At 49.7% G+C, this 57,671-nt stretch carries 34 protein-coding genes (2 of these 34 running past the window's edge); 14 read left to right on the top strand and 20 right to left on the bottom strand.

Annotation, left to right across the window (positions count from 1 at the left end; all coding sequences use genetic code 11):
- The 7 genes from leuA to DU002_RS04165 all read left to right on the top strand — a co-directional run.
- Positions 1 to 643 carry the 3' end of a 2-isopropylmalate synthase gene (gene leuA / locus DU002_RS04195; protein ID WP_114337109.1) on the top strand. The gene continues 926 nt to the left of window position 1, outside the view, so the window shows 643 of its 1,569 coding nt (coding positions 927-1,569); its start codon lies beyond the left edge, outside the window; its stop codon occupies positions 641 to 643.
- Positions 640 to 1,740 carry a 3-isopropylmalate dehydrogenase gene (gene leuB, locus DU002_RS04190; protein ID WP_114337108.1) on the top strand — a complete coding sequence of 367 codons (1,101 nt, stop codon included), beginning with the start codon at positions 640 to 642 and terminating at the stop codon, positions 1,738 to 1,740. The genes leuA and leuB overlap by 4 nt, the downstream gene beginning before the upstream one ends.
- A 2-nt stretch (positions 1,741 to 1,742) precedes the next feature.
- Positions 1,743 to 3,143: a 3-isopropylmalate dehydratase large subunit gene (gene leuC, locus DU002_RS04185; protein ID WP_114337107.1), complete on the top strand. Its 1,401-nt coding sequence runs from the start codon at positions 1,743 to 1,745 to the stop codon at positions 3,141 to 3,143.
- Positions 3,144 to 3,152: 9 nt separating this feature from the next.
- Positions 3,153 to 3,758 (top strand): 3-isopropylmalate dehydratase small subunit, encoded by a 606-nt coding sequence (gene leuD / locus DU002_RS04180; RefSeq protein ID WP_114337106.1) that lies wholly within the window; start codon positions 3,153 to 3,155, stop codon positions 3,756 to 3,758.
- A gap of 384 nt (positions 3,759 to 4,142) precedes the next feature.
- Positions 4,143 to 11,162 (top strand): pullulanase-type alpha-1,6-glucosidase, encoded by a 7,020-nt coding sequence (pulA, locus tag DU002_RS04175; RefSeq protein WP_114337105.1) that lies wholly within the window; start codon positions 4,143 to 4,145, stop codon positions 11,160 to 11,162.
- A gap of 159 nt (positions 11,163 to 11,321) precedes the next feature.
- Entirely contained in the window at positions 11,322 to 14,477 is a 3,156-nt protein-coding gene (locus DU002_RS04170; RefSeq protein WP_114337104.1) for an Ig-like domain-containing protein, read from the top strand.
- Between the two features lie 396 nt (positions 14,478 to 14,873).
- The gene (locus DU002_RS04165; protein WP_114337103.1) at positions 14,874 to 17,483 is read left to right on the top strand and encodes a M64 family metallopeptidase; all 2,610 of its coding nucleotides are present in this window, start codon (positions 14,874 to 14,876) and stop codon (positions 17,481 to 17,483) included.
- Positions 17,484 to 17,679: 196 nt separating this feature from the next.
- On the opposite strand, the gene DU002_RS04160 is transcribed toward DU002_RS04165, so the two are convergent.
- From DU002_RS04160 to DU002_RS04120, 9 genes are all read right to left on the bottom strand, one after another.
- Entirely contained in the window at positions 17,680 to 18,627 is a 948-nt protein-coding gene (locus DU002_RS04160; RefSeq protein ID WP_114337102.1) for a DUF4097 family beta strand repeat-containing protein, read from the bottom strand.
- 38 nt (positions 18,628 to 18,665) lie between these two features.
- On the bottom strand, positions 18,666 to 19,151 hold the full coding sequence (locus DU002_RS04155; protein WP_114337101.1) for a hypothetical protein: 486 nt from the start codon (positions 19,149 to 19,151) through the stop codon (positions 18,666 to 18,668).
- The gene (locus tag DU002_RS04150) at positions 19,144 to 19,656 is read right to left on the bottom strand and encodes an RNA polymerase sigma factor (RefSeq protein WP_114337100.1); all 513 of its coding nucleotides are present in this window, start codon (positions 19,654 to 19,656) and stop codon (positions 19,144 to 19,146) included. Before DU002_RS04150 ends, DU002_RS04155 begins: the two co-directional genes overlap by 8 nt.
- A gap of 378 nt (positions 19,657 to 20,034) precedes the next feature.
- Positions 20,035 to 21,933 (bottom strand): acyltransferase family protein, encoded by a 1,899-nt coding sequence (locus tag DU002_RS04145; protein WP_114337099.1) that lies wholly within the window; start codon positions 21,931 to 21,933, stop codon positions 20,035 to 20,037.
- 814 nt (positions 21,934 to 22,747) lie between these two features.
- Complete coding sequence (locus DU002_RS04140) at positions 22,748 to 22,990, bottom strand: hypothetical protein (protein WP_147271764.1); 243 nt, start codon at positions 22,988 to 22,990, stop codon at positions 22,748 to 22,750.
- A 49-nt stretch (positions 22,991 to 23,039) separates the two neighbouring features.
- Positions 23,040 to 23,948 carry an ABC transporter ATP-binding protein gene (locus tag DU002_RS04135; protein ID WP_114337097.1) on the bottom strand — a complete coding sequence of 303 codons (909 nt, stop codon included), beginning with the start codon at positions 23,946 to 23,948 and terminating at the stop codon, positions 23,040 to 23,042.
- Between the two features lie 98 nt (positions 23,949 to 24,046).
- Entirely contained in the window at positions 24,047 to 25,063 is a 1,017-nt protein-coding gene (locus DU002_RS04130; RefSeq protein ID WP_114337380.1) for an ABC transporter permease, read from the bottom strand.
- An 82-nt stretch (positions 25,064 to 25,145) separates the two neighbouring features.
- Complete coding sequence (locus DU002_RS04125) at positions 25,146 to 26,507, bottom strand: CmpA/NrtA family ABC transporter substrate-binding protein (protein WP_114337096.1); 1,362 nt, start codon at positions 26,505 to 26,507, stop codon at positions 25,146 to 25,148.
- A gap of 394 nt (positions 26,508 to 26,901) precedes the next feature.
- Positions 26,902 to 28,143, bottom strand: a complete 1,242-nt coding sequence (locus DU002_RS04120) for a DUF945 family protein (protein WP_158537956.1) — start codon at positions 28,141 to 28,143, stop codon at positions 26,902 to 26,904.
- Between the two features lie 168 nt (positions 28,144 to 28,311).
- Between DU002_RS04120 and DU002_RS04115 the strand changes: the two genes are divergently transcribed.
- Positions 28,312 to 29,256 (top strand): hypothetical protein, encoded by a 945-nt coding sequence (locus DU002_RS04115; protein WP_114337094.1) that lies wholly within the window; start codon positions 28,312 to 28,314, stop codon positions 29,254 to 29,256.
- A 41-nt stretch (positions 29,257 to 29,297) separates the two neighbouring features.
- Here the strand turns inward: DU002_RS04115 and DU002_RS04110 are convergent, their stop codons facing one another.
- The 5 genes from DU002_RS04110 to DU002_RS04090 all read right to left on the bottom strand — a co-directional run bounded on the left by DU002_RS04110 (position 29,298) and on the right by DU002_RS04090 (position 41,412).
- Complete coding sequence (locus tag DU002_RS04110) at positions 29,298 to 30,215, bottom strand: diguanylate cyclase domain-containing protein (protein ID WP_114337093.1); 918 nt, start codon at positions 30,213 to 30,215, stop codon at positions 29,298 to 29,300.
- Positions 30,212 to 34,495: an ATP-binding protein gene (locus tag DU002_RS04105; protein WP_114337092.1), complete on the bottom strand. Its 4,284-nt coding sequence runs from the start codon at positions 34,493 to 34,495 to the stop codon at positions 30,212 to 30,214. The genes DU002_RS04110 and DU002_RS04105 overlap by 4 nt, the downstream gene beginning before the upstream one ends.
- Positions 34,492 to 36,195 carry a putative bifunctional diguanylate cyclase/phosphodiesterase gene (locus DU002_RS04100; RefSeq protein ID WP_158537955.1) on the bottom strand — a complete coding sequence of 568 codons (1,704 nt, stop codon included), beginning with the start codon at positions 36,193 to 36,195 and terminating at the stop codon, positions 34,492 to 34,494. The genes DU002_RS04105 and DU002_RS04100 overlap by 4 nt, the downstream gene beginning before the upstream one ends.
- A gap of 11 nt (positions 36,196 to 36,206) precedes the next feature.
- Positions 36,207 to 39,881 (bottom strand): response regulator, encoded by a 3,675-nt coding sequence (locus tag DU002_RS04095; protein WP_114337090.1) that lies wholly within the window; start codon positions 39,879 to 39,881, stop codon positions 36,207 to 36,209.
- 142 nt (positions 39,882 to 40,023) lie between these two features.
- Positions 40,024 to 41,412: a PhoH family protein gene (locus DU002_RS04090; RefSeq protein ID WP_114337089.1), complete on the bottom strand. Its 1,389-nt coding sequence runs from the start codon at positions 41,410 to 41,412 to the stop codon at positions 40,024 to 40,026.
- Between the two features lie 179 nt (positions 41,413 to 41,591).
- On the opposite strand from DU002_RS04090, the gene rapA reads away from it, so the two are divergent.
- From rapA to DU002_RS04070, 4 genes are all read left to right on the top strand, one after another.
- The gene (gene rapA, locus DU002_RS04085) at positions 41,592 to 44,495 is read left to right on the top strand and encodes an RNA polymerase-associated protein RapA (protein WP_114337088.1); all 2,904 of its coding nucleotides are present in this window, start codon (positions 41,592 to 41,594) and stop codon (positions 44,493 to 44,495) included.
- Between the two features lie 94 nt (positions 44,496 to 44,589).
- Positions 44,590 to 45,363, top strand: a complete 774-nt coding sequence (locus DU002_RS04080; protein WP_114337087.1) for a type 2 periplasmic-binding domain-containing protein — start codon at positions 44,590 to 44,592, stop codon at positions 45,361 to 45,363.
- A gap of 13 nt (positions 45,364 to 45,376) precedes the next feature.
- Positions 45,377 to 48,244 carry a response regulator gene (locus DU002_RS04075; RefSeq protein WP_114337086.1) on the top strand — a complete coding sequence of 956 codons (2,868 nt, stop codon included), beginning with the start codon at positions 45,377 to 45,379 and terminating at the stop codon, positions 48,242 to 48,244.
- Positions 48,237 to 48,983, top strand: a complete 747-nt coding sequence (locus DU002_RS04070; RefSeq protein WP_114337085.1) for an SDR family oxidoreductase — start codon at positions 48,237 to 48,239, stop codon at positions 48,981 to 48,983. The genes DU002_RS04075 and DU002_RS04070 overlap by 8 nt, the downstream gene beginning before the upstream one ends.
- On the opposite strand, the gene DU002_RS04065 is transcribed toward DU002_RS04070, so the two are convergent.
- The 4 genes from DU002_RS04065 to DU002_RS04050 are packed head-to-tail and all read right to left on the bottom strand — an operon-like array spanning position 48,912 to position 53,419.
- A complete protein-coding gene (locus DU002_RS04065; RefSeq protein WP_114337084.1) occupies positions 48,912 to 49,409 on the bottom strand; it encodes a 2-amino-4-hydroxy-6-hydroxymethyldihydropteridine diphosphokinase in 498 nt (165 codons plus the stop codon). The genes DU002_RS04070 and DU002_RS04065 overlap by 72 nt on opposite strands.
- 3 nt (positions 49,410 to 49,412) lie before the next feature.
- Positions 49,413 to 52,145, bottom strand: coding sequence for an MlaD family protein (locus DU002_RS04060; RefSeq protein ID WP_114337083.1), 2,733 nt, complete (start codon positions 52,143 to 52,145; stop codon positions 49,413 to 49,415).
- Positions 52,138 to 52,800 (bottom strand): paraquat-inducible protein A, encoded by a 663-nt coding sequence (locus DU002_RS04055; RefSeq protein ID WP_114337082.1) that lies wholly within the window; start codon positions 52,798 to 52,800, stop codon positions 52,138 to 52,140. The genes DU002_RS04060 and DU002_RS04055 overlap by 8 nt, the downstream gene beginning before the upstream one ends.
- A complete protein-coding gene (locus tag DU002_RS04050) occupies positions 52,784 to 53,419 on the bottom strand; it encodes a paraquat-inducible protein A (protein WP_114337081.1) in 636 nt (211 codons plus the stop codon). Before DU002_RS04050 ends, DU002_RS04055 begins: the two co-directional genes overlap by 17 nt.
- A gap of 198 nt (positions 53,420 to 53,617) precedes the next feature.
- Here DU002_RS04050 and DU002_RS04045 point away from each other — a divergent pair, with 198 nt between their 5' ends.
- Positions 53,618 to 54,214, top strand: coding sequence for a superinfection exclusion B family protein (locus tag DU002_RS04045; RefSeq protein WP_114337080.1), 597 nt, complete (start codon positions 53,618 to 53,620; stop codon positions 54,212 to 54,214).
- 61 nt (positions 54,215 to 54,275) lie between these two features.
- On the top strand, positions 54,276 to 55,079 hold the full coding sequence (locus DU002_RS04040) for a hypothetical protein (protein WP_114337079.1): 804 nt from the start codon (positions 54,276 to 54,278) through the stop codon (positions 55,077 to 55,079).
- An 18-nt stretch (positions 55,080 to 55,097) separates the two neighbouring features.
- Here DU002_RS04040 and DU002_RS04035 read toward each other — a convergent pair whose 3' ends face one another.
- Together DU002_RS04035 and DU002_RS04030 are read right to left on the bottom strand one after the other, a co-directional pair.
- Positions 55,098 to 57,560, bottom strand: coding sequence for a putative bifunctional diguanylate cyclase/phosphodiesterase (locus tag DU002_RS04035; RefSeq protein WP_114337078.1), 2,463 nt, complete (start codon positions 57,558 to 57,560; stop codon positions 55,098 to 55,100).
- A 20-nt stretch (positions 57,561 to 57,580) separates the two neighbouring features.
- A protein-coding gene (locus DU002_RS04030) for a porin family protein (protein ID WP_114337077.1) crosses the window boundary here: on the bottom strand, positions 57,581 to 57,671 show its 3' end. 1,097 nt of this gene lie beyond the right edge of the window; the window shows 91 of its 1,188 coding nt (coding positions 1,098-1,188); its start codon lies off the right edge, out of view; it ends in the stop codon at positions 57,581 to 57,583.

The following is a 57,671-nucleotide window of genomic DNA, read 5'->3' as shown; positions in this document are numbered from 1 at the left end:
AAACACCTATGAGATCATTACGCCAGAAAGCATCGGTTTAAGCCAAAATGTCCTGAACCTGACAAGCCGCTCTGGCCGCCATGTCATCAAGCATCGCATGGCGGAAATGGGTTATGGCGTAGATGACTACAACATGGATGAGTTATACGCAGCCTTTTTGAAGCTGGCCGATAAGAAGGGTCAGGTGTTTGATTACGATCTGGAAGCCTTAGTATTCTTCACCAATATGCATGACGCAGATGATTACTATCATCTCGACTATCTGTCTGCACAATCTGGTACTGGGATCATGAGCACTTCCAGCGTGAAGCTGCGCGCGGGTGACAAAACTATATGTGAAGCGGCGACAGGTAACGGCCCGGTTGATGCCGTATACCAAGCGATTAGCCGTGCCACTAATATCGAATTTGAAATGAAGGATTATCACATCGGAGCCAAAGGCGCTGGTGAAGATGCATTAGGTCAGGTCGACATAGTCGCCCTGCATAACGGCCGCCGTTTTCACGGCATGGGCCTTGCAACAGACGTTATCGAAGCTTCAGCGCAAGCCATGGTGCATGTGTTAAATCACATTCACCGAGCAAAGGCCGTTGAAGCCAAAAAACAAGAGATTCAAGACATTAAAGTAGCGGGTGAAAAATGAGTAAGCAAAACTACCGCATTGCGGTATTGCCAGGGGATGGTATCGGCCCAGAGGTAATGGCGGAAGCGATCAAGGTGCTGGACGCCGTACAACAGAAGTTTGGATTCACCCTCGATTATCAACAATATGATGTCGGCGGCATCGCCATCGACAACCACGGTGAACCTTTACCTCCAGCCACATTAGCAGGCTGCGAAGCTTCTGATGCTATCCTATTTGGCTCCGTGGGTGGTCCCAAGTGGGAAGGCCTGCCACCAGAAAAGCAGCCCGAACGTGGTGCATTGCTGCCCCTTCGTGGCCACTTTGATCTATTTTGCAACCTTCGCCCTGCCAAGATCCATCCTGGTTTAGAGTCATTGGCGCCGTTACGTGCCGATATCGCCGCCGCAGGTTTTGACGTGTTGTGCGTACGCGAACTCACTGGTGGTATCTACTTCGGTAAGCCCAAAGGCCGCGAAGGTGAAGGCGAAGATGAAACCGGCTTCGACACCATGAAGTACGCTCGCAAAGAGGTGCGTCGCATCGCACACATTGCGTTTCAGGCAGCTCGCGGTCGTGGCGGCGTGGTCACCTCAGTCGACAAAGCCAACGTATTAGCGACATCGATTTTATGGCGTGAAGTGGTTGAAGAAGTCGCTAAAGACTACCCAGACGTCACCCTGAATCATCTATACATCGACAATGCGACCATGCAGATGTTGCGCTATCCAGCACAATTTGACGTACTGCTGTGCGGCAACCTGTTTGGCGATATTTTGTCGGATGAAGCCGCCATGATCACCGGCTCTATGGGCTTATTGCCTTCCGCCAGCTTAAACGCCGATGACTTCGGTTTGTATGAGCCAGCAGGCGGCAGCGCCCCGGATATCGCAGGCCAAGGTATCGCCAACCCGGTGGCACAGATCTTATCCGCCGCCATGCTGCTGCGTTTCAGTCTGAAGCAGGAAGCAGCCGCCAACGCCATCGATGTTGCCGTGTCTAAGGCATTGAGCGAAGGCTATTTAACCGGTGAGCTGTTACCCGCTGAAAAGCGTGACCAAGCCAAATCAACCAGTCAGATGGGTGACTTTATCGCCCAAGCCGTGTTGGAGAGTTAATCATGGCACAGACCTTATACGAGAAAATCTACAATGATCATGTGGTACGTGAGGAAGCTGGCGAGACGCCCGTGATCTATATCGACCGCCACTTGGTACACGAAGTGACCTCACCGCAGGCATTTGCCGGTTTAGAGTTGATGGATCGTCCTCTTCGTCAACCGGGCAAAACCTTTGCCACCATGGATCACAACGTGTCAACACGCTCATTGGCGATAGACGCCTGTGGCCCGCAGTCTGAAACTCAGATGCGCACCTTGGCCAATAACTGTGAAAAGTTTGATGTGACCCTATATGAGATTGGTCATATCAATCAGGGCATCGTTCATGTCATGGGGCCAGAGCAAGGCCTCACCCTGCCTGGCACCACCATTGTGTGTGGCGATTCACACACCGCCACCCACGGCGCTTTCGGCGCTATCGCATTCGGCATCGGAACCTCTGAAGTTGAACATGTGATGGCAACGCAAACTTTGAAGCAGCCGCGTTATAAAACCATGCAGATTAAGGTCACAGGTAAAGCTGGGCCGGGTATTACCGCAAAAGACATCATCCTGGCCGTGATTGGCAAGGTGGGCACAGCAGGCGGTAATGGCCATGTCATTGAATATTGCGGCGAAGCCATTGAAGCCTTGTCAATGGAAGGCCGTATGACCTTGTGTAATATGAGCATCGAGTTTGGCGGCAAAGCTGGTCTGGTGGCACCCGATCAAACTACCGCCGATTACCTCCAGGGGCGTCCATTTGCGCCGAAAGGCAAAGATTGGGAAGAGGCCGTGGCTTACTGGCAAACGCTGAAATCTGACGTAGATGCCAAGTTTGATACGGTCGTTGAACTAGACGCCGCCGAGATTGAACCTCAGGTCACTTGGGGCACTAATCCTGGCCAAGTCACCGGTATCAACTCTCCGATCCCACAACCAAACGACTTCGCAGATCCTGTGGAAGCAGACTCTTGCCGCAAGGCACTGGCCTATATGGGCATAGAAGAGGGGCAGAAACTAACGGATCTGACCGTCGACAAGGTGTTTATTGGTTCATGTACCAACAGCCGTATTGAAGATTTGCGTGCGGCCGCTGACGTGGCCAAAGGCAAGAAAGTTGTTGCCGGTATCGAAGCCATCGTCGTACCGGGCTCAGGCCAGGTGAAGAAGCAGGCGGAAGCGGAAGGCTTAGATAAGATCTTCACCGAAGCCGGTTTTGAATGGCGCTTGCCAGGTTGCTCTATGTGTTTGGCAATGAATGATGATCGCCTAGGTTCAGGAGAGCGTTGCGCTTCCACCTCGAACCGTAATTTTGAAGGTCGTCAGGGCCGTGGCGGACGCACCCACTTGGTCAGCCCAGCAATGGCAGCGGCAGCCGCCGTCGCAGGTCACTTCGTTGACATCCGCAAGTTGAAATAGGAGCAGATCATGTCAGGTATAACTACATTCACCGGCTTGGCAGCGCCATTGGATCACTCCCATGTCGATACCGATCAGATCATTCCAAAGCAGTTTCTGACTAAAGTCGAACGCGTTGGCTTTGGCCAGCACTGTTTTCATGACTGGCGCTATTTGGATGAAGAGGGCGAGCAGGAGAATCCCGATTTTATTTTGAACGCGCCACGTTACAAGGGTGGTGAAGTTCTGTTAGCGAGAGAGAATTTCGGTTGTGGCTCTTCCCGTGAGCACGCGCCCTGGGCACTGAAAGAGATGGGCTTCCAAGTCGTGATAGCCCCGACCTTTGCCGACATCTTTTATGGCAATGCCATCAATAACGGCATGCTGCCGATTCGCTTAACAGAAGCGCAGGTGCAGCAGCTGTTCGAAGAGGTCGTCGCAGAGGAAGGCAGTAAGATCACTGTTGATCTGGAAAACCAAAAGGTGATCGCACCAAGTGGTGCCAGCTTTAGTTTTGATATTGATCCTTTCCATCGCGAATGCATCATGAAAGGGTTGGACAGCATCGGTTGGACGTTGCAGTTTGCAGAGCAGATCCAAAGCTACGAAGATAACATCCCTGCCTGGCGTCGTTAATTCTTAACAGCAGGTCAACAAAAAAGGCTTCCCTCGGGAAGCCTTTTTTATTATTTGCAGTATCACCACGGGTAACTTAGACAGATAGCGTCATCTCACTCAGGCGCAAATTCATTTGCTAATCGCCGACCCAACATTCAAACAGTCAGATCCTCCACCACCAATGTCTATTGCGCCATCAATGACAATTTCAAACGCCTGTTTTATGACGCTCTAGGTTTACGTCAGGCTTTTTTACAGAATTCTAATGCTGTGTGATGCCGTTAGCAAAACGTCGGAATGTTGACGGACAGTTCACTTTTTAGTCGGTACCATCGCTAAATTGTTTAAATTTTGTAAAACCGTAAACGCTAACTTTCTGTGACTTACCGAGGAACCATAAGGATGATTTGGTCTAAATTCGGCAAAGCGCTACTCATGCTGCTCATTGCAGCGGGACTAAGCGCCTGTAACGATCGCAAGATAGAAGATGAAGTGTTCTACTTTGTGCTACCTGATCGCTTTCACAACGGCGATACCAGCAATGATACCGGCGGTATCGACGGCGAAAAGCAAGATCATGGCTATGATCCGGCTGATAAACGTTACTACCACGGTGGTGACCTCAACGGCTTGATTAAAAAGTTACCCTATCTGGATCAGATGGGCATCACTGCGATCTGGATGACGCCAGTATTCAAAAATATGCCCACCGTAGATAACTCTGCGGGCTACCATGGCTACTGGACCATCGATTACACCCAAATCGATCCGCATTGGGGCAGTAACGACGAACTACAAACCTTGATAGACAAAGCGCATAAGCGTGATATCAAGGTGTTTTTCGATATTGTCATCAACCATACTGCTGATGTGATCCGTTTTCAGGAATGCCATAACGCCGACGGCTCACTGATCGATCCGGAAACCGGCTGTCCTTATCGCTCTCTGGATGAAATAGCGACCAATCCTTACACCCCGTTTGCCCTGCCCGGCATGGAAGAGGTGAAGGTTCCTGCTTGGTTAAATGATTTTGAGTACTACCACAATCAGGGTGATAGCACTTTCAGTGGTGAGAACTCATTCAATGGTGACTTCTTCGGTCTGGATGATCTGAAAACAGAACATCCAGATGTCGTTAACGGCATGGTTGATCTGTTTAAATATTGGATCAGCGAATACCGCATGGACGGCTTTCGTGTCGATACCGTAAAGCATGTAAATATTGAGTTCTGGCAACAGTGGACCCCGGCCATTATGGCTCACGCTGAAGATGAAGGGCTGGACGACTTCTTCGTATTTGGCGAAGTATTTGAAGGTCACCCTAAAGATTTGAGCGTTTACTCCACCAAGGGACAGCTCCCTTCAGTCCTCGACTTCGGTCTCTATTACGCCATTCGTGACGTAGTCGCCGATTCCCAAGGCACAGATCGCCTGCAGTGGATCTTTGATCGCGATGACTACTACACCGATGCTGACAGTAATGCGTCGCAACTGCTGACCTTCTCCGGCAACCACGACGTTGGCCGTATTGGCCAGCAGATCGACATCTTTAATCCAGAAGCCTCTGAAGAGGAGCGTCTGGCGCGCGCCGAACTCGCCAACAGCATTCTATTCCTGGCTCGTGGTGTTCCCGTGGTTTACTACGGTGACGAGCAGGGTTTTACCGGTGATGGCAACGATGCTGACGCCCGTGAAGATATGATGCCCAGCTTGGTTGAAGAGTTTAACGACAATGATCTGATCGGCACGGATGACACAACCGCCGACGACAACTTTAATAAACGCCACCCGCTGTATAAAAATGTTAAGGCGCTTTCCAAGTTGCTCGACAAGTACAATGGTTTGCGTCGCGGTGACCAATACGCACGTTACAGCAGTGCAACCCCTGGCATTTTCGCATTCTCAAGAATGGACAGCGATGAGCGCCGCGAATACCTGGTTGCATTTAATACCTCCACCGAAGAGCAGAGCTTCTCCACTGATGTCGACGGCAGCCGCTATGCCCGTATTTGGCCCAAACCAGGTGAAAAGCTAACACCGGATGCTGACGGCCAACTAACGCTCACGGTGCCAGCTCTGTCTGCTGTGGTTTACCTATCCATGGACAAGATAGCCAAGCCTGACGACACCCCTGCCCTCTTATTCAGCACACTCACTGACGGGGCGATGGTAATGGACCGCGTGGAAGTCGCGGTCACCATGGCTCACGAAGTGCCAGCCGCCTATCCAGGCTTATATGGTGTTGATTTTGAAGCCAGTGTTGATGGCGGTGACTGGATCTTTATCGGCCACGATGCTGCGCCTCCTTATCGCGTCTACTTTGACGCCACCGAACTCGCCGATGGCACGCCGGTCAGCTTCCGTGCCACTGCAACCAATGTTCTCGATGAAAGCGTGATTGAAGTAACCACCGAAATTGGTGCGGTCGAAGGGATGACCATCCTGTTTGAAAAGCCAGAGGAGTGGGAAGCACCCAACCTCTACTGGTGGGCTGCTGCGCCCCAAGCCGACACCAGCTGGCCAGGCGTCACCATGGAACATGTCATTGAAAACTGGTACCAGTTCAAGTTCGACGATGGCGTCACCAGCGCCAATATGATCTTCAACGATGGTGCAGGTCAGCAAACCACAGATCTCTACCGTGAAGGCGATGGCTGTTACACCATTGATGCCGGCTGGCAAGACAGCTGCGATCTACCTGAGCCGGGGATCACCCTTTACTTCAAGCAGCCTGATGGCTGGGCCGATACCATAAACCTCTATTATTGGAACGCTGCTCCTGCGGATGACGCCAGCTGGCCTGGCGTTGCCATGGAGCTCATCGGCGAAGGTTGGTACAAATACCAACTGCCTACCGATGTCGCCATGGCCAACATGATCTTTAACGATGGCAGTGGTAATCAGACCGGCGATCTCTATCACGAAGGAGACGGCTGTTACGAAAATGACGCCTGGATCGTCGACTGCGAGCCACCCCAAGCAGGCATCAAACTCTACTTTAAAAAGCCTATCGACTGGACCGATGGCATTAATCTCTACTACTGGGATGCAGCCCCTGCGCCAGCGGTTGACTGGCCTGGCGTTGCGATGACTGATGAGGGCAACGACTGGTACAGCTACCAGATGCCGCTAAACGTGACCATGGCTAACATGATCTTCAACGATGGCAGCGGCAATCAAACCAGCGATCTATACCGAGACGCTGACGGCTGCTACGAAAACAGTGAGTGGATAGACAGCTGCGATATCACAGGATCAGAGCCTGGTTTCACTGTCTATGTTCGCCGCCCATTAAGCTGGAACGTACCCAACATCTATTTCTGGGGCACAGCCAACGATCCTGCATGGCCCGGCGCCGAGATGACAGCCATTGGTGATGATTGGTATAGCTACCAGTTTGCCGACGGTGTGTCAGCTGCCAATGTGATCTTCAATGACCTCACCGGCAATCAAACCACCGACCTCTACCGTGATGCCGATGGTTGTTACGACATAGAAACCAACGAGTGGAGCGACAGCTGTGCTATTCCAGGTTTTACTGCCTACCTAGAGAAGCCAGATGCCTGGGCAGCACCCAACCTCTATTTCTGGAGTCCTGGGCCAACAAATGCACCGAATGTTGGCTGGCCAGGTGACGCCATGACCGATCTAGGCAGCAACTGGTTTAGTTACCAGTTTCCTGCGGGCGTGCAATACGCCAACCTGATCTTCAATGACGGCACAGGTCAACAAACATCGGATCTTTTCCGCGAAGGAGACGGCTGCTACAGCGTTGCAGAAGGCGATTGGACTGATAGCTGTGACTATCCAAAGCCGGGGCTAAAGCTCTACTTCAAAAAGCCCGGCGATTGGGGTGGCGACGTCAACCTCTACTATTGGGAAGCGGATCCGGCTCCTGCAGTTGACTGGCCAGGAGCGGCCATGACCAGCCTTGGCGATGACTGGTACCTGTTTGAGTTCCCACAAGGTGTGGACAGCGCTAATCTGATTTTCAATGATGGCGCAGGTAATCAAACAACCGATCTGTTCCGCGACGGTGATGGCTGTTTTGGTGAGTTCAGCGAAGATTGGCGCAACAGCTGTATCACGCCAGACTCAAGTACAGACGTTGAGATCCAGAATGCTTCGGCCCACTGGGTGGCGCTGAACAGTCTTCTCTGGACTCCATCGGACAGCCGCTGGGCTCGAGTCGAGCTGGTTTCCGCGCAATCTCAATCCATTGTTGTGGTTGATAACCAACTGCAAAACGTAGAGACCTCTGTCACTCTGAGTGCAGGCGCATCCATTCCTGCAGATATTGCAGAAAAAGCACCGCACCTGACCGGACTAGATGCTTGGTCAATCGACGCTATCGATGCGACAGTCGCAGACCAGTTGCTTAAAGGTCACCTGCTGTTGGCGGCGTATGACAGCAATGACTTCCTACTGGAAGTCACCCGCGTACAAACACCTTGGGTATTGGATCAGCTCTACGCATACGACGGCCAATTAGGTCTCTACTTTGAGCAAGGACAACCCCATATTTCAGTATGGGCGCCGACGGCGCAAAATGTTCAGCTGATCCCCTCTAGCGATGCTGTTTCTGATGGCACAGCGATTACCGCATCATCAGTCGCTAACGGGGTCTGGCACTTTGTAGGCGACGCCAGTTGGGATCTGATGTACTACCAGTTTGAAGTCAGTGTGTTCCATCACCTGAGTGATCAACTGGAGACCTTCCGCGTCACCGACCCTTACTCCGTCAGCCTGAGCACAGACAGTCGTTACAGCCAGGTGGTCAACCTCAGCGATGCCAGCCTCAAGCCTGCCGGCTGGGATGGTATTCAAAAAGCGCTGCCACCCCACAGTGATATCACAGTGTATGAAGGCCATGTTCGCGATTTCAGTGCGTTTGACACGGCAGTACCCGCAGCACATCGCGGTAAATACTTGGCGTTCACCTACAATGGCGTTGACAGCGCACCACTGTCAGCGGGTATGGCCCATCTGCAAGCGCTGCAAGCTGCAGGCCTGAGCCACTTCCATCTGTTGCCGGTGAATGATCTAGGCTCGATCAGAGAAGACGGCACCATGCGTGCAGATCTCGATGACCCCTACAGCAAGCTATGTGCGCTGGTAACCACACCTGCGGTACAAGCACGCTGTGGCGATTTCGACGGACTGACACTTGGCGAAGCACTAACGCAGTTAAAAGACGCAGATCCACTCAATGCTGAGATCCAGGCGATCTTGTACGAGCCTCGTAGCGATGCAGCGGTATCAGTAGATGGCTTCAACTGGGGTTACGATCCCTATCACTTCAACGCGCTGGAAGGCAGTTACGCCACTGATCCGCAAGGCACGGCACGTATTGTCGAGTTCCGCGAGCTAGTGAAGGCTCTGGACGAAGTCGACCTGAATGTGGTCGTTGATGTGGTCTACAACCACACCTTCGCTTCGGGTCTGTCTAACCAGTCAGTTCTGGATAAAGTGGTTCCGGGCTATTACCACCGTCGTAACCCATTCAGTGGCGATGTCGAAATGAGCACCTGCTGCGACAACACCGCCACCGAGCATGAAATGATGGGTAAATTGCTCACCGACACCTTGGTTCACTGGGCTAAGCACTACAAGATTGATGCGTTCCGCTTCGATCTGATGGGCCACATCCCTAAAGCGGTGATGGTCGAAGCGCAAGCCACACTGCAAACCCTCACCCTAGCCACTGACGGTGTCGATGGTGCCAATATCTACCTGTATGGCGAAGGCTGGGACTTCGGCGAAGTCTCTGGCGACCAACGCTTTGAACAAGCCACCCAGTTCAACATGGCAGGCACGGGCATTGGTACTTTCAACGACCGTTTGCGTGATGCGGTACGTGGTGGCAACTTCACTGACCGCGGCGCTGCACAAGGGTTTGCCAACGGCAATGAGCTGTTCTGGAATGGCCGTGCCCCCGGCGCTTCCAGCTTAGTTGACCAAGCTGACCGCATCCGTATCGGCATGGCTGGTAACCTGCAAACCTACCCGTTTGTTGACAACACAGGCACCACCACCGATGGCCTGAGCTACAGCGGTGTCGGCTACAACCTGGATCCACAGGAAGCGGTCAACTACGTCGACAAACATGACAACGAGACCCTTTGGGATAACACCCAGGCGAAACTGCCAGACGATATCAGCATCGCTGAACGTGTCCGCGTTCAGGCGCTGAGCCAGTCATTTGTCAATCTGGGCCAAGGTATTCCTTTCCATCAAATGGCGTCCGACTTAGCGCGCTCTAAATCGATGGATCGTAACTCGTTTGATTCCGGCGACTGGTTCAACAAAATCGACTTCACCAAACAAAGCAATAACTGGGCTGTCGGTCTGCCACCTGCAGAAGCCAACGAAGCACGTTGGACGCGTATGGCTGAGATCATGAGCAACAGCAACACCGTCGCTCAGGCTTCTCACATCGAGATGGCCACCAGTCTGTTCCAACAACAGCTGCAACTGCGCTACGACAGTAAACTGTTCCGCTTAGACACAGCAGAACAGGTCGAACAGCGCCTTGCTTACTGGAACACCGGTCCAGATCAGGCCGCTGGTATCATAGCCATGAGCGTCAGCGACGGTGTCTGTTCAGGTAACGACCTCGACCCAAGCTATGACGGCATTCTGGTGCTGTTTAATGCCGACCGCGTGAACCGCGACATCACACTGAATGAACTGCCAGGACTGACCCTGCATAGCATCCAGCAAAATGGCGCAGACGCGGTAGTAAAAACAGCCTCAGTAGACGGCGCGACATACAGCCTACCGGCGTTAACTGCCGCCGTTTTTGTTCAAGAGCAAGGCGCGGCGCAAGGCGAATTCCCTTGTAACCCCAGCTATGGCGCAGTCACCGAGCCAGGCTTCACGGTTTACTTTAAAAAGCCTGCGACCTGGGCGGATCCCAACATTTACTACTGGGATACGGCACCTGAGTCATACAGTGTCGACTGGCCTGGCGCGGCGATGCTGCCACTGGGTGATGACTGGTTTAGCTTCGAGATGCCTGCCGGTGTCGAAAGCGCCAATATGATCTTTAATGACGGCGCGGGTAACCAAACGGGTGATCTCTACCGCGAAGGAGAAGGCTGCTACGAAGCTGACACCTGGAGCGACAGCTGCACCCTACCCGGTCTCAGCTTCTGGTTCGAGAAGCCAACAGACTGGACGGATGAAGTGTACCTCTACTTCTGGGGCGCATCTGTCGATGGGCCAGGCTGGCCTGGTATTCAGATGACAGATTTGGGCAACGGCTGGTTCTTCTTCCAACTGCCTGAAGGTGCCCGCTCAACCAACCTGATCTTTAATGATGCTAACGGTTCGGGCAACCAGACCAGTGATCTGTTCCGCACCGCCAATGGCTGTTACAGCACAGTGAGTGGCTGGAGCGATAGCTGCGATTTGCCTTAACCAACAGGCAATTATTCAGTTAAAAAAGGCCGCATCTGCGGCCTTTTTTTAGTTTGATGAACATCAAATAACCACCAATTCACCATTGGCCAGCAGTGTTAATAGAAAGTTAAAACCGCTAAACTGCTGCTTTTTAAGGCAACCTTTAATAAGGGATTTATGAAGTACTTAAAGCAAGGACTGCTCTTATCTGCAGTATTATCTACGTCACTCGTCACCACACATATCGCCAACGCCCTTTCTCCCGCCGAGGAAGAGCCTAGACCACTGACTCTAATAGAAAAATCTGTTTGGGGATCGGCTAGCTACTCGCGAGTTCAAGCCATCGAAGGCAATATTTATACCGGCTCACAGTCTACTATTGATGTATTAGCTTATTCCGATACAAATGAATTTACGCTAGTAGATCAGCTAACAACAGCCGCACACGGTGTAGATTGGTTGTTAAACGAGGCCAACTCTGAATATGTTTTCCGCCTTCAAAGTAATGATAGCGCGGGTATTACACTCGCCACATATACACAAAGTGATCTGGCCGATGGAGATGACGAGCAGTTAGCACTCGATACCTATGCCATCACCCAAACACTGAGTAAATCGGGTGCCATCATCAAAGATGGTTATATCTATTTCAATGCCGGTGACAATGGACTTTATATCTTTGACGTCCGCGATCCCCTCAATATTGAACAGGTCAATCTGGCCGCTATCGTCGAGTTCAACGACCAGATGGTCGTATCGGGAAACACGCTGTATATCTTTCCAGAGTATACGGATGGCAACTCTACGCTGGTTACCACATACGATATAAGTGATAAGCAAAGGTTAGTAAAAACAGATGAAATCACGGTGGAGGGCATTAGCTTTGCACGGGAGTACACGACCGATGAAAACAACCTATATCTGTCGACCTATAACAAGCTCTTTGCAATTCATTTTGATGATCATGATGTAGACCTCATCGCCACAGATTATAGCGAGGTTTACTATTTAACCGCTGCAAATGGATATCTCTATCGCGGCACTAATCATTACACCGGCCTTATTGAAGTGTATGACACCCAAAGCGGCACCCCCGTGCATGTCACGACCATACCTGGCACTCAGAGCTTTGCCAGCGATGCAGTGATCGCGGATAACAACCTCTACATAGCGACAGAGACGGGCGTTTATACCTATGACTTGACCGATCCAGAACAACCATCAGCCATCGGTTCATTCAGCCAATCCGGTAGAGTGGGTAAAGTGATCAAACAGGATGACTCACTTCTCCTTGCACACGACCGAGGAGGGTTGAAATCTCTGCCACTGACCGAGGATATGAAGATAGATGATACCGCGGTCGATTTTATTAACACAGAAGCTGCTTATACTGTCGTGACTGAGGGTAACCTCGTATACACGGCCAATGAAAATGGCAAAATGGAAAGTTGGGACGCAACAAATCCTACAAGCCTCGTATTAATCAGTGACGTTCAAACCATAGGTAGCGGCGTTCTACAAAGCCTGATTGATGGTGACGACCTGATCCTAGGGACAAATGGTGGTATTACCCTAATAGACAAATCTGCGTCAGGACTAATGCAAAATGTACGCAGTATTCAACTGCAAATAATCGATAATTCAAATGCGTATATTTACGACATGCTACTGCACGAAGAAATACTATATCTGGCAACCACGGTTGGCCTGCAGCTCGTTGATTTAAACGACAAACAAGCACCAACGCTCATAGGAATTGTTAATCCAACAGGTGAAATCACACAGGATCGAGACAATACCTATTCTGATGCAGTCCGAGGGCTAACGATACAAAATGGCAAACTCTATAGCGCCGGCAGCGGTGTATATGAAGGGGTCCTAGAGTGGGATATCAGCATTCCTGGCAGCCCCAAGTCTACCCTGGCCTATCCTGATCACTTTGGCGTTTACTCGTTAGCCAGCTTTGAAGATAGCTTTCTGCTAACGCTGAATGGGAACGGTGAAATTGAGGTATTTGAATTGGATAACCTCGCTGGCGATCCTGTCACAACGCTACAAACCACTGCATATGAATACGATGCAGGGCTGACATTGTTTGACAATATGTTAGTTGCCGACAGCGCTGGCGGCGGACAAGTCACCACCATCGAAATTAACAAAGCACCAACCATTGTTGAATCAACCCTTCAAGCAACGGAAGACACCGTACTCAATGGCTCTTTCAGCGTAGAAAATGAAGTAGACGAAGAGGTCTCTTTTGAACTCTATGGTAGTGCCGTTGAAGGTGTATTTAGCGTCGATGAATCAGGAGATTATCAATTCACTCCTGCAGCCAACTCAACAACAGCAGGTCTGGTTACCGTCCAAGTGGTTGATGTTCATGGTGGAAGTAGCCTTAAACAAATCGCTATTGAAGTGGCCGCGGTGAATGACGCACCAATCGTTGAAGACGAGTCTGCCAGCACCATTCAGGGACGACCGGTATCGGGACAATTCGTCGCCAGCGATATCGAAGGATCTGTTCTAAGCTACGACGTCACCTTGCAGCCAGCGCAAGGCGTATTAACCGTCAATGCACAGGGGAGTTATACCTACACGCCAAACACCACTGCCGTTATCGGTGTCGACAGCGCTGAAGTAACGGTTACAGATGCAGAAGGCGCAGCATCAATCATTACCTTAGCGATACAAGTAAACCTCAACACGCCACCGACGGTTGAAAATGCTGCAACAAATACAATTCAAGGGCGTTCTGTTTCTGGGACTTTAACTGCCAGCGATGTTGAGGGATCGACATTAAGCTATGAAGTCACAACGCAGCCATTACAAGGCACATTAACAGTCAATACCCAAGGCAGTTACGATTACACACCAAACGATGCGACGTTTGTCGGAAGCGATACCGCTGAAGTCACGGTCACGGACACAGAAGGTGCATCCTCGGTGGTAGAAGTGACCATCCAGGTTGTAGAAAACACACCGCCAAGCATCGCTCCGGTGAGTGCCAGCGGCACACAAGACAAGCCCCTCACCTATACCATTACAGCCAGTGACGCAGATACCGATACTCTCACCTACTCTGTCTCTCGCCCACCAGCCAATGGCACAGTGGTACTTAATCAGGACGGTAGCTTTACCTACCAACCAAATGAGGACTATGTCGGGACGGATAGCTTTGAAGTAACAGTAACCGACCCCAACGGAGCTGAAGCCAAAGCCGACGTCAGCGTAGATTTGGCGGAAGCATCTAGCGGCGGTGGGGGGGGTTCATTCGGGCTAATTACTCTGATTGCACTTGCACTGCTTGGGTGGCGCCGACGGCTTGCAGCGTAACTAATGTAGATAAACGAAGGCTTCCAAAAGGAAGCCTTTTTAATATGGACACGCTTTACTCATAAGCGCTCCTCCCCAGACAACTCTTCCGTCATTGTACTCCGTGTTGCCAACGTCAATAGTACCTTCTCGAAATAGACCAAACGAAAACGGGCTGAGCACGTATAACGCGATTCATGTTTTAGCCTCAGATTAATTTGCGCCGTGACTGTAGAACTTTGTAGATGAGCTGATTTCTCACGCCAATTGTAGACTCACCAAGACCAGTTAGCGTACTCGCTAATTTATTAATAAAACCAAAGCAAATTTAGACAAAGCTTTATATAAAACAATAACTTAACCTCTCAACGAGAATGCATTAACATCGCGATTACAACACCAAAACCAAGATCCATCATGTCGATAAAAAGAATACTGTTATCTCTTACTCTTTGTTTTATGAGTCTCACCACCTCTCTCTCCGCTTCTGCTCAAAGCCGCCACATCACCCTTGAGCTTTTTAATAAGCAGGCAGGTGTACAGCAACGAACCAATGCGCCAATCAGCAGCCGAACCATTGACAATAAGGTGAGTGACGCGACGCCACGAACCAGCAGTCAATTGACCAATGAGGAATCTCAGTTGCTCGTTGTCGCGGTAAATAAAAGTGGCGACGCACTGTCTGAAACCGTCATTCAAAATCCATTGCGCAAAAACGTGGAATCATTCAATCCAGACACGGGGGAAATAGAACACGCCCAAGTCGTTGAACTCCCCAAAGGCGTTGTTGATATCACCTTGCCTGAATCTGCAGATATCGAGCAGTTGATCATCTATCAACAAAGCGAAGGTAAGCTGGTTGAGATCGACCGGATCACCGTGGGAAAGTCCACCATTAAGGCACAGAGCCGTGTGGCAGCGATGAGCGATGATGTATTTCCGGTGCTGTATAACGGCGATTCAGACAACCGTTCTGATCTTGTCATTGTCGCCGACGGCTATACCGCCAGCGAGCAAGGTAAATTTGAACAGGACGTTCAGCGGGTTGTTGAAGGCTACTTTAAAGAAGTGCCCTATAACGAATACAAGAAGTTTTATAACGTCTGGGGCGTAAAAGCGGTGAGCGCCGTGTCCGGTGCAGGCGTCAATGGCCAGCAGATCAATAACGCTTTTGGTGGCCATTTTGGCTGCTACGGTATTGATCGACTGCTGTGTGTCGATGAATCTAAGGTTCAGAGCTACGTGCGCGCGCGTATGGATACCAATGCACGTGACCAGATTTTGGTGGTCGTCAATACCACCAAGTATGGCGGTGCTGGCGGCACCGTGGCCACCATGTCTCTGGCCAGTGCCGCGATTGATCTGGCCTTGCACGAAATTGGTCACTCATACGGTGGTCTGGCTGACGAATACGACTACGGCACTTGTTACGGCGGCGAGCCTAGCGAGCCAAACTCAACTTCCCGTCGTGGTCAGAAATGGGATTATTGGAGCGATATCAGCAGAGTCGATTGGTTTGAAGGCTCAAGCTACTGTGCCACCGGGAAATATCGCCCCACCAACAACTCGATGATGCGCTCGCTTGGTCAGCCATTTGAAGAGATTAACAACGAAGTTTTGGTTCTAAAGACTTATCAATACGCCGATGCCATTGATAGCTTCAGCCCCACAAAAACCTCTTTGTCTGCGCATGGCAGTCAACAGTTCGAGCTTGAAACCATTGACCCCGCGCTGAGTACACAACAGATAACCTGGTACGTGGATGGCAGTGAGGTGGCAAACGGTAGCCAGTTTACGTTATCAAAAAATAACTATAGCGATGGCAGCTATCTAGTCAAAGCGGTTGTGCAAGACAGCACCAACCGCGTACGCCGCGACCCAAGTAACCTGTTGAGTGACTCGATCAGCTGGACGGTCACACTCAGTGGTGACGACACACAGTGCCCAGAGCTTACCGATGCCCCTAGCGGTTTAACCGCAACGCAAATAACGACAAACGCTTTCACTGCATCATGGGAGCCATTGGCAGATGCCAAGCAATATCAAATTGACCTGTTCAGCAACGATGTATGGGAAAGTTTCAGTACCGCAGCAACCAGCTATCAATTCACCGGCCTCACTGAAGGCAGCGACGCTCAGGTGCGTATCAAAGCCAGCAACGACTGCAGTAGCACAGGTTTCAGTGCCGCTGTCGCGGTTAAACTGGACGACAGTCAAGGTTGCGACGTTCCCCAAGTGGTTGGCCAATTGGCGATCAGAGCCGTCACTGAAACCTCTTTCAATGTCAGCTGGGACGCAACGCAGAGCAGCAGTTCATACCTGATTCAGTTATGGGATGAAGGCGCGAAGAAGTGGGTTGATCACGGCACCACCCAAGCCACCGAGCTGACAATCACCAATCTGCCTTCAGGCACCACCCAGTATGTTCAAGTCATTGCGCTCAATGCCTGTGGCGATCAAGCGAGTCCGTCTGCTTGGGTAACCATCGAGCTGTTAACCGATACTCAACCCTGTGAGGCGCTAGCCGCCCCAGAAAAACCTTGGGCAACCGATATCACAGCCACAGGATTTACTGGTCAATGGAACGCGCTGGCTGGCGCTGCGTCCTACGAACTGCAACTATGGGATGAAGCCAACCGCCGTTGGTACGCTTACACCACCACCACAGACAATCAGGTGCAGGTCACCGGACAATCAGGTACCAGCTACTTCTTAATCAGAGGGGTCAATGCCTGCGGTGAGCCTGGTGAGTATTCACCATGGACAGAAGTCAAACTGACCTCTCAGTGTACTTCTGCGCCAGCGGCTCCCAGCATGGCAGTTCAGGGAGGCACAGTCTCGTGGACTAAGATCTCTGACGCCACCAGCTATGAGCTAAAGCGATGGACAGGCAGTGCCTGGGTTGATTACATGGAAACAGCCGCAACATCGCTGCAGGTCACCGCTTCAACCCCCACTTACTTGATCGTTCGAGCCACCAACAGTTGCGGAAAGAGTGGATACAGTAACTGGGTAAAAGCCCGCTAATCTATACCTCACTCAGTCTTCCCTAAGGCATTAAAAAAAGGCTGATATACCAAGGTATATCGGCCTTTTTTATGGGAACCAAATACTAGCAAAACATTAAAAAGGGCCTAGATAGGCCCTTCATGGATCTGGCTTTAATCTGGCGAGGACGAGCGGTCTACCTTGCACCATGATTAGTCGTGCTAGTTTGACTGGCTCATAGCTTTTTCAGCGTCAAGTCACCGTTAACAGAAGTAAACTCGATCTTACCTGCGCCAGCACCCAGCTTGGTTGTGAGGCTGCTACCTGAGCCATACTCTTCTTCAATCGCACGGTCATCGCTTATTTGGTTGTCTATATCCCCTCCCGCCACGGCACTGGCACGCACTCGGGCGCTGGTATTGGCGGGTAAATACAGGTCAGCATCCCCATTGACTGTAGCTATGGTCACTTCAGGCGCTTCACCGTTGCGAATTTTGGCTTCGACATCACCATTGACGACATTCATGAAAATTTGTTGCGCCTGCTGAATATCCGCAGTGATATCGCCGCTGACCGCTTCAAACTTGACGCTTGTGGCCTGGGTATCTGATTCAATATCACCGCTGACCACTTGCAGCGCCAGTTTGCCAGCAGACTGCTTATCTTCAATATCACCGCTTACGGTGGTTAGACTAATGTCACCGTCACAACGCATGCAGGTGAGATCTCCACTCACGGATTCAATCTTCAGTTCACCCATCACTTGAGTGGCTACCACATCCCCGCTGACGGTGTTGATCCGGCTGCGGTTAGTAAAGCCACTAATATCGACATCAAATGAAGTACCAGCAATAGACAACACACTGCCTTTGGGAAGCGATATTGTAAGTACCGAGCCGGGGTCGTTAACGCTGTACTCGCCAGACTTCGATTGCTTGATGACAAACGTGGTCACGCCATTTTCTGATGCAAAATCATAGCCATCAGCCTTCGGATCGATCGTGCCCGAAATAACCACTTTGTTATCGTCGCTGGCGCGTATCTCGGCCTTGCCAGCAGGCACCACTATTTCAATTTTTTCATTGCCAGTGACCTCTCGCTCGATACTGATTGGCTCGGCGCAGACCGACCAAGCAAACAGGCTGGTGACTGCGATCGCTAGCCATTGGTGAGTCAGTTTCATTGTTGTTCTCCCTCTATTCCGTCGATCTGCCCTGTCGTTTAAGCAGTAAATCGAATCAATGTGTTTAGTAACTGGATCTGCTTGTTATTCAAGTCTCGCAACATGCTCAAAAGCTTCTGGTTGTCGGGCTGCAGCGTCAGGGCTTTCTGAAGATCTTGCTCTGCGCTGTCCATCAGTATCAACTCCGTTTGCCAAGGGGAGATATCCAAACCCACGGCAGCAATGGTTTTCAGCAACGCGTTCTTTTGCAGGCTGAAGTTAGCCACAATTTGCTCTGCCGCCGTGCGCTCGATATTGATGACGATTTCAATATCAGGATCATCGCTGGGCTTAAACATAAAATTCCAGCTACTAAAGGTCAGCAAAGCCAAGGCCGCCACACCCAGCCAGCGACGCTTTTCCGCAGGGGTCACTTCCGTCTCTGGGTCAACCAACTGGTCTTCAATATCAGGCCATAGATCCCGTTGTGGTTGCTGTTCTGTTGGCAACTGCGCCAGCAGTGCATCAAGTTGTTTATCATTCATCTTTTAACCACTCCTTGAGCAACTGTCTTGCTCGATGGAACTGGGCTTTGCTACTACCTTCTGCGATCTCAAGCATTTCTCCGACTTGTCGATGGCCAAATCCTTCAATGGCGTACAAAACGAATACCGAACGGGCTTGAGCAGGCAGTCGTTGGATCGCTTGATCTAATGCCAATGTCAGGTGGTTTTGTGGGTCATTGCCACGGTTGAATTCGCCTTCGTGCAATTCACCGACTAAGTGCCAGTTTTTGTGTTTGCGGCAATGATCGCTGATCCGAGCCGTCGCGATGCTGTAGAGCCAGGTACTGAATTTACTTTCGCCACGAAAGTGAGCCAGCTGTTTCCATGCGCTGATAAACACCTCTTGCGTTACGTCTTCCGCTTGTGAGCGATTACCCAGCATACGCAACGCCAGCGCATACACACGCCCGACATTGTCGTCATATAGCGCTTTAAATGCTGCCTTATCGCCATGTTGAGCTTGCTGAACCAATGGCTCTCTCAAAGCTGTCCCTTCGTTGCGTAGATTATGTTTCTGCTGGGTTAGTCGTTACAGATGATGAAAAGGTTTAAATCGTTTTCTGTTTTTTCTCAAAAATTTTCTTATATAAGAAGAGAATTTAGGCGGGTAGATCTCTCTTCGTCACAAAATAAGCATGGCGGACGCAGCGATCGACACCATGGTAGCTAGGCGTATCAGCCACTGAAACCCACTCTGAGGGGGTGATTCATCACAGATTCCTTGATCTTTATCGCTCAAAAGCGACGCAGACAATATCTCGGTCTTGCTTCGATAAATTCCTCAAATTGACGGCTGTAAGGCTTCCCGCGGGAAGCCTTACTATTTTTTCTAAAAAATTACTCACAAGGAAAAATAGGTTAACTAATAGCTAATTAATGCCTTTTCAATAATTAAAGCCAATCTATTTGCGCCTTCTGTAGATAAATGATTCGAGTCGAAATACAATGGCTTCCCATTGTAGTCACCATAACATTTATCATTACTACACAGTACTTCCTTAGGATCTACAAATACAACTCGATCACAAGATTCAGCAACAGACTTATAGATTTCTTCCGTTAACTCATTCTGCCTTCTGTATTCTTCAATAGATATAAAAACTCTTCCTCCCTCATCTCTAAACAAGCTGTTTTTAGCCATTTCTTTAGGCACTGAAAAGTCAAATACTGGAGTATCTTTAACTATAATGACAGGGTTATCACGTGACAATTCACATATTGTATTTATATAACTTTCCCCCATCATCTTTTTATATTCATCACGGCTTCCATTAAATGATTGCTCTGTATATTCGTTGGGGTTCTCACTGTCAAAAATAACATTCAGCCAATTATGTACTACGATTGGAGTGTTGGGAGGGATCTTCCTAAATGCCTTTTCTAGCCAATCCCCACAAGAATCATATCTAATTCCATTCTTTATATAAAAGATCCCCTTAATTGTTCTACAACTTGACAATGTCCAATCTAATGTTTTGTTAGGTATCATACTTGCGATATTTGGCACTAGGCTTTGTGCATGACTATCACCGATTACAATAGCCCCGACTTCACCCGTACCATATTCACACTGCCTTGACTCTTCACCATAACCAGCTAAACACTCATTCCTTCGAAAATTTATGTCCATCTGACCAAGCGAAGAAACTGTAACAGAAGAATTATAATGCCAAGCAAACCCGTTTGTTAAGAATGTCCCTCCTCCTAACAAACCCGTGAACACAAAAAAATAAATAGGTTTGCATTTTAAGTACTGAACAGGGCTACCAAAGTCATTTCTAAACTTTATATTTTCAATGTATTTACTACTGATAAAACCAATAAACACTGATAATAAAACACCTAGATATATGAAAATTTCATTTAAAGAAAAATAATAAATAGCGACAACAAGAGGCCAATGCCATAGATAAATAGAGTATGACCATTTCCCTAGTTTTTGAAAAATAATATTACCCGTAACAACACTATCATCTCTTTGTGCCTGAATTATTAGAAATGCTCCAAAAACAGGAAATAGAGCTAAATATCCAGGCCATAAGTTTTCTTTTGAAATGAGAATGTAAGATAAAACAATCAGTGCCAAACCTAACCATTCAAACAACTTCTTTCTATTATTTTCTAGTTTGAGCGGATAAAGGTAAGCAACGCCACCAAGCATCATCTCCCAGGCTCTGGTTGGCAGAAGGTAGTACGCTGGATCAGGCCATTTATAAGTAGCTACAATACAAAACAGAACCCCTAATGCGGTTGCAATCAAAACTGTAACTTTCATAACCTTTAAAGACATAAACTTTCGCATAGCGACAAGCACTAACGGATAGATCATGTAAAACTGCCACTCAGCTGACAAAGACCAGGTATGCAATAGCCATTTTTCGTGGGAAGCAGCATCAAAGTAACCTGACTCCCTCCAATATGTAATATTGGATAAAAAACCCATGCTACTCCCTACGTGCTTACCTAATTCTTTGTAATCTAGTGGAGTAAGATAGAACCAACCAAACACTAACAATACTAAACAAAGAACAGCTAATGCAGGTATTATCCTGTTTGCCCTTGAAACATAAAACTTCAAAATAGAAAAGCTATCTTTCTCTATCCCTCGAAAAATTATCCCTGTCATTAAAAAGCCAGAAATAACAAAAAACACGTCCACACCAGCAAAACCACCGGGCATCCAACTTTCATCAAAATGAAATAGTACAACAGCGATTACTGCTATGGCTCTTAAACCATTTATATCTTTTCTAAATTGCAAAACACCACACCAACCAAATAAACCAATTGTACGTATTTTATACTAACCATGTAGTAAGGCAAGGATATGTCATACAATGAAGAATAATAATCTTTTTGTGTTTTTAAATGTTATGTCAGCGACAAGATTTAAATTAGCATTTCCAAATACACCGGTGATTGAACCTAGTTAAACCAAATATTTGTCTCACTAACAATAATTGGTTAGCAATCTTTAATTCTCGCCAAGCTAAGAATAGCTTAGCAGGTGCTTATGTTATTCTTCGTATTGCAATAGTCGGATTTAGCGGTACCGGTGCATGACACTCCAGAGTACAACTTGTAACATACGGGCTTCTATGAGTATTACCTCGCTCATATTCGGGTGACGCTCAACGGAGAGCTGAACACTCAAGCGACGATTTTCGGTATTTATATTGGCGATTACACAGCTAGAATCGTCCCCATTGAATTAACCGTAGCCATTAAGAATGGGGGGCGTTCTCCACTAATTTCCATCACCTTAGCCTTGAGCAGATGTGACGAAAAGTTTGGCGGTTTGAAGTAGCACCTGAAACTCATATTTCTCCACATAGTCGTCAAAGACAGCTACGCCTTCAAAAACTGAAATTTCAAATGGCTCTAAGCGATCAAAGGCCTACTCTATCATTGCTTTTTCTCGGTATTCACTTTAGGAGCAGAACACCAGAAAAACCATAATCAAGGTGACGAATGCGGGTACAAATTTCATAGATACTTAACGCCGCTAGCACTGGTAACGGCGTCTTAGTTCGTTGTTGCAAAAGAGCGCAGCGACGAGTCCGTGACTTGCATTGTTATACAGCTTTGGCATTGAACACTATCAATTCAGGTTCCTGCTGCTCGGCAAGGAAATCAGAGAAATGCACGTGCTCACAGTCAGAACCATGCTTATCAATATCTGCTGCCACTCCCTCCAGGAACTTCTCTAGCTGTCGAAGCTCGGTTGGTTCAGAAACAAGAGTAACTTCCTTGAGACTTTGAGGTGATTCTTGGCAAGGGTGACGGAGCATCGGGGTAATACGGTCCTTCAAAAACAAAAAAGCTTCCCAGAGGAAGCTTTTCACAGACAGAAGTGATGAACTCTGTTTAGCCGTTCACAACTTGGGGCTCATCTTTGGTTGCGGTCGCTAGTTTAAGCTCTGGCTTAGCCGCTTGTTCTGACTTTGCCTGTTCGGCCTCATCGGCGCTAGGTGTATCCATTGGCACATCAGGCTTGGCATGTCGCTCATGGAGGAAGCGCAGCACTTCCGCACGATAGTGGTTGTAAGTCGGATCATCAGCCAGCGCCAAACGCTCACGAGGGCGTGGCAGATCGATATCGAGGATCTGACCTACCGTCGCTTCAGGGCCATTGGTCATCATCACAATACGGTCTGACAGCAATACCGCCTCATCCACGTCGTGGGTGATCATAATGACGGTGTTGTTGAGTTCGTTCTGGATCTCCATCAGCGAGTCTTGCAAATGGGCGCGAGTTAGCGCGTCCAGTGCACCAAACGGCTCATCCATCAGCAACACTTTTGGCTGCATTGCCAGCGCGCGGGCAATACCGACACGTTGCTTCATTCCGCCGGAGATCTCATCCGGACGCTTGTGCATAGCGTGGTCCATGTGCACCAGTTTCAAATGATGCTCGATCCAGTCACGCATCTCCGCTTTGCTCATGGTTTTTTTAAAAACGGTCTTAACCGCCAGTTCAACATTTTGGTAAGCGGTGAGCCAAGGTAATAGTGAGTGGTTCTGGAACACGACTGCACGCTCGGGGCCGGGTTCATCAACCTCTTTGCCGTCCAAAATGACGCCGCCATCGGTGGCCTGATAAAGGCCTGCGACAATATTCAATACGGTCGATTTACCGCAACCGGAGTGACCAATCAGGGAGATAAACTCGCCTTTGTTAATTTTCAAATCAACCGAGTCCAACGCCTTAAATGGGCCGTTGGGCGTGGGGAACTCAATCGATACCCCTTCAATGCTTAAGTATGAGCTGCTCATCATTCTGTTCCTCAATAAAAGTGGCACTTCCGTGTGCCGCCATCGTCCCTGAGGGGGCTTGGCATCTTATTCTGCTGTTTTACAAACCACAGCAGGGCTTAACGAAGGACCGCGGACTTGTCCCAGGAGATCCAGCGTTGCAGCGCCAGCATGCCGCGGTCCAAAATGAAACCGATAAAGCCGATGGTAAATACCGCGACCATGATCCGACCAAGGGAGTTAGAACTGCCATTCTGGAATTCGTCCCAAACAAACTTGCCTAAGCCAGGGTTCTGCGCCAGCATCTCTGCGGCGATCAATACCATCCAGCCCACACCAAGGGATAACCGCAAACCGGTGAAGATCATTGGGATAGCACTGGGTAAAACGATCTTACGGATCTGAGTAAACCAGCTCAGGCGTAGCACTTTAGAGACGTTAATCAGGTCTTTGTCGATACCCGATACGCCAACGGTCGTGTTCAGCAGGGTTGGCCATAAGCAACACAGAGTCACTGTAATGGCTGAGGTAACAAAGGATTTGGCAAACATGGGGTCGCTGGAAACATACACCGCAGACACCACCATGGTGACAATAGGCAACCAGGCTAAAGGTGACACCGGTTTAAAGATCTGAATAAGCGGATTGAGCGCGATATAGAGTGTTTGATTCAGGCCACATAAGATGCCAATCGGAATAGCGATGATCGATGCAATCAGGAAGCCAGTGAACACGGTCACTAAACTGGTCCAGATCTGATCAATATAGGTAGGGCGACCATTATAGGTACGCCACTTAACCTTGGCATCAGGATCTTTGGCTAACTTAGCGGCGTTGCGTTTTTCCTGACGTTCGTAAAATGCGACCGCTTTTTCACGTTCCGCTTTATGCTCCTGCCATAAGCCACTCGCCTGCTCTATCACCTGCGACGGACCAGGCAGTTGCCCCAGGCTGGTTTGTACCTTGCCCGCCGCCCACGACCACAACAACAAGAACACCAAAAAGGCGAGGATCGGAACCCCAATATTGCGGAAGATCGTGTTAATTTGTGCCAACGGCTGGTCGCCTCGGCACAGCTTTACCAATGGCGTGATCCCGCCAATAGATTCGAGTTTATCTAATACTGCTGTTGCCATCATTGCCCCCTTGCAATTCCTTGTGGGTGGCCTCGCGTCTGAAACCTCAAGGCACACCCACTGGCTTAGATAACGCGCCGTGTTACAGCTGCGTCTTACCCTTCAGACCAATTGCGAACTTGTTCAAGTAAGCGTTAGGCTGAGTACCGTCATAAACGATATTGTCGATAAAACCTTTCTGTGGTGGCTTGAAGCCATCTTCATCCAGTGCAGGGAAGTCAGACGCTTTCGCTTTACCTTCTTTAATCAGCTCTTGCGCAGCAGCCATGTAGATATCAGGGCGATACACCTCTTTCGCGACATCCATGTACCAGCTGTCTGGCTTCTCTTCCGAGATCTGGCCCCAACGACGCATCTGTGTCAGGTACCAGATAGCATCGGAGTAGAACGGGTAAGTGGCGTTGTAACGGAAGAACACGTTGAAATCAGGCACATCACGCTTATCGCCTTTTTCATACTCAAAGGTGCCGGTCATGGAGTTAGCGATCACGTCATAGTCAGCACCAACGTAGTGAGACTGAGATAAGATTTTCACCGCTTCTGGACGGTTGGCGTTATCATTTTCATCCAACCACATCGCTGCGCGGATCATCGCTTTTACGACACGCTTATGGGTTTCAGGGTATTTTTCAGCCCAGGCTTTGGACACACCGAACACTTTTTCCGGGTTGTTTTTCCAGATCTCGTAGTCAGTGATCACTGGTACACCGATACCTTTAAACACTGCCTGTTGGTTCCAAGGTTCACCAACGCAGTAACCGTAAATAGTGCCCGCTTCTAGCGTTGAAGGCATCTGCGGTGGTGGTGTCACTGACAACAGGGCTTCAGCATCAATCTGGCCTGAGGTGTCACCTTTATGTGGTGCATAGTAACCAGGATGGATACCGCCAGCCGCTAGCCAATAACGTAACTCGTAGTTATGCGTTGATACCGGAAAGACCATGCCCATGTTGAATGGCTTACCTTCATCGGCATATTTTTCGACAACAGGTTTCAGCGCATCAGCCTTAATCGGATGCACTGGCTTGCCATCAGCCTGCATAGGAATATGTTTTTTCATCTCCTTCCAGACATCGTTGGAAACGGTAATACCGTTACCGTTCAGGTCCATGGAAAATGCAGTGACGATATGCGCCTTGGTACCGTAGCCAATGGTTGCACCCAACGGCTGACCCGCCAACATGTGCGAGCCATCCAGTTCACCGGTAATGGTACGATCCAGTAACACCTTCCAGTTTGCCTGTGCTTCCAGCTCTACAAACAAACCCTCATCTTCAAAGAAGCCCTTTTCTTTTGCGACAGCCAATGGCGCCATGTCGGTCAATTTAATAAAGCCGAACTTAAGATCTTCTTTCTCTGGCTCAGCCGCGAACGCGCTGGTGGCTAATGCGCTGGACACTAGGGTCGCCACGCTAAGTTTTGCAAACCACTTTTGTTTTGACATGAATCTCTCCCAAAGCTGTTGTGATGCGTAAAAGTGCGAACTGTTTCTGGGTAGAGGTAGTACACAATGCGTACCAACTTTTTAAAAAAATAATTAACCCATTGTTAACAAAGGAATAAACATAAGTTTCAGGGGGTAACAAAGGCACCCCTAAAGGGGTATGAAATAGAAAGCGAGGCGAACCACGAATGCTCAAATAGGGATAGAAGCTGGACTTGAATGGTGCGACACATAGATCAAATGAAAGAAAAAATGCCCCACCTAGCGATCAATAAAAATAGAAATTTGACGAAAAGTCGTACGTTAATTGCAGCAAGAATAGAACCTAAAAAAAGCAAAAACCGCGCTATTAAACGCGGCTTTGTCATTCAGAACCCTTAAAACTATATCGCAGCTATAATGGTAACGCCTGACCATTCAATTGCAGCTGACCTTGTTGCAGCTCCGCTTCAGTACGGTATTGCTCCGTGGTTTCATCAAAACCGATATAGCCCAATGCAACCATCTGCTGAATAAAATCGGGGGGTATTGGTAGCAATTGCAATAAACGGTGATCAACAACGAGCTTGCCATCACCTGTCAGCTCTTCTTTCAACAGTGGAAGTTGCGAAAACTCCGTTAACTGGTTGGGCGGGAGCTTGAGATGCAGTTGCGCGGTTAGGTTCGCATCCTGCAAATTAAGCTTCAACGCATTGATGTCAATTGCCAGCCCTTTTTGCAACAGTGCTAATAACAACTGTTGCGCATCTTCGGCACTGAGCTCGGCTTGCTGCGATGCGTTTTTGGCATTCATCCAAGCGCCTTTGTCGAGGCCGCTAACACTCATCTTCAGGTGACTCTGCGCTGAATGATAAAGCCCCATCCCCGGATTAATGGAGATCGCCTGCCACCCCAGGTTAATACGTTGTTCAAGTCGATCGGCCTGCTCGGTTAATCCGTTTTCAACGGCGAACTCCTTCAGCGACAGCTGCATCGTATCGTCTGAGGCATCAAAGCTGGTGATAAACAGATTACTTGAGCCGGTATAAAAACCGCCTCCCAAAGGCACAGCGTCTACTTCGAGTCTCAGCCCGGCCAAACGCGCTTCACCCGCTAAGCCATTGATGCTGAATCCATCCCAGTTCAGATCCAACAACAGCGCTTCAGCTCCCCCCTGATAGCTCATCAACGCTGGTTGAAACTGTACGACGCCCAGCATTGGGTCTTCGATCAACCAGTTGTCCATCGTCACTTCGCCGTTAATCTCACCCAGGAAATTAACTTCGGTAATGGCTTTGATTGGCAAGCGCTCGTTATCGAGCTGGCTTTGCCAAGCCGCAGGGGCGACTAGCTCTGTGGTGATCTCGACCTTGTGTGGCCAATAAACGGCACTGTTTACAAATTCTAGTGGTGATGAGGCTACTGGCGTAGCTTGTTCCTCTTCAGGCATCTGCAGGTGATAGCGATGTTCACTACCAAACAGTGAAAAATGCTTCGAAGCCAAGCGCAGTTCGGCATTGACACTGTCCGTCATCCGAACCAACTGCTGATGTTGAAGATTGAGGTAATACTGTCCATGGATGAAAGTAGCACCTAGCAACAAGGCACCACCGGTGACCAACAGCGCAAACAGACTAATTAGCGCTTTTTTCAACATACCGACTCCCGAAATAGTCATCACATCCTGTTAGCTACAACCCGTCACGTTATGCGTTCGCCATACTGGAAACAAGCATCAAACACACAGTTTTGAATACCGCTGCTGAAAAAAACTACAGAAAGGCGATCTCTTGCCGATTTGGATCATAAGGAGTAAACATAATATATGAATAAGCCATTTTTATGGTTGGCTTTGCTTTGCCTTGTTTCTGCCGAGATCCACGGCAAGCAGATATCCGCCCAGCAGCAATACACAGACACAGCACTTAACCTGAGTTTCAGTTGGCTTGACCGGCAGAAGAACACCCAGTCGCTTGCGTTCGCCATCAGCAATAAAGCACTACAGGATCAACAAGAGAAAGTACGCGCCTATCGTCCACAGATTGCCGATAGAAACACCTTCATTGCCCTGCAAAAAGCGGCCGCAAGCTACGACTATAAGCAGGTGCAAATTAATATTACCCAACAGCCTCACCAATTAAGCTGGCGGGTAAAAGCCGACGATCCCGAACTACGCAGCAAGGTGAAAGCGGAGCTGGCGCAAGCCGCAAAAGAAGCGCAACAAGCCTACTATAAAAGCAACCATTACAAGCTATATACCAGCCCTTGGGGGGAAGAAGGTGTGATCCCGGATCACGCTTATTACATGGAGCTGAGCATGGAAGCGATGAAACCCTTAGGGCGTTTACTCAAGGAGAAGTTTCCAACGATATCCGCCAGACAGATGGCTGATTTCATTTTGCCCTTTGTCCAGTCGATCCCCTATGTCACTCAGGATTCTCGGATCACATCGGCAGGGTTAGGTTACTTACCGCCACTCAGGGTGTTAGCTGAAAATAGAGGGGATTGTGATAGCAAAGCGGTATTGATGGCGGCGATCTTAAAGGCTGTCTATCCGCAGCTAAATGCCGTAATGATCTATATGCCTAACCACGCCATGCTGGGCTTACGTATGCCCTATTTGGAATCAGATATAAAGATCACCGCCGATGGCATCAACTACTTGGTGGCGGAAGTGGCTGGCCCTGGATTATTTCCCCTGGCAGAGGCGAGCGATTCGAGTAAAAACGCGATAGCAAATAATCACTTTAGTGTGCTCGAACTGCCCTAACGTCTGCCTCTAAGCCTCTGGCCAAAGGCTATCATCAGCCACTAACACTGGGTAGAAACCACCCGATTACGTCCCGCTTGCTTTGCCTTATACAATGCCTCATCGGCCGTCTGAATAAGCTGCTCAGGCGTGCGTTCCAGAGAAGGTACCGTCGCAGCGACACCGACGCTCAGCGTCACCACGGAAGCGACCTCTGAATACTCGTGGGGCACCTGTAGCGCTTCGACTGCGGCACGCATCTTTTCCGCCAAAGCCACCGCTGCGTCTTCGGTTGCCTCTGGCACAATCGCCACGAACTCCTCACCACCATAACGGGCAACAAAATCCGCCGGACGTCGCAACGCATTAGCTAACGCTGCAGCCGTCGCTCGTAAGCAGTCATCACCTTCGGTATGACCATAGTTGTCATTAAACAGCTTAAAACTGTCTATATCCATCAACAGCACGGCGATAGGTGTACTGTTACGACGAGCTCTAAGCCACTCAGCCTCTAACAGCTCATCAAAGCGACGACGGTTAGGGATCTCTGTCAGGCCATCAATAAACACCAACTGCTCAAGCAGGTCATTCTTCTTTTTCAGCGCAATATGGTTCTTCACCCGCGCCATCACGATAGGCAGATTGAATGGCTTGGTAATATAGTCAACCGCGCCCAACTCTAGCCCTCTGGCTTCGTCTTCACTGCTATTTTTACCTGTGATAAACACCACCGGCGTATTTTTGGAGCGTGCATCCTGCTTTAACTGTCGGCATACCTCATAGCCATCCATCTCCGGCATCAACACGTCCAGCAGGATCAGATCGGGCGGATCGTCAGAAATAGCGATCTGTAGCGCTTTTTCACCACTGGTGGAGGTTTTAACCCGATACCGTGGAGATAGCGCCTGCGCCAACAACTTAATATTAATCGGCTCATCATCAACGATCAGTACCGTTGTTTTAGTGATTAAACTACTCATTCACTGACACCTTCAGCTTCTCGTGGCTGTTGTTTTAAATATTCTAAAAGTAACAATGCCTTAGCAATGGCCTCATCATTATCAAACGCATTAAGTGCTTGCGAAAGGGCGTTGACGAACGCCAAACCATCCCCAGTAAGTTCCTCTTTTAGTGGCTGCAATGCTTGCTCATCAACATATTCGCTAGACTCCAACGCACTAATCATCTGTTCTACCATCAGAACCGCTTGCGAGCCAAACGCCTCATCGACCACGGATGCTTCCCGCGGAGAAACTGAGGGCGACAACCCAGTAGCGGCAACACTGTCGTCTGTGGCAATAAGTTTTTCCATCGCGGCAATGGCATCTGCTAGCGCTTGCCCCAACGCAGACAATGGAACCTGCTGCTCATCGGCGGCCTGTTCCCAGCTAACACATTGCTCTGCCAATATAGTTGCTCCCAGATTACCTGCCACACCTTTTAGTGTATGCACATCGCGCTTGAGCTGGTCGCTTTCCAACGTCTCTGCCGACACCATCTGCGCGGCAAGCGCTCGGTAGCGATCACAGAACTGCGTTAGCGCGCTCAATAGCGCAGTCTCGTTGCCACTGAACTGACGCAGCGCAAACACTCTATCCAGCACCACTTTAGGTTTAATAACGGCAGGCTCTATGGGCTCGCCATCGGAGGCAAGCTCTTCGCTAAGTAACCAACGCTTTAACACCTGATCAATCGCCTCTGGGCTAATCGGCTTGGTGATATGGTCATTCATCCCAGCGTTAATGCTCTTCTCTCTGTCTCCTGCCATGGCATGAGCCGTCATCGCTACAATCGGCAAATCACCCATTTTGGGTAAGGCGCGTATGGTCTCGGTCGCCGTCAAACCGTCCATAACTGGCATTTGGATATCCATCAATACTAGGTCAAATGATTTTTGTTGCACCATGGTCACTGCTTTCGCGCCATCATTGACCACATCGATCTCTAATTGATAATCCCCCAACAGACTCAGCGCGACATCCTGATTTAGCGGGTTATCTTCCACCAGCAGCACACGCTTTCCTTGCAGATTACGCAGCGTTGTCGCATCAGACTCACTGCTTTCAATCTCTCCACGGGATAAACGAGATAACTGGCGATGTAATCGATTGGGTAACAGAGGCCGTAGCAATAGCTCCGCTTTGCCTTTTAACACATCAGGTAGCAACAAATGGGAGTAACTACCCAAGACCAAAAGTAGCCAGTTTTTTTCCTGCTCCAACAGCTTAATCAGGCCAGCGTCATCAAGGTGGGACTGTTCCACAAACAGCAGCACAGGCTCTGAGGATTGTCGCAACGCATCCGCCAGCCCCAAGTGACCTAACACCGTCTTGGCATCGATACCCAGCAGCCCCAGCATCTTCCGTAAACGCGCTTGCTCTTCATGGTCTTCAAGCCACATCAAGGCGGTAGAATAGGGTAAGGCTGGACGCGTTACTTCCACTTTCTCTGGCGCAACAAAGATCGCATCAAAACTAAACGTGCTGCCATGACCTGGGGTACTTTCAACCTGAATTGTGCCAGCCATTAGTTCCACTAACTGACGACAGATAGATAAGCCTAAACCGGTACCACCGAAGCGACGGGTCATTGAACCATCCGCTTGACGAAATGCATCGAACAGGTGCTCCTGTACCGCTGGATCGATACCGATCCCGGTATCCGCCAGGCAGACATTAAGCCTCACCTTGTTTCCGCCGATCTGCTCGCCGCTAAGGGTTAATCGAATCTCCCCCTGCTCGGTAAATTTGAGAGCATTACTTAACAAGTTGTTGAGTACCTGACCAAAACGCAGCGGGTCGCCTATCAATATGCCTGGTAGCGATGGTGCCAAATCAACAAGCAGCTTGACCTGTTTCTGCTCCGCTCGCACCACCACATGACTAAGCGCCAGTTCAATCACCTCTTCTAACTGAAACTGGATCTGTTCCAGATCCATACGTCCAGCTTCAATTTTTGAGAAGTCTAAAATGTCATTAATAATCCCGAGTAAACCATCGGCAGCACCGCGCGCTTTCTCCAAGTAGGTCGACAATGGCGGTTCTGGGTGGTTTTTCAAACTAAGCCGCAACATACCGATAATCGCGTTCATTGGCGTACGGATTTCATGGCTCATATTGGCCAAGAATTCACTTTTATAGCGACTCGCCATCTCAGCGTCTTGCTTGGCTTTAACTAACTGCTGCTCAAACTGTTTACGTTGTGAAATGTCACTGTGGGTTCCCAACATACGCACCGGCGCACCATTTTCGTCCCACTCAACTACGCTACCACGCACACGCACCCAAACTGGCTGCCCCTCTTTACCAATCAACTCATACTCAAAGTCAAAGCGTTGGCTAGACCCCTGCATCGATCCCAATAGATACTCTTTCAACCTATCACTGAACTCGATACGATGACGCTCACTTACCAGCCCCAGCCAAGCATTACGCGTGAATGGCAGATCCCCCGGTTCATACCCCAACATGGTCCAAAAGCGATCACTGGCAAACAGTGCGGTACCATCAACCTGAAAGTCCCACAAACCATCGGCCACCGCTTCCAATGCCGTACGGAAGCGCCGTTCGCTGGCATGGAGTTTCTGCTCCGCTTCATACTGTGCGCTCATATCCCTGGCGATACAGATCAACCCGAGGAAATCGCCGTTACTGTCGAAAAACGGGATCCGTAACGTATCCAACAGCATTTCAGAGCCATCGGACAACTGATACCAATCGCGTTTACTGACCTGCTCGCGACGCCGATAGACTCGGGCATCTTCGGCGGTGTCATCACCGTTAACAGGATTTAACTGCGGCTCAAGAGCCCCCACCAAATCAACTTCCGCGACCCCGAGGGCCTGTTCATAAGCGCGGTTAGCTCCGAGATAACGCCCCTGTTCATCCTTGAAGTAGATAAGGTCAGGAATAGAGTCAATCAACGAACGCAGCAAGCTGTACTCTTTCTCGCGCTGCTCGCTGCGCAACCGCAGCTCCTTTGTCCGCTCCGCAACCTGCTTATCCAGATGAACATTCTGCTCTTCTAGCGCCCGAAGCAGCGCTCGTTTTTGCGCAAAGGTTTCACTAACAACATCAAACCACGCATTCCACCCCGTCGGCGATGGATAATCACGTTGAATATTTCCTTCGGAACAATTTTCGATGTGATGCAACAGTTCCGTTGCCGGCTGTACGAAGGTTAACTTGGATAAATGGTTGGTCACCGACACCAGCACGGATAGACCGGCAAACAGCAGAAACAGATTAAGTGCAAATTCGGTCTGCATTGGCGCGAGTAACTGCTCTTCTGGTGTCACATAAACCAGATGCCAAGGGGCATTCGGCAACCCCATTACTTTCAGATGATACCCTGCGACAACCTCACCGGAGATAAATGACTTTAACTCCTCCAGACTATACTGTTGTAACGCTTCCGGTAGGCCGGTACGCCAGTTATAAATCGTCAGCTCATTTTGCTTAACTAATTTTTCATGCGCCAACACGTTACCCTTGGCATCCACCAACATCGCACTGCCCGGCAACGCCTTCTGCTGATTCAGGTAATCGGTTAACAGAGCCAGCGGCAGCTCCATCGCCACCCGCCCACGTCGGTCATCGGTGATCTGAATCACCTCAGACAAGGTCACTACCAACTGACGCAGTACCTGTGACACATGTGGCTCTGACCAGCTCGCGTCTTGCTGCGCACAACTGCGCACATTGTTGAGCAGAGTCGCCGCAACCGTTTCATATTTAGGTGACCAGGGGAACATGTTGACGAAACCGCTATCTGAGCAGTAATACATAGCCCCGACTTGTGGTACCGCCATCTCTAACATCAGTAGGCCAGTATCAAGATCGGTGACCATCATCAGCTCACGATAAAACCACTCGTCCCGTCCCAACATGGAACCACGGCCAAGAATGCGGCCAAAATGCACCCCGGAAACCCGCCGATAACTGGATTCAGTGATCTCCTGGTAATGCAGCTCTAACTCATTGGTTTCAAAGTGACTTAACAGGTAGGGACGATTGATCAGTAATGGCTGGCTAAGGTGGTCAGCAGCAAACTGTGCTAACCCCCCCATGGCGCGGGCACTATTGCCCAACAGCTTGTCGACATATTCAGCGTAATCTTCAATGCCCGCATTATGGCGAGCAAAAGCTTCGTCGCTATGCAGACGATAGAGTACCAAAGACGCTATTAACGCCACCAAGAGAACGCCAAGATAGGCGAGTCGAATGGTGCGCGTATAGCGCTTTAGTATCCCCTGCTTCAAAAGCCTTCACGCTCCTCTGTCAGCGGTGGGGACTGCTGTGCTGGTTGCGTGATGACCCGTAACTCATGGTCTTGATGGTACCAATCAATAAAGAGTTCTCCCGGCATTGGATGGGCAAACTCAAAGCCTTGCCCCATCTCACAGCCCAAAAATAGCAGCAAATCACGTTGTTGCTGGGATTCTATCCCTTCAGCAACCACCCGCTTATCAAGTGACTGAGCAAACTGGATCAAGCTTTTTACCAACAGGCGCATGTCACTGTTGTCACAGGCTTGGGCAACAAAACGTCTATCAATCTTAATGGCGGACAAGGGCATTCGGATCAAGGTGCTGAGGTCCGAGCGACCAAAACCAAAATCATCCAGGATGATCTCCGCACCGGCACGGCGCAGCGATGACAATTGCTCTAGCTTGCGCTCCGTTGAGGTAAACAGCATCGACTCAGTGATCTCAAACTGCAGTTGATGCATATCCAGTTCGTGCGCTTCAACAACTGAGTGAACCCGATTGAGGAAGTCGACAGTGTCGAGCTGGAAGTTTGATAAGTTGATAGCAATCGATAATTGGATCCCCGCCTGCTGCCAGCACACTAAGGTCTGACATACCTGGTTAAGAATGTATTCACCCAGCTGCTCACCAAGACCTGCGGCATCAATCACGGGTAAAAAGTCGCCAGGTGAGATCAACCCCAACTCAGGCTCTTCCCAGCGCAGCAATGCTTCTGCACTGACAACTTTGGATGCCAAAAGATCAACAACAGGCTGGTAATACATAACCAACTGCTGCTCAGCGAGTGCGGTAGGTAAGCGTTGTTCCAGGGTTTGGCGATAATCAGAATCTTCCGCCATAAAGCGAGAATAGAGCATGACATCACCAACGCCACGGCTCTTCGCATGAAACATCGCAATATCGGCATGTTTCAATAGTAGCTCGGCGCTGTCACCATGCTCAGGGTAGATACTGATCCCCACGCTGGCACCTAAGGTAATGCGTCGCCCCTGCACTTCGAAAGGTTGCTCTAACACGCTAATCAGCCGTATCGCTAACTGCCGCGCCAAAGTCTCAGATGAGGCATCAGCCGGCAACAAGACCACAAACTCGTCCCCTCCATAGCGACACAATAGATGATCTTCAGGGATCTCCTGCGCCATCTGTATTGCCACTTCACGCAGCAATAGGTCACCAAAACTGTGTCCGTGCAGATCGTTAACGGCTTTGAAAAACTCCAAATCGACAAACATCAAAGCAAACGGCAACCCTTGCTGCTGGGCACTCTGCAACTGCAGCTGTAGCTGAGCCGTTAAACTTCGGCGATTAGGTAACTGCGTCAATGGATCAACCGTGCCTTGAGCCACGATCAATTGCCAAAGCCCTGACAATCGCTGCTGGAGTAACTCATTGGAAAGAGGCAGCGTTAAAACATCGACCGCACCGGCTTTTAATAACTCGGTTTGCTCATCGGGATCACTATGTTCAGTCACCACGACCACGCCAAAACCAAGGCGTTTCCAGTGACCAATCGCAGCCGTGTCAGCCATAGCGCTATCAACCAACAATAAACTGACTGATCGCGGTGTCGCTGCGTCAACTTGCGCAACAGAATTCAGTGGATTCCACTGGCAATCGATCTCATTTAATTGCTGATCCCAGCCATTAGATGATTGCGAACATAGGGTTACAACTTCTGGCAGAATACTCATGACGGCCTTCATTATCTGTAGCGGGCGCGCAATAATTCCAGCAGTTGAGACAAATAGTTCAATGCGGCTTCCTGATCTAAGGAGATCAAACTAAGGCTCAACTGCTCAAATAACGCACTATCTTCACCAGCCCTAAAGCTGGCCTTTAATCTAGCGATCTCCTGATCATCAATATACTCACCGTCCTGAATCCGGACGCGAAGCGCTTCCAAGCGCCCCAATAACGCATCCCTTGGCACTGGCACGATACGTGACACAGGATCGGCGTTGTCATCTAAATAACTTTTTACTGATTGGATAGTCTGTTGAAACAGAGCACGGAAGTCGGTGACCCATCCCTCATATTCATCATCATAGTTACTCTGTTCGCACAGCTGTTGCCCCTGAGCCAAACTCGCTGACAACGGCTGCATCCCTAGGTTACCCGCGCTACCTTTGAGGCGATGCAACAAAGCGACAAGTTCCTCGCCCTGGCGGTTACGATGGAACTCGGCTATCGCCTCCATTGATTTTGCCGCTTCGCCAACAAAACTACGCAAGCTATTGCCCAGCAACACTTTATTGTCTGAACACTGACGGAGGGCAAAATCGCCATTGAAAATTTGTGATTCCTGTTGCTGCTTTTCTTGTGACTGAGACAGCCCCAGCCAGTGCGCGATGACAGAGAATAGATGGTCGGCGTCAATCGGTTTAGTGACGTGGTCATTCATCCCCGCAGCCAAGCTTTTCTCTTTATCTTCATTCATCGCATGTGCAGTCATCGCGATAATTGGCGTGTCGACGCCACGGTCACGCAGCTGCCGCGCCGCTTCGAGACCGTCCATCTCAGGCATCTGAATATCCATCAAGATCAGATCAAACTGCTCTTTAGCCTGCATTGACAACGCTTGCACGCCGCTGCTCGCTATCGACACATCAGCACCACGACTGAGCAAAAGCTCGGCGGCCACCTGCTGGTTGATTGGATTATCTTCCACCAGTAACAATCGACAGCCAGTCAAATCGATATAGCGCTCGCCCTGATGCTCATCGACCAAGGGTTGAACCTGGAACAACTCACAGAGCTGATCGAATAGTGCCGAGGGAGTAAACGGCTTATAAAGCGTGCGACTGGATAGCATATGGTGCTGACGGGCAAAATCATCTTCATAACCAAACGCCGTCATCATGAGCACCCGCGGCATGGCAAATACCGGGTTTTCATGTTGCATCTCAAGCAGGTGGTCGAGTAACTGCAGACCATCCATCTTCGGCATTTTCCAATCTACCAACAGCAATTGAAACGGCGTATTTGCCCTTGCCCGCTTCATAATCTCAGCTAACGCCACCTCTCCGTCCTGCGCCTCAACCACCTCCACACCAAAGCTTTGCAGCATATTGGCGTAGATGTTTCGAGCACCGGCGCTATCATCCACCACCAAAGCCAACTTGCCTTGCAACGCACGACTTAGCGAAATTGGAGCATCTTTCTCCAGGGTCACGAAATTCAAACAGAAGCTGAAACTGGTGCCTTTCCCAACATCGCTAGTGACCGAGATGTCACCCCCCATCAGCTCAACTAAGCGCTTGCAGATTGACAGTCCCAAGCCGGTGCCACCAAACTGCCGAGTGGTCGAGCCATCGGCCTGCTCAAAGGGTGAAAACAGCGACTCTAAACGTTCAGCTTCAATACCAATACCGGAATCTATGACTTTAAATTCCAGGTTTGCGTTGCCCCTCTGCTCTTCAATACAACGCACTTGCAGGGTGATCTCTCCGTGGGGAGTAAACTTGCTGGCGTTACTTAATAGATTTGTCAGCACCTGTGTTAAACGCAGTGGATCACCAAGCAGCTGAGTCGGTACATCAGGATCTAGCGCTAACAACAGTTCGACATTCTTACCTACCAATTTATGGGAAGTTAAACTAACCGCTTGATCCAGCACCTTATCCAAGGAAAATTCAATCTTCTCTAGGGCCAGTTTGCCCGCCTCGATTTTAGAAAAATCGAGTATGTCATTGATGATCTGCAATAGAGATTTGGCTGAAAGCTGTGCCTTGTCGACGTAATCTTTCTGTTGCGCAGTCAGTGGGGTATTCAGCAGCAACTGCACCATCCCCAACACCGCATTCATCGGCGTGCGGATCTCATGGCTCATGTTGGCTAAAAACTCACTTTTCGCTTTATTCGCCTGGATCGCTTCTAGTGTTCGTTGGGCGACCCGCTGCTCCAACTCATCATTCAACTGGCGTAGCGCTTCGCGCAACGATGCCTCTTCGGTGACATCAATGGCAATAGCGCACAGCGCTTCAATACGACCTTCCAGATCGAGCAAAGGAAAGCGTATGGTGCGTAATACTTCTTGCTCATCAGCGAGGTGAAATGTTTCCTCAAACAGCTGCACCTGCGTTGTATCTAACACCTCTTGATCATGTTTTCTCACTAAGCGCGCTTCAGGGAGCGAAAGAAACTGCTCAACCGTGCCACCCACAATGTTCTTTTTGTCCCGCCCATAGCGACTCGCTAACGCATCATTGACCAACAGATAACGCCCTTCCAGATCTTTAATAGACAACTGTATGGGGGCGCGATTAATCAGCTCGGTGAGCAATCGATCCTGCTTTTGAAAGCGGCGTCGATGGCGGATCATGATGATGGCAAAAGCCAAGGTGCCGGTAGCTAACAGGACAGTCCAACCAATCGCAGAAAAAATCCCCTGACGGGACAAGGTAAATGCTTCGGTGGCGTCCATCTCTACGGCAATACCAAAGCCTAACTTATCATCCCACTGCCATGCGCCAACCACTTCCACGCCACGGTAATCACGGTAGCCATCGACATCGATGCCTTGCTCCTGTTTAAGCGCCTGCTGCACCAAAAATGTCAGAGGCTGATTAGCCCCGACGGCGGCTTTTTGCTTTACAGTTAATGCTCTGCCAGGATCTGCCAGCTTAAGGTTTAAAGCGCTGCGCTGATCAGCATCCAGCAACCCCAGCGCGCGGAGCTGTTTTTCAAATCGACTATTGGACAGCATTAGCCCGTCACTGGTGAAAGCAAATGCTTCACCGCTCTTACCTTGGCGCGCCCGTTGCAATATTTGACCTAACCCCTGCTCTGCATCTTGCTGGATCAATAACGCCGCAAAAGGTTGATCGGCGCCGTCAAACAACGGTGTCGCCACATACTGATGGTACGAAAGATTATCCCCGCGTGTTTTCAGCGGCAGGCTAATCAAGGCTTCACCACGCCAAAGACGAGAAACCAGTTCAGATTGCGCAAGCATAGGGGTGGCTTGACCTATCGCATCGAGCTCGTTGCTAGATAGCACCAGACCATCACGATCTATCAGCTGGTAGCCTGTATAGCGCATCCGCGTCAGCATCGGCATTATCTGCATATTCAACGTCAGATGCGCTGGCGACGCTCGGAGCAATTCGGGCTCAGCTGGTAGCAGGTCCAGCTGATTAGCCAACGGCCGATAAATGGGGTTGTTTATCATCGCGGTCAGGGTATTGACCTGCTGCTCATACCAAGACAGCAACGCTTGATGGGTAATACGTAAAACGGTCTGTAGCGACGCAACCTGCTGTTGCTTCGATATCTGAATATTATGTTCCGTCAGTCGCCAAACGGTCACAGACACCAACAAGATAAAAAATGCGGTGACTAAGTAAACACTGCGAGCGGTGCGAAAAAGGCTACTCATACTGACAACGGTGATCAATCCAAAGACCTAAACTAGCTCTAACCTTAGTCTAGTATTCAATGATTTATAAGCCATTCGGGCGACATTTAGACAACAAAAAGGCCGCTTCGCGACCTTATTTGTTTAAAACGTGAAAAGTAACCTATAAATGCTCTTCCGCGAAAGAGGCTAAGCGGCTTCTCACCACGCCATTTAAATACACATTGGCGCTACCTTCAAAATCTTTAAATCGCTCCACAATGTAAGTTAAACCGGATGTAACTGCAGTCAGATAGTTACTATCAATTTGCGACAAATTGCCGGAACAAACCAATTTAGTGCCCTCACCACAACGGGTGATAATGGTCTTGATCTGCGATGCAGTTAAGTTCTGGCACTCATCAAGAATAACGAATGAGTTTTGAATGCTGCGGCCACGCATAAAGTTTATCGACTTAAACTGAATATTGGCCTTCTCCATGATGTAATGCATGCTGCCTTCAAAGTTTTCATCGCTCTTGTGCAGCACTTCCAAGGTGTCGGTGATTGCTGCCAACCATGGCGCCATTTTTTCCTCTTCTGTACCGGGCAGAAAGCCGATAGATTCGGCAATCTCCGGAGTGTTCCGGGTTACGATGACCTTGTCATACACCCCGGTTTCTACCACCTGTTCCAGCGCACAAGCCAGCGCTAGCAGTGTTTTGCCGCAACCGGCCGGCCCGGTCAGGATCACCAGATCAATCGCCGGATCCAATAACGCATTCAAGGCCATGCCTTGATAGATATTTTTTGGCGAGACCCCCCAGGCGGTTCGGCTCATCAAACGCTCGCGCCCCAAATCGTGAAACTGCAAGCGTTCACCATCCGAACCGATGACACGACCACAAAATTGATCACTTTCATCCAGTAAATACTGGTTTGGATAGGTGTTAGCAATTTCCGGTGCGGTCACTTCCTGCACCGTATCTCGGCCATCGGAGCGGGTTTCGCAGTCACTGACCTGCTCCCAAAAATTGCCGCCTAACTCTTGGAAACCTTTGGCTAACATGCTGACATCACTGATCAGCTGGTCAGTCCGGTAATCCTCTACATGGGTTAAACCGGCGCCTTTGGCCTTAAGGCGCATATTGATATCTTTGGTAACCAGCACCACTTTTTGTGGTTTGCGCTCCTCCTGCAGATAAAGCGCGGTATTAATAATCAGGTTGTCATTGGCACTGGTAGGCAAATGTTCCTGCACTTTCGGCAAAGCGTGATCAGCATAAATCGACAGGTGCCCACTGGCACTGCCTGCTTCAACGTTTGCGGTAGGTAGCGGTACGCCTTCAGTGATCTCTTCGGGTGAAGCATCACGCAATGCATCATCGATAGCGCGGATCGCAATCCGCGCATCCCGGCTGACATCTTTTTTGCGATCTTTAATATTGTCGAGTTCTTCCAAAACCGTCATGGGAACCATGACGTCATGCTCCTGGAAGTTGTAGATAGCTAGCGGCTCATGAAGCAGCACATTGGTGTCGAGGATATATAGAATCTTTTCTTCCTGTCCCATAGGCGGCTCTCCTTGGTGGCTTTAGCAAGCAGCAATTCAGCGGTTGATTGCCGTCATTTCCTAGCCTACTAAGCTCCGAGAAAAAATAAAACCGACTGATCGCACAATTCTTGGGCTGCGTGACGACTACACTTCGATTAACATAGCGCCCCTTTTGCCCCCCGCTTGGAAAAGACGACATGCCATTTGCACTTGGTCAACGCTGGATCAGTGATAGTGAAAGCGAACTTGGATTAGGGACACTGGTAGCAATAGATGCTCGCCAGATAACATTAATGTTCACCGCCAGCGGTGAACAGCGCCACTACGCCAAGCAAGATGCGCCGGTTACCCGCGTACGCTTTAATCCAGGCGACACCATAGAAAGTGGTGAAGGCTGGCAACTAACGGTTGCCAGCATCGAAGAGACTTCCGGCCTGATAACCTATCTAGGCAGTCGCGTTGACACGGGCGAAAGCACAGAATTAAGAGAAACCCTGCTGAGCCACGAGCTGCGCTTCAACAAACCACAAGACAAACTGTTTGCAGGCCAAATTGATAAGAGCGATCGTTTCGCCACCCGTTATCAATGTTGGCAAACGCAACTAAAGTGGCAACGCTCGCCATTACGCGGCTTGGTCGGCGCTCGTATCGGTTTGGTACCGCACCAACTGCATATTGCCCATGAGGCAGGAAAACGCCATGCACCAAGGCTGCTACTAGCAGATGAAGTGGGACTGGGTAAAACCATTGAAGCTGGTCTAATCATCCATCAGCAGCTGCTCACCGGCCGTGCTCAGCGGATTATCGCTGTTGTACCTGAGGCCCTGCTCTACCAGTGGCTAGTCGAGATGCTGCGGCGATTCAACCTACGCTTCTCTATCTTCGACGCTGAGCGTTGCGAACAAGCCTATGACGAAGCCATTAACCCATTCGAAACCGAACAATTGATTCTCTGTACGCCCAAACTACTGCGCAAAAAACAGTGGTTAGAGCAAGCGGTTGAGGCTGGCTGGGATACCTTAGTGGTTGATGAAGCCCACCACCTGGCATGGGCGGAAGATAACCCCAGTCGCGACTATCAAGTGGTCGAAACCCTGGCCCAAGTGACCCCTAGCGTTTTGCTGTTGACTGCCACCCCCGACCAACTGGGACACGAGAGTCATTTCGCCCGTTTACGGTTACTCGATCCCGACCGCTTCTACAGCTATGACGCCTTTGTGTCACAAGAGAAAGGCTATCGCGAGGTCGCTGACGCGGCAGATGCCCTACTTAACGAAGATGGCATGAGCAAAGCGCAGCAGGCACAACTGGCAGAGCTACTTACCGAGCAAGATATTGAGCCACAACTAAAATGCCTAAACGCTGACGTTAGTGCAGGTGAACAGGCCAGTGCCCGCAATGAACTGCTATCGGCACTGTTAGATCGCCACGGCACCAGTCGCGTGATGTTCCGCAACAGCCGCTCGGCCATCAGCGGATTTCCCGGACGTCAGTTATGTCGTCACACCTTAACGATGCCGGAACAGTACCAAACCGCGATCAAGGTGATCAGCGCACTCAGTAAAAAAGCAGCCAGTGAGGTGCCCGATAGCCTCTATCCAGAGCGGGTATTCCAGCAGTTTGAGGGGGACGATGCCAGCTGGTGGCAGTTTGATCCCCGCGTTAGCTGGCTACTGGAACAGCTCAAAGGCGAACTGAAGCAGGAAAAAGTACTGATTATCTGCAGTCGCAAGCAAACAGCTGAGCAGTTGGAAACCGCCCTGCGACAAAAAGAGGGGATACGGACCGGCGTCTTCCACGAAGATATGAGTATTCTCGAACGCGATCGCGCAGCCGCCTATTTCGCCGATATGGAGGAAGGTGCACAGGTGCTGGTCTGTTCCGAAATTGGTAGCGAAGGTCGTAACTTCCAGTTTGCTGCACACCTTGTGCTATTTGATCTGCCTGCACATCCCGATCTGTTAGAGCAGCGTATTGGTCGCTTGGATCGAATTGGCCAAACCCGCACCATCAATGTTCATGCCCCCTATTTTGCTGACAGCAGTCAGGCTCGCCTGCTTGATTGGTATGATCAAGGCTTGCAGGCCTTCGAACAGATCAACCCTTGTGGCGACGCCCTGTATCGTGAGTTTGAAGAGCGTCTCTGGCCTGCGGCCTCACAAAGTGATGAAGCGGCGTGGACAACGTTACTGAAAGAGACAACGCAACGCTGCCAAATCCTTAAGGGACAACTGGAACAGGGACGGGATCGTTTGTTGGAACTGCACTCATCCGGCCACGGTTTAGCAGAACAGCTGGCTGATGCGGTTAAAGTCGAAGATATGAAAACCGACTTGCCCAGCTTCATGTTTTCCCTGTTTGATACCTTGGGGATCCACCAGGAAGATGGCAGCCAAAATGTGATGATCCTGCGTCCCAGCGAACATATGCTGCTGCCCCATGTTCCGGGTTTGCCCGACGACGGCGTGCAGATCACCTTCGATCGCCAAACCGCACTATCGCGGGAGGATGTGCAACTGATGACCTGGGATCACCCTATGGTCAGCGGTATTCTGGAACAGATCCTGACTGGCGACACCGGCAGCGTCACCGTCTCGCTCCTCGCCAACAAGGCGCTACCCGCTGGGACCGTGTTAGTTGAGCTGATCTATGTGGCTGAAGCAATTGCGCCCAAGCATTTTCAGATGGGACGCTTTCTACCACCGACACCAATCCGCTTACTGTTAGATAAAAACGGTAAGGATCTGGCGGCCAATGTGCCGTTCGACGGCTTACAGAAGCAGCTTAGCCGCGTCAATCGTCATACCGGTTCGAAGCTGGCGATGACCGCACAAAGCGTGGTGCATCCACTGCTCGCGGGAGCAGAAACGACAGCACAACAGGAGATGGTTCAGATAACTAACGCAGCGAGACAACAGATCAACGATGTATTAGATTTGGAACAGGATCGTCTCCTGGCACTCAAAGCGGTTAATCCGGCCATTCGTGACGATGAGATCGCCTTTGTGCAGGAACAAAAGCAATCTTTGCTTAATGCGGTAGACAAAGCACAGGTAAAACTAGATGCCATCCGCTTGATTGTAGTCAGTCACAACGGATAGCAGTCAGCCTGAGCCTATTGTATGCTGTCAGCCACGTTCGCCGTCGGCTGACAGCTCAATTTTGAGGGTTAACTTGCTCAGACGCCTTTTTGCCATGACTTCTAGCTCCGACCTTGCGCCCAGGTTGGCCTGGTTGTTATTACCCGCACTACTGGCGCTCTCTCAGATCGCCAGCGCTTCGCATCTTATGCTCGCGGTTGGCGAAGACCGCCCTCCTTACATCATGGCTGGCGGCAAGCGCGGACTTGAGCTAGCAGTGCTCAAGGAAGCCTTTGCTTACAAAGGCCATACCTTTGAATCATTTCAGGTCTCCAGTCGACGCCTTAATCAGGTGCTAATTGGTGACGGTACTGACGCTGCAGCAGGCGTACAGGAAAGTCCTAATGGCGCTTACTACTCATTACCCTTTATCGCTTATCGCTATGTCGCGCTATCCAAACAGAAACAGCAACTAACCATCAACAAAATGGACGAGCTGCTCGCCATCAGCGTGGTCACCAGTCAAAATACCTATCAACAGTTAGGGGTTGATTTCGCCTCACTTTACGCACCTGCAAGGCGCCAGAACGACCCGATACCGGCCCGCTATTTAGAGCTGCCCAATCCGATCCAAGCCGTAAAAATGTTTTGGCAAGACAGGGCCGATGTGATCATCATTGAACTTAACGTGTTTAAAGCGCTTACGAGTGAGTTAGATAACAATTTCAATACGAGCGATGCTTTGGTTGTACACCCGATTTTTCCTGCCGCCGCTCAATTCCAAGTGAGCTTCAAGGATGAACAGCTACGTAACGATTTTAATGCTGGACTAGCCATACTTCATAGCTCTGGTCGCTATCGAGAGTTAGTCTCACGTTATCTTAAATAAGGTTTAATCCCCTATGGTAGATCGTTCGCATCCCAAGCAGTCGATGGCAACCCAAGTCATCAAGATGATTTTTGGCGCTTATCTAGCAGTAGCCGCCATAACCATCTCTATCCAATTGACGGTTTCCCATGCCAGCACCACCGACCGCCTCGAAGAGCTAGTCAGCGGTATTCTCGAGAGCTTCGGTCCAGGTATTGCTAAGTCCCTCTGGACCTACGATGAAGCCTTGATGAACGCCCAGCTCGTCGGGCTCTATAATCTGCCCTATGTTGAAGGGGTAGAAGTGATCGATTTTGACGGCCACCGTATCGCCGAGGTCGGTGAAACCTCCTACTCCACGTCACAACAACTAGCAACATTGACGCCGCGGACGCTACCTCTCTATTTTAATCAGCAGCGACAAGACACGCCGCTGGGTCACCTGGTGATTTATGCTGATGATGAGTGGGTATCGGAGTTAATCCTCGAACGTGCCAGCTATGTGATCACTAACTCGATCATCAGCCTGCTGCTGATCCTCACCGTAGCACTATTAGTCATCAAGACACGCCTACATAAGCCACTGAAAGCTTTTACCGAACATGTCGCCCGCTTAAGCCAGCGCCAAGATCATCAAGATCTGCCCAACCAACTGCAACAATTGCAAGGCAACCTTGAGCTTAGCCAACTTGCACAAGCGTTTAATCGCCTGATTCATCGTATCGATATCCAAGTAAGCCAACTGGAAGAAGCGAGAGACACGGCACGCGCCGAAGTCACAGCCAGACAAAGCGCCGAAGATGCCCTACGCGACCTTAACGAGGATCTGGAAGCCAGAGTAACCCAGCGCACTGTTGAGTTAGAACAAACCAACCAGCTGCTTCACAGCGCCAAAGATGAAGCAGAACAAGCGAGTTTAGCCAAAGGGGAGTTCCTGGCTAACATGAGCCATGAGATCCGAACACCGATGAACGCAATTATTGGATTAACGGATCTGGCACTACGCACCGAGTTGGATGAAAAGCAGTTCGACTACCTTAAAAAAGTGAAGGTTTCCGCCTCGACGTTACTCGGCATCCTGAACGATATTCTCGATTTCTCTAAAATCGAGGCGGGTAAACTGGACATGGAGACCATCCCCTTTGAAGTGATCGACATATTGGACAACCTTTCCAACATGGTCTCCCTGATCGCAGAACAGAAAGGGCTCGAATTGATATTTCGTTGCCACCCCAATGTGCCACAGGCACTTGTTGGCGATCCATTACGACTAGGGCAAATACTAATCAACCTGTGTAATAACGCAGTGAAGTTCACTTCAGAGGGCGAGATCGAGGTTGTCATTCAATGTGACAACTGCGACCAAGAGGTCGCGCAACTTCATTTCTCTGTACGCGATACCGGTATCGGCCTCACCCAACAACAACAGAGTAAGCTGTTCGATACCTTTTCCCAAGCAGACAACTCTACCACCCGAAAGTTTGGCGGAACGGGGCTAGGATTAGCGATCAGTCGACGCTTGGTTGAAATGATGGGTGGAGAAATCTGGGTAGAAAGTGAATTTGGCCAAGGTAGTTGCTTCCACTTTACCGCCACTTTCCCGTTACCCATGCAGGGGCAACATCAACTCGAGCCACCAAAAGTACTGAACGCGCTGAATGTATTGGTGGTCGATGACAACGATGCTGCTCGGATCACACTGACTGAGATGTTAGCAAGCTTAAAGATGAGAGCGTATGCCTTGGATAGTGCCGAGGCCGCCCTGTCTCACTTACAACTTAGTGACCAGCAGTACGATCTGATCTTGATGGATTATAAAATGCCCGGCATGGATGGCATTCAAGCCTGTGCCGAGATCCAGCAGATGGCAACTCATAAGCTAACGCCGACGGTGGTTTTAGTGACCGCCTATGGCCGAGAAGGTTTACAGGAAAAAGCGATACAGGCAGGCGCAGCGGCTACCTTGGTTAAGCCACTCAACACATCCTCCCTATTTGACACATTGATGGAGCTGAAAGGGGCTAAAAAAGTCGCCCCAAACGCCATCGCGAACAGCAATGGTAACCAGATCGAGCAGCCGGATCTGCGCGGTTACAACCTACTATTGGCGGAAGACAACCCGATTAATCAGCAAGTGGCGCGGGAACTTCTGGCTTGCTGTGGCGCCGATGTTGCGGTTGCCAATAACGGTACAGAAGCCGTCTGTATGGTACAAAACCATCACTTCGATGCCGTGCTAATGGATATTCAGATGCCAGAGATGGATGGTTACGAGGCAACTCGCGCCATTCGCAGTGATAGCCAACACCGCAAACTCCCCATCTTGGCGATGACAGCGAATGCGATGAAAGGTGATCGAGAAAAATGTTTAGCCGCAGGCATGGATGACCACATCGCCAAGCCGATCTGCCAGCGCCAGCTATTCACCACCCTCAGCCGCTGGCTTCCAGCAAAGTCGAACATAACCAGTACCAGCGACGATCAATCGACAACACAAGCGCCGCCATCATCGACCACGGCCAATGAGCCTGCCTTCGATGAAGCTCTGCTCAACAGCCAAGATGGTTTGGCCACACTGTTAGGCAATAAAACGGTGTACCTGCAAGCGTTACAGATGTTTCTCGATCATTACAGCTCACTTGCAGAACAGGTTAACGAACTCTTGCGCTGTGGTGATAACGATGGCGCAAGGAAGCAGATGCATGCAATTAAAGGTGTCGCCGGCAATCTTGGATTAACTGCGCTTTATGAGCTGTGTAGAGACTTTGAACAAGACCTAAAGCAAATCGGCGAGGAGCAAAAAATAGCGTTGCAACGGGAGCGACTCGAACAGTTAATGCCCGATCAGCTCAGTGCCATCTCGCAATATTTAGCGTCGGAGTCGGTACAAACTGATGATTAACCCATCAATCAACAGCAAGCAAAGTAACCCTCCGGTCGCGTTAGTCACCGGTTGCGGCAGAAGATTAGGGCTGTTTATCGCGAAGCAGCTATTACAGCAGGGCTATCGGGTATTAGGGCACTACCGCAGTCGTTCAGCGGAACTTGAACAACTAGAGCGCGACGGCGCGGAGCTTTTTCAAGCAGACTTTACACAACCGGCTCAAATCAACGCTTTGTCAGAGTGGGTCAACGAACGTTGCTCAATGCTCAGTTTACTATTACACAACGCATCTGCGTTTGCTGAAACTGCCAGCACCGCAAAAGAGATGGCCACACAGTTTACCGAGTTCTATCACGTGCATATGCTTGCGCCAGCGCTGCTCACAGAGCAGCTCAAAGCACTGTTAGTTAAAGCGGATAACCCGTCTATCGTCGCCATCACTGATATCTATATTCATCATCCCAACCCTGCGCTTGCTACCTACTGCGCAACCAAAGCCGGGCTAGATAACCTCTGCCAATCTTATGCCCGCAGTTTGGCTCCCCAAATCAGGGTCAATACCATAGAGCCTGGGCCTATCATGTTTCTCGATAGCCATGATGATGAGTATAAACAGCGTATATTAGCCAAAACACCACTGGCGCAAGAGGGCGGATTTGAGCCTATCTGGCAAGCACTAGCAATGTTAATCGCTAATCGATATATGACGGGTAGTCGGATCCAGGTCGACGGCGGTCGCTCGGTTGCCGAGCTTTAAACCGGCAACGTTCAACTCGGCAAACTCCACCCCTACTGGCAGCGCTTGGTCTGCAAATAGGCTCTGCACAATGGGTTGCAAGTAGCTTTCTGATGGTGCCTCAAACTGAGGCGTTGCAGACACCGCGATAATATCTAAGTCTAAGGTGCGGTCTTTCACACTTCGCTCTGAATCAGAGCGGTCACGACCGTGACTCTTTTCCAATGCATTAAACTGGGCTTTGACCGCTCCCTCGGGCTGTGCGGTATTAAACCAAAACAACGCATTCAGGAAGCGGCGCTGGCTTGCGATCCCTACAGGGTCGGTATAGATAAACGGGCTAAGGGTGACACGCCCAAAGCGTGTCACCAACTCAGTGATTACCTGCTCGACATGTAACTCTGGATCAATGTTGCTACCGATGCTACATAGGTAATAACTCGACACCGATTATCTGTCCAAAGCAATCGTTGGCGCCCACTTCAGCCAAGCTTCATCGGCTTCGGCACGCAACATAAAGCTATCGCCATCCGCGGCTTGCTTACCAGGCTGCTCAGGTGTCGCAAACGCGATACCCCCAGCCAGAATGCTTTCCAACGATTCAGTCTGGATCTTAACGCCACTAAAAATACCGGCATCGACATTAATACCTGATGCGCTCCAAAACACTGAGTTATCACGCACCAAAGCTTGGTAACGGGGACGAATATTTACAAACACCCGCACATGATCAGCGGTATCTGCCAACTCGTATCCCATGACTTCACCAACTTCCACTTGACGATAGAGCACAGGATCACCGCGTTTCATCGAGTTCAGGCGCGGCGTTTTGATCACAACATTCAGACCTTCAGCAGTCAGTGTTCGCTGCGGCGCCCTTTGCAACCCTTCAAAGCTCAATCGTTGCTCACCGTCACCCGGTATCGTCTGCACATAGACACCGCTAATCAGCGTATCTAAATTGGAGGTTTCAACCAGCCCTAGGTGCGGTTGCACGATCCAAAACTGGCTGCCATGACGGGCAATCTGCTCGGCGTATTTTTCTACCAACACCACAGCGTTAATACCTGATAGGGAATCATCCAGTGTGACCTTTTTAACCCGACCAATCACCATCCCCTCAAGCTTGAGCTCTGATCCGGCTTTAAGACCGACACCGTCGGCAAACTTAATACTGATCTCTAGTCCTTTTTCATGAGCAGCTTTGTAGCTATCAGCCAGCAGGTAGGTGGCTCCATTTTTCGCCAATGCCGACTGCAGGTGCTCTTTCGGTGTATCAAAACTAACCCCCCCCAGAACCAGCGCAGCCAATGAAGGCGTACGAAGCGTAATGCCGTTTAAATCGCCAGAGACATCAATACCGCCACTACGCCAAAAATGACTGCCCTCACGAACCAGATGTGCAAAGCGCGGCTCAATCCGCAGATGTACACGTACACCGTCGTTAGCGTCATTTAATTCCAGCCCGATCACCTCACCCACGGTCAAGTTCAAGTAATCAACGGGCGCACCAATTTGCAATCCACCAGGCTCTGGCGTTTCCACCACCAGATATCGACCCGGCGCCGAGGTGTCTATCTGACTATCAATACGATCTGCGTGAGCGTCACCATAGCTTTCAAATAAACTAAATTCGTGACCATTACGCACCGCCTTAGGGGCTTCTTTCGTTGGCGGCGTATCAAAAGCAAGACCACCAGAAAGCATCGAAACAAGAGAATAGGTGCGGATCTTAATGCCACTCAGCTTGCCTTCAATATCCACCCCGCCGGCATGCCAAAAGCGGGTCTTGTCATTCACCAGATGTTGATAATTTTCGTGTATATAGATAGTTACATTGACCTGTTGACCATCGTCCTGTAGGTCGACACTCTGCACTGTTCCCACTTCGATACGCTTATAAAAGATAGGATTGCCACGTTCTAAAGAAGCGGCTGAGGGTGAGTTCAGAATTAGGTGCAGCCCCGGCACATCCCAACTGATCGGTGGCGCATCGTCCAAGCCAACAAATTCACGGGTCGCTTCACCAGTTAAGGCTGGAGCGACAGAAATATATGGCCCCGAGAGTAACGCATCCATCCCTTCCACAGCGCCGGCGGTTAACGTCGGGCGAACCACCCAAAACCGTGTGTCGGACATCAAGGCGCGCTCGGCCATGGGGTCTAGGTTCAAGACTGCTGTGGCACCACGTAGATCCTCGTTAAACTGAAGATCCTCCACGATACCAATATTATGCCCTTTGAACTTAACCTTGGTTTTATCTTCGATAATACCGCTGGCATCTTCAAAATGAACCTTAACGGAGATCCCCGTTTCAGCTTCAGAGAAATTTTTGAAAAGGCTGAAAGTATCGCCATCTTCAGCGGCACTGGCGTCGCCAGTGCCGGAAGCATCACCAAACGCGATACCACCAGCAACGATGGTTGCTAGAGAACCGACATCCACAGAAAAGCCGTCTAGCCCTCCCTGAATATCGACGCCGGAGATATTCCAGAAGCGGGTTTTCTTCGTCACCAGCTTTTCGTATTCCGGTTCAACATGGACTTTGACACTAACCTTAGAACCGTCTTCTTCCAACTTGTAATCGGTAACTGAACCGACTTGCAACTGGCGATATAACAGCGGTGAACCTATAGCAAGAGAATCGAGTGTTTCCGAATAGAGAGTGATATGCAGGCCCGGCGTGTTATCGTCCATAGGCGGCGCTTTCGGCAAGGCTACGAAATCTTTTGCTGGCTTACCATTACTATCACCCAAATCGACGGCAATGTAGTTGCCAGACAACAGGGTATCGAGACCAGACACGCCGGCCAAAGTGACCTCAGGCTTAACCAACCAAAACTGGGTGCCCTCGCGAAGGGCGCGCTCGGCATCGCGCTCAAACAGAACCACAGCGGTCACACCATCAAGCATCTTGTTCATAATCAGGTCATCGACCACGCCGATAGTAAAGCCTTTGTAGCGGACTTCGGTTTTACCTTTGACAATCCCTTCACCCGTATCAAAAGCAATATTAACTGGCAGCTTAGCTTCGGTAATACTTTTGTAGACCAACCAACCGCCAATGGCCAACGCCAATAGTGGCAACAGCCAGACCATAGGGATACCTTTCCGCTTCTCAACTAACGCTTCGGCGATATCGTCGGAATTGCTTTGGTCGTTATTACTTTCAACGTCACTCATTGCGATTCTCTTCCTGATCCCAAATCAATCGGCTGTCAAAACTTTCAGCCGCAAAAATTGTAATCACCACCGCCAAACAAAATGCGGTAGCGCCATGGCCAGCTTCAATCGTCGCCAGCGCCCCTAAATTAACTAATGCAACTAGAATGGCGATAACAAACACGTCTAACATCGACCATTTGCCAATAAATTCAACCATCCGATACAACACGGTTCGCTGCCGAGGGCTGCTATTCCAGCCAAACTGCACCGACAAGCAAAGTATCCAGATCCCCAACAACTTCATCACGGGCACCGCCACCGAAGCGATAAACACCACTAACGCGATCGGGTACATCTCATAATGGATCAAAGCGATAACACCGGACATGATGGTGTCTGACTGCCCCTTGCCGAAACTGATAATGGTCATAATAGGCAGAATGTTGGCAGGTATCAGACACAGCGCTGCGGTGATAGACAAAGCCCAGGTACGCGCTAAAGAATTAGGTTTGCGAGGATGCATCTTGGCACCGCAGCGACCACAACGCTGAATTGCGTGAGCTTGTTTGATGTCCCAGCGATTCAACTTATGACAGTCGTGACACAACACCAATCCACGATGAATAGCCCTTCCACTGGCCGCTGGCGTTTCTGGATCAGTGTTTGGTTTCATCAACGATCTCCCATACTTCATGTGGATCAAAACTCGCGGCAGCGTAGGTTGAACAAAACAGCAAGCCACCGAAGCAGTAAAGCCCACCGTTGACCACTAAATCAGCCAGATCGACCAGTTTCACAATCGAAACCAAAATGCCGAACATATACACTTCCAACATGCCCCAACTGCGGATCTTCTGATAAACCTTGACTGCGCTGACCACAAATCCCATACCTCGTCTTAGCTTCGCCAGCACGGTAATGCTTAACAACAAACTCAACTCCAGCAGCGGCACAATAAAAGCGGTGAGCACCACCATAAAGGCAACCCAGAAATACTCCGCTTGCCACATCAATTGGGCGCCTTGCAATACGGTTGTACTCTGCCCCATGTCGCCAATATTGATCGCCATAATGGGCAGCAGATTGGCAGGAATAAATAACAAAAGCGCAGCGAGGGAAGCGGCAAGGGTTTTGCCTAAGGCATCATAGCGAGTGTCAACTATCACATAACCACAACAGGGACATTTAAGACGATAGCCAACCCGTTCATGGGGAAGATTGACTAATAGGTCACATTCGTGACACGCAGTGAGATGGCCATGTTCGGGCAAGGATTTTGTACTATGCGACACCGACGGCCCGCCTCAATTGCTGCCTGCCATACGCAAGCTATTAATCTTAAACAGACTATAGATAATAATCTTTATCTAGCTCAAGCACTATCTGTCAATTCGGGAGCATGATCTTACTTAGCAGTTAATTAACTAATTTTTTGGGCACGAAGCTTGCTTATCCAGAAGAGTGTCATCACTTTGACGGAATTGAATATCATGTCGCAACTAAGCTGGAATCAAATACTACAACCAAGAAAGCTATTGGTTTGGATCTGGGCACTATGCGCCTTAATGTTGTTTAGCCCAGCACGTATCATCGAGCGTTTTGGGTTGACCGAAATTATCCAAGAGATCTCTCCTATGTTGGGGATCGCATTCTTTCTGGTGTCAGCGATTTTCATCTGCGAGACCGCCTCGGAAAGTTTTTCTTGGGTGCTCAACCGCCGACGTCGCCAAGAGATGAAGCAAGCGATCGACGAAAAAGTGACAATGTTAGATCACCAAGAGCGAGCTATCCTGCGAGAGTTTTTTATTCAACGTCGCAGCACCATTACGCTACCAGACCATGAGCCGGCGGTAAGAGCTCTACTCGAAGCACATGTACTGCTGCGGAATCCAGCACCGGATGAGAAAGAAACCGATGCCTATAAAGGTTTCGCACTTCATCAATGGGCACGTCCGAAGCTGACCAGCCGCGTATTGCAGCTACCTGTCGGCGATATGACCGAAGAGCAAATTCGTTACCTGAAACAAACTCGTCCAGCATTTGTGATTAAAGATATGCGCATGCGACGTCGGAGAATTGCGGCCTGATTGAGTGGCCCAGACAATAGCCAAGTGCAGATGACAGCGCTATATTTGGCAGACTAGGTTCATGATGAGAAACAAACCATTGTCGCCAACGGCTAAATCGACTCCTCAGGGTCTGACACTAAAGCAGATCACGCAACAAAAATACAAAGCGACCTGGGGAGATGTACCTCCCCTTTTCCAAAAGATTGCCTCGGCAGCGGCAGATCTAGACGGCATGTTCAAACAGGGCTTTGATCATGCCCTTAAGCATATTTTAAATCGTCGACATTGGAATTCAGAGCTACTCACAGATCCTGCCACCAGACAACTACACAAGCCCCGCTTGGCGGTCTATCAACTGTTTACTGATTGGGGCTTTGAAGTTCACTGCTTTCCCTACCTTGGCGACAACGAAATAGACGAATATCAGCGCCTAAATCCCAAGATGGAATTTAGCTTGTGGGATCCAGCCAACATGCGTCGCTTGATCCATGTTCGCCATCTTAAAGAGTTTATTGAGTATGCCCACAGAACAGGCGACCGCAACGATAAAGCCTTGCTTGCATTTACCAACGCGGCGGTAAACAGGGTAATGCGCCACTTATCAGAACAGGTAAGGATCACCAAGGTTGGAGGGCTATCAATCCCCAAATACCTCAAGCTAGTGGTCGAGCAGAAAGGGGATTATCTTTTGGATGATTTGCCGCCCCACGTCAGTAAACGACTAGGAAGTGACACCTTGTACCTATTGCGGCAAGCGGAAAAAAGAAAAGTACGTGAGCAGCAACAAGCTCAAATAGAGCAAGCACATGGATCAGAAGCGCCAGTTAGCACAGAAACAACAGAAGAAACAGAGAACCCCACTAACGACAATGACATCTCCTAAAACCATAACGACACGCAATCAGCCAAGCCAACGGCCGTCGATCAGATGCTTATCAATTGCGATCATCAGCTGCAACTCATCGATTGGCCGACATATAAAGTAGCCCTGCCCATAGCCGCAGCCTCTTTCCGCCAAAAAGTCGATATGACTATGTTTCTCAATCCCCTCAGCCACGACATCCATATGCATATTTTTCGCCATCGCCAAAATAGTTTGTACTAATTGCCGATCCGTTTCATCGTTGTCCAGATCCATCACAAAAGAGCGGTCAATCTTCAGAATGTTTACAGGTAAGCGACGCAAATACTCTAGTGAAGAGTAGCCCGTACCGAAGTCATCAATCGCCAGGGAAACGCCACGCTTTCTCAGCTCCTGCATCTGGGTCAGCACTTTATCGATATCCCCAATCAAGGTATTTTCAGTCAGTTCCAGTTCAATCTGCGCTTCTTTCAAACCATATCTGGCCAGGTTATCTGAAATAAAGGCCCCCAATTTTTCATCATCAAACTGATGCGAGGTTAAATTGATAGCGATCTTAATATCGGGAAGTCCCTGCAGTTTTAGCTGTTGCAGGATCGCCATACTGTGCTCGATGGTCCAATAACCCACAGCGACAATATGCTCACTGTTCTCCAGTTGCGGAATAAACTCATCGGGAAATACCAGACCTTTTTCTGGATGACGCCAACGGATCAAGGCTTCAAAACCCACCAACTTTCGACCGGTCAAGGCAATTTGTGGCTGCAAAAACAGGCAAAACTCTTTTTCTTGTACAGCACGTCGCAGCTCCGACTCCATCGCCAAACGCTTATAAGCATCTGCAGCCATGACCGGATCAAAAAAGCGATATTGGTTCTTACCATTCGACTTGGCTTGATAAAGCGCGGTATCAGCCTGGCGCATTAACTCCTCAGCCGTTAGCTGCCCGGAATCAGCCAATGCAATGCCTAAGCTGCCGTTAATCACCAGCGTCTCGTTACGTAAATTAACCGGCTCTCTTATTACCTCTCGGATCTGTTGTAACTGGCGAGTCAGCTGCTCATCGTCTTGCAGTTTAAGCAGCAGTGTGAATTCGTCATCACCAAAACGACCCAAAAACACTGTCTCACGAGCGAGGTGCTCAAAGCGCTGCAGGCGTTGAGCGATATCCTTCAACAGTTCATCCCCGGCATCATGACCCAAAGTGTCATTGATCCGTTTGAACTCATCGAGATCAATAAGCACCACAGCTAACTGTTGATAATCAGTGCCGATATTGAGTACGTCGTCTCGCAGAGTTTGCAACAGTAAGTGTCGATTAGGTAACCCAGTGAGCTCATCGTACATCGCCATCCGTTCAAGCTGATGAGTTCGTTTTTCTACTTTGTGCCCAAGGCTTTCAAGTTGTTCGTTAAGGGTTTCAGCGGCACTTTCTAATACTGTAAATTCATCACGATAAAGCCTAAGCCGGCGAGTCAGTAACGCCCGCACCTGTTCAAACTTTTGCTCGGCAACCATCGGCATCATCTTTGCCAGCACGTTGGTTCTGGCCACGACATGTGAAATAGGGATCAAGCCCAGCAGCAAACCACCCAACATCACCATGGCAGAAAGCAGTACGCTGTTATCGCGAAAACGTTCAATCTCCGCTTTCTGCTCAGAAATATCGTCAATCAGGATAAGATAGCCATCATTTAGATGCGCCACTTTGTCACTGATTTTGACCGCAGACAGCCGAATATTATCTTCTGCGACGGCAGTAATACCGCCCTCAAACAACCTATCTAATGGTACCTTTGCCGCAGTCTCTTCCAGTATGGGCAGAAAGCGATCCTTCGAAGAAAGTGAAGATATACCGACATTCCAACCATTCAAATAGGGGAGCTGATCCTGCGCAGTTGCTTGTCGCTGAGTGACAATGGCAACGTCAATCCGGTGTGAGTGACGCAGGGCGATCACCAGATCCATCAGCGACAAAGACACCACCAGCGCACCAATGCCTTGCTTGCCTAAATTCACTGGTACGCCGATGTAATAGACGCAGCGCTGAGCACAACCGATGCGAGAGACATAGTCAACTTTCACCATAATCTCTTCTAGCCAGATCCAAGGAGGGGGCTGCGAGACATCGCCCCAGCTTCCCCATTGCTCACGGTTAGCGCCAAACAACCAAGCGGACTCTAGACGCCAAATCAACTGATTGGCTGCCCAATAGTCATCAACGGCCTGCAGTAGCAGCTGTTTGCCCTGATCTGTACTCAACATATCCAGATCAGGTTCTCCAAGCACAATGTCGCTAAATTCGATCAGCCGATCACCCATCATCTCGGACAATGTCAGAAAAGTCTTTTGCTGCGCGATATTTGAATTGACCAACTGAGTTTCCAGCTGATCTTCCATCCGAGAAATAGATAACAGGTGCAGGCTAACCACCAACACCGTAAGTAGAAAAACGAGACCGACAGAGAACTGCCAGCGAATACTGATGAATCGACGTTGCATACTCTTCCTAGTCGACACAGTTAAAAGCTATAGGAAACCTGTATAGCAAACAGATTCCAATATTTCTGATCATGGGTAACCACATCAGGGTAGAGATGAGGCGGTAGCCAG

It is taken from the genome of Corallincola holothuriorum (assembly GCF_003336225.1).
Classification (GTDB): domain Bacteria; phylum Pseudomonadota; class Gammaproteobacteria; order Enterobacterales; family Neiellaceae; genus Corallincola; species Corallincola holothuriorum.
This window is presented reverse-complemented; position numbering and strand designations above follow the sequence as displayed.

Coding starts and splice junctions, on each gene's coding strand:
- leuB (WP_114337108.1), top strand. CDS start 640: ATGAGTAAGCAAAACTACCGCATTGCGGTATTGCCAGGGGATGGTATC.
- leuC (WP_114337107.1), top strand. CDS start 1,743: ATGGCACAGACCTTATACGAGAAAATCTACAATGATCATGTGGTACGT.
- leuD (WP_114337106.1), top strand. CDS start 3,153: ATGTCAGGTATAACTACATTCACCGGCTTGGCAGCGCCATTGGATCAC.
- pulA (WP_114337105.1), top strand. CDS start 4,143: ATGATTTGGTCTAAATTCGGCAAAGCGCTACTCATGCTGCTCATTGCA.
- DU002_RS04170 (WP_114337104.1), top strand. CDS start 11,322: ATGAAGTACTTAAAGCAAGGACTGCTCTTATCTGCAGTATTATCTACG.
- DU002_RS04165 (WP_114337103.1), top strand. CDS start 14,874: ATGTCGATAAAAAGAATACTGTTATCTCTTACTCTTTGTTTTATGAGT.
- DU002_RS04160 (WP_114337102.1), bottom strand. CDS start 18,627: ATGAAACTGACTCACCAATGGCTAGCGATCGCAGTCACCAGCCTGTTT.
- DU002_RS04155 (WP_114337101.1), bottom strand. CDS start 19,151: ATGAATGATAAACAACTTGATGCACTGCTGGCGCAGTTGCCAACAGAA.
- DU002_RS04135 (WP_114337097.1), bottom strand. CDS start 23,948: ATGAGCAGCTCATACTTAAGCATTGAAGGGGTATCGATTGAGTTCCCC.
- DU002_RS04130 (WP_114337380.1), bottom strand. CDS start 25,063: ATGGCAACAGCAGTATTAGATAAACTCGAATCTATTGGCGGGATCACG.
- DU002_RS04125 (WP_114337096.1), bottom strand. CDS start 26,507: ATGTCAAAACAAAAGTGGTTTGCAAAACTTAGCGTGGCGACCCTAGTG.
- DU002_RS04120 (WP_158537956.1), bottom strand. CDS start 28,143: ATGTTGAAAAAAGCGCTAATTAGTCTGTTTGCGCTGTTGGTCACCGGT.
- DU002_RS04115 (WP_114337094.1), top strand. CDS start 28,312: ATGAATAAGCCATTTTTATGGTTGGCTTTGCTTTGCCTTGTTTCTGCC.
- DU002_RS04110 (WP_114337093.1), bottom strand. CDS start 30,215: ATGAGTAGTTTAATCACTAAAACAACGGTACTGATCGTTGATGATGAG.
- DU002_RS04100 (WP_158537955.1), bottom strand. CDS start 36,195: ATGAGTATTCTGCCAGAAGTTGTAACCCTATGTTCGCAATCATCTAAT.
- DU002_RS04095 (WP_114337090.1), bottom strand. CDS start 39,881: ATGAGTAGCCTTTTTCGCACCGCTCGCAGTGTTTACTTAGTCACCGCA.
- DU002_RS04090 (WP_114337089.1), bottom strand. CDS start 41,412: ATGGGACAGGAAGAAAAGATTCTATATATCCTCGACACCAATGTGCTG.
- rapA (WP_114337088.1), top strand. CDS start 41,592: ATGCCATTTGCACTTGGTCAACGCTGGATCAGTGATAGTGAAAGCGAA.
- DU002_RS04080 (WP_114337087.1), top strand. CDS start 44,590: ATGACTTCTAGCTCCGACCTTGCGCCCAGGTTGGCCTGGTTGTTATTA.
- DU002_RS04075 (WP_114337086.1), top strand. CDS start 45,377: ATGGTAGATCGTTCGCATCCCAAGCAGTCGATGGCAACCCAAGTCATC.
- DU002_RS04070 (WP_114337085.1), top strand. CDS start 48,237: ATGATTAACCCATCAATCAACAGCAAGCAAAGTAACCCTCCGGTCGCG.
- DU002_RS04060 (WP_114337083.1), bottom strand. CDS start 52,145: ATGAGTGACGTTGAAAGTAATAACGACCAAAGCAATTCCGACGATATC.
- DU002_RS04055 (WP_114337082.1), bottom strand. CDS start 52,800: ATGAAACCAAACACTGATCCAGAAACGCCAGCGGCCAGTGGAAGGGCT.
- DU002_RS04045 (WP_114337080.1), top strand. CDS start 53,618: ATGTCGCAACTAAGCTGGAATCAAATACTACAACCAAGAAAGCTATTG.
- DU002_RS04040 (WP_114337079.1), top strand. CDS start 54,276: ATGATGAGAAACAAACCATTGTCGCCAACGGCTAAATCGACTCCTCAG.
- DU002_RS04035 (WP_114337078.1), bottom strand. CDS start 57,560: ATGCAACGTCGATTCATCAGTATTCGCTGGCAGTTCTCTGTCGGTCTC.